The sequence below is a fragment of the Bradyrhizobium sp. CCH5-F6 genome (assembly GCF_001556045.1).
GTDB lineage: Bacteria > Pseudomonadota > Alphaproteobacteria > Rhizobiales > Xanthobacteraceae > Bradyrhizobium.
This window is the reverse complement of the sequence record NZ_LSIC01000178.1, coordinates 1-57671: the sequence shown is the minus strand read 5'-3', so window position 1 is coordinate 57671 and position 57671 is coordinate 1. Positions and strand designations below refer to the sequence as shown.

Sequence of the window (57671 nt, the reverse complement as noted above, 5' to 3'; positions counted from 1 at the left end):
GTCGTCGGCCTCGTGCTGGTGCTGACGACGGTGCCGATCTTCGCCTCGATCCTGCGGGTGCCGTTTGCCGCCGTGGCGCCGATGATCGTGGTGTCCTGCGCGATCGGCGCCTATGCGATCCAGAACGCGATGTTCGACATCTGGCTGATGCTCGGCTTCGGCATCGTCGGCTACGTCTTCAAGAAGATCGGCATTCCCTTGGCGCCGTTCACCCTCGCGCTCGTGCTCGGCAACCGCGCCGAGGATGCCTTCCGCCTGTCGATGATTGGCTCCGGTGGGACCTTGAAGGTGTTCTGGTCGAACGGCCTGGTCGGCTCGATCACAACGCTGGCGATTCTGCTGCTGTTCTGGCCGGTGATCGACAGTTTGCTCGCACGTGTCGGATTGACGCATAAGACCAGGACGACATCGGCCTAGGACCGTAGGGCAATCTCTTTTGATTTCAATTGTTTAACGGAAAGGTAGCGTTGTGGTCCGGACACTACCGCAGCCTTGATTGTTTCTGAATGTTGCGGCTGCGGCACAGCTCTTTGGCGGCTCGCCACGTATATTGATCACAGCATTGTGCAAGAGGGAATTCTCCATGAAGCGGGTAGTGATTGGGATGGCGGCGGCGATGTCGCTGTTTGCGACGGGCGCGTTGGCCGCCGATCTCGCGGCAAGGCCCTATGTCAAGGCGCCTATCGTCGATCCGGTCTGGAGCTGGACCGGCTTCTATGTCGGCGCCAATGGCGGCTATAGCTGGGGCCGCTCGCGCACGGACGTTTCCTACTTCAATTCGGCCACGGGTGCAGCGATCGCGCCTCCGGCGGGATCCATCACGAGTGGCTCGTTCGACATGAACGGCGCTGTCGCCGGTGGCCAAGCCGGTTACAACTGGCAGAACGCGAATTGGGTGTACGGCATCGAAGGCGACCTGAACTGGTCCGACGAAAAGGGCCGCGCGACCTTCAATTGCGGCGGCGTCGCGCCTGCCGGCGGGCCCTGCCTTCCCGGCCTGACGTTCCTCCCACCGGGCGGTCTGACCGGCACCACTCTGACGGTCGATCAGCATCTTCAATGGTTCGGCACGCTTCGCGGTCGTATCGGCATCCTGGCGACCCCCAAGGTGCTGTTCTACGGCACCGGCGGTCTGGCGTTTGGCGAAATCAAGACCACGGGCACGATGACCGGCTTCACCCCCGCGGGTGTGGCGATCGCCTCGGTCGGCTCAAACTCGACGACGCGCGCCGGCTGGACCGTTGGTGCGGGTGTCGAAGGCAAGATCACGCAGAACTGGAGCGCCAAGCTCGAATATCTCTACATGGACCTCGGACGTTTCTCGTCCGGTCCGTTTACGCTGGCACCGGCCTCCACGATCAGCGCCAACGTCTCGTCGCGCTTCACCGACCACATCCTGCGCGCCGGCATCAATTATCAGTTCGGCGGCCCGGTGGTTGCCAAGTACTGAGATCAACAAAGGCGTCAACAACAAGCAAAGCCCGGCTCGCGCCGGGCTTTGTCGTTGGAGATGGTGCGCGTGAGGTTCACACCACCTTGGCGTCCCTGAGTCCTGCGATTTCGTCCGCGCCGAAGCCGAACTCCTTCAGCACCTCGTCGGTCTGCTCGCCGAATTCCGGTGGCCGCGCCACCATCCTGCTCGGCGTGCGCGACAGCGTCACGGGCTGGCCGACCAGGCGGATGTGCCGGCCCTCGTCGTTCGGCACGTCCTGTGCGATGCCGAGATGCCTGACCTGCGGATCCTCGAACATCTGGTCGATGGCATAGATGGGACCGCAGGGCACGCCGGCCTCGTTGAGTTCGCGGACCCAGGTCTCGGTCGACTTCGTCACCGTGCGCTTCTCGATCTCGGCGTTGAGCGCGTCACGGTTCTTGGAGCGGGCAGGGGCCGTCGCGTAGTCGGGGTCGGCATAGAGCTCCGGCGCGCCGATCGCCTGGGCGCAGCGCTCCCAGATCCGCCCGCCCGTGGTGGCGATGTTGATGTAGCCGTCCGAGGTCTTGAACACGCCGGTCGGGATGCTGGTCGGGTGGTTGTTGCCGGCCTGCCTGGCGACCTCCTTCTCCATCAGCCAACGCGCGGCCTGGAAGTCGAGCATGAAGATCTGGGCCTGCAGCAGCGAAGTCTGCACCCACTGGCCCTTGCCGGAGACCTCGCGTTCGAGCAACGCGGTGAGGATGCCCATGGCGCAGAACAAGCCGGCGGTGAGATCGGCGACGGGAATGCCAACCCGCATCGGGCCTTCGCCCGGCGCACCCGTGATCGACATCAGCCCGCCCATGCCTTGCGCGATCTGATCGAAGCCCGGCCGTTTGTGGTAGGGGCCGTCCTGGCCGAAACCGGAGATGCTGCCATAGACGATGCGCGGATTGAGCGCGGCGAGGCTGTCGTAGTCGATCCCAAGCTTCTTCTTCACGTCGGGGCGGAAATTCTCGACCACGACGTCGGCCTTGGCTGCGAGGCGCTTGAACACGGCGAGCCCGCGCTCGTCCTTCAGGTTCAGCGTCATCGCCCGCTTGTTGCGGTGCAAATTCTGGAAGTCGGAACCGCGCCGCGGCCCGCCCGGCTGCTCGCCGCCGGCATCCTCGGTCAGCGCGTCGATCTTGATCACGTTGGCGCCCCAATCCGCGAGCTGCCGCACGCAGGTGGGTCCGGAGCGGACGCGGGTCAGATCGAGCACGGTGAAGCGCGACAGGGCTTCCGAGGCATGCGGAAAGGGCATCTTGAAGGGCTCCGGGATGGATTGCGGGCCCACCTTAGTGCCGAAAGATCCAGCGACAAGCCCGGCCGGGCGCCGATGCCGCCTGCCGAAATGCCATGCCTGACACGCGGTGCCCGACGGATCAGCGTGAGAGGCGTTTCAATTCCGCGCGCGCCTGCTCGGCGAGGGGATCGTCGCCGTGGCGCGCAATGAAGAGCTCCAAGGCCTCCCGCGTTCCCTTCCGGCGGGCGGCTTCGTATTCCTCTGCCACAGCAACGGCAGGATCGCGGGCCATCGGCATGGAGGGCGCTCGGCCCGCCTTGTCGCCGTTCTGACCGCCATCCTTGTCGCTTTCGTCCGCATGGGCTTTCCCGACCATGACCGGCTGTTCTCCGATGGGTAGACGATCCAGCCCGGTGACGACCACAGCGAGGACGCCGATGAGACCGGCCGTGGAGCCAAGTTTCATAATTGTCCTCCAGAGACCATCAAATCACGCGAAATCGCGCATCCAGTGCTCGGCCCCGTATGATTACGGAGATATCCCACCCGGATGATGGAATTTGATGGCTAACGCGACATTATGGAAGGGGCCGCGCGCAGACGCCACGTCTTAAGCGAAACGTTTACCTCTGAAGCTAGAATCTCGCGTCTTCGCTCGAATCGCACGGTGGGTTGCTCCGGAGAGTCCATTGGCCACCTCTGTTTACGTCAGTGCCACCAACAACGCCGAGATCGACGGCCTGCTGTCCGGCTACAAGTGGTCCGGCGCGATCACCTACAGTTTTCCCGATGCTTCCAGCGACTACGTCAATCCCTATAGCGGCGGTTACAGCGAGCCGACCACCTCGGGCTTTGCCTCGGTGCCCAGCCAGATCCAGGCCGCGATCAACTATGCGATCGGATTGATCCTCGGCTACACCAACGCCGATATCCAGTATGCGGGCACGAACGGCGCCGACATCATGATCGCGCAGTCTCCTGCGGCCAATCCGACCGCCTACGCCTACTATCCCGGCAATTATGCGCCTGGCGGCGACATCTGGTTCGGCACTCAATACAATTTCTCGCTGGCCAAGCTCGGCAACTATTACTTCACCACCGCGCTGCACGAGCTCGGCCATGCCCTAGGCCTCAAGCACAGCCAGGAGGCTGGCGGCCCCGCCAACGTCGCGGTGCCGAGCGCGCATGACAGCAGCGAATACACCGTCATGAGCTATCGCAGCTATGTCGGCGCCTCCACCACGAGCGGCTATACCAACGAAGCGTACGGATATTCGCAGACCTACATGGCCAACGATATCCTCGCGCTCCAGACGATGTACGGCGCGGACTACACGACCCAGAGCAGCAACACCGTCTACACCTGGAATCCGACCACGGGGCAGCAGTTCATCAACGGCGTCGGGCAGCTCGCGCCGGGCGGCGGCGTCGGCGGCTCGGCCAACCGCATCTACGAGACCGTCTGGGACGGCGGTGGCGTCGATACCTACGACCTGTCGAACTACACCACGAACCTGAGCATCAACCTCAATCCCGGTGCCTCGTCGGTGTTCTCCACGGTGCAGCTGGCCTATCTCGGCAACGGCCACTATGCGTCGGGCAACGTCTACAACGCCTATCTCTACAACGGCGACGCGCGCTCCTATATCGACAACGCCAACGGCGGGTCCGGCAACGACACGATTCTGGGTAATGCCATTGCCAACACGCTGAACGGCGGCGGCGGCAACGACACGATCACCGGCGGTGCGGGAAGCGACACCATCGTGGGCGGCGCTGGCACGGACACGGCAGTGTATTCGGGCAGCCAGGCCAATTACACTGTTTCCTACAACGCGACGACGCAGACGTTCACGATCGCCGATCAGCGTTCCGGCTCGCCCGACGGCACCGACACCGCCGCTGGTGTCGAGTACTTCCAATTTGCCGACGGTACGGTCGCAAGCTACAGCCTGGTGACAGCCGTGATCGAGGCGTTCGGATCGACGCGCCTGGTTCTCTCCGGCGGAAACTACCACCTCGAGAGCATCGCGTCAGGCACCGGGCCGACCCTGAAGTACGCGAGCTCTGCGGTGATCGCAGCGAACTGGGGCACTTGGTCGGTGATCGGCGCCGAGCAGGTATCGGGCGGCGGCTACGACGTGGTCTGGAAGGACTTGGCAAGCGGGCAATATTCCGTGTGGAGCACGGACAGCAACGGCAACTTCCTGACCACGCTCGGCTCGGCGACCCAGATGGGAGGAACCGATCCAGCCCTGAAGGCGCTCGAGCCGACGCTGCAGCAAGATCTGAACGGCGACGGTACGATCGGCCTCCCTGCTGCCGTCAGCACCACCATCGAGGCGCTGGGATCGACGCGCCTGGCTCTCTCCGGCGGCAACTATCATCTCAAGAGTATCGCGACAGGCACCGGGCCGACCCTGAAGTATGCGGGCTCTGCGGTGATCGCAGCGAACTGGGGTACCTGGTCGGTGATTGGCGCCGAGCAGGTATCGGGCGGCGGCTACGACGTGGTCTGGAAGGACTCGGCAAGCGGGCAATATTCCGTGTGGGGCACGGACAGCAACGGCAACTTCCTGACCACGCTCGGCTCGGCGACCCAAATGGTAGGAACCGATCCAGCCCTGAAGGCGCTCGAGCCGACGCTGCAACAAGATCTGAACGGCGACGGTACGATCGGCCTCCCTGCTGCCGTCAGCACCACCATCGAAGCGCTGGGATCGACGCGCCTGGTTCTATCCGGAGGCAACTATCATCTCGAGAGCATCGCGGCAGGCACCGGGCCGACCCTGAAGTATGCGGGCTCTGCGGTGATTGCAGCGAACTGGGGCACCTGGTCGGTGATTGGCGCCGAGAAAGTGTCAGGTGGCGGCTACGATGTGGTCTGGAAGAACTCGGCGAACGCCCACTACTCGGTCTGGAGCACCGATGCCAACGGCAACTTCCTGACCACCCTTGCGGCAGCCCCGGAGGTGCTCGGGTCCGATCCATCTCTGAAAGCGCTGGAGCCAACGCTGCAGCAGGATCTCAATGGCGACGGCACCGTCGGCGCTGCGCCGCTCGCGACAGCGAGCTCGGGCGATAGCCTCTTTGGCCGTCTCGTCGGAGCCGCCTGACCCAATGCCCGCGCCAGCCGATCCGCAGACCACGCCAGAGCAGTGGACTCAATTGCCGGAAAGCCACGACACAGCCGTCCTCGACGTTCTGGCCGATTTTCTACACAGCTCGCACGGTCCCGGTTTCCTGCTGAGCTGATGGTGTGGGTCTCGTCGTGTCGCTTACCTGAAGCTCTGTCGAATATCGGGTTTCGACGATGCCTCCGCGCCAGGCGCTGGAGTTCAGGCTTTCGACAATTCCGTATCCGCCCGCATTGATCACAAGTAGATGCACAAAAGACTCCGGCAAAGACTGCCGCTACCGAACCTCAAGCATGCTGAGCATGCTGTGCTTGCTGTTGCCAACGAGCCCGGACATCGGCACTTCGCGTGATATTGTGCTGCCGGAAGCAAACTGGGTGGTGAGGCGTGACGGGACGAAATCGGCACCGTCTCAATCGTCGAATAATGCCCGTGTTTTGCCCGACGAGTCAAATCGCTTCGTAAAATCCGCAAGATTTCGGCGCGGGAGCTAAGTCATTGACAAAGCTGCATCAGTCTACTTTGCATGGGGTTGTTTTCGCGTTTTTTGTGAGATCGGCCTCGGACATGACGATTTGCGCGTGGGTGAAATGCCGGGAGTCGTCGCCCAGAGAGGGCAATTGCTTGGCGGGAAGGACGCGGCTTGACCGACAAGCAGATTGACGTGCCGGGAACGGCCGACGGCGCGAGCAGATCCGGCGTCGGCCGCGCCGGCCGTCTCTTGCAGGGATGGTCAGCGAACCTGGTCCAGATGGCGCTGGGATTGTCGCAGCAGCTTCTGCTCATCCCTGCCTTCCTGCACGTCTGGACCGGCGACACGCTCGCGGCCTGGCTGGCGATCTATGCGGCGGGCAGTCTCGTCGTCGTCGCGGACGCCGGATTGCAGCTTCGCGCGATCAACCGCTTTCTCGCCTTCAAGTCCTGCGCCGATTGCGACGGCCGCACGGCGAACTTCTATTCGGCCCTGCTGCGAATCTATTTCGCCATCATCGCGGTCCTCGGTGTCCTGTTGAGCGTGGCCGTGGTTCTGGCACCGCCGTCGGTAGTACTCGGCTTTCACGCGACATCGACATTCGATGCCGCGATGCTGGTGATGGTCCTGGGCATGCTTCTGACCTTGCCCGCCAACCTCGTCTCCGGCCTCTATCGGGTGCGCGGCCGCTATGGCCGGACGGTCTGGCTGCAGAACGCCGCGCTGCTGCTTGGACAGATCGCCCAGCTTGCGGCGCTCGCCTCGTACGGCAGCCTGCTTGCGGTTGCGATTGCCTTCGTGTCGATGCAGCTTCTGTTCGCGGTCGCGCTCGCCGTGTTCGATGCGCCGCGACTGTTTCCGTTCCTGCGCCGTGCCGGCAAGCCGCCGCTGGTGCCGCCATCCCTGCGCTGGAGCGTCGGGCAGCTGGGCCGTGCGATGCCTTTCGCGGTCGCCAACATCACCGAGCTTGCGCTCGTCAACGTCCCGGTGCTGCTCGTCTCGGCCCTGGTCACGAACCGCGTCGCGGTCGCGCAGTGGGGCCTGACCCGCGTGATCGCGAGCCTGGTGCGCGGCCTGTGCCTTCAGGTAGCGCTGCCGCTCGCCGCCGAACTCGGCCATGACCACGCGGTCGGCGACAAGGATCGGCTGCGCCGGCTCTATGCCCATGGTTCGGTGTTCGTGACCGGACTTGCCTGCCTGATCGTCGCGGGCCTGCTGCCGTTCTGGCCCGACTTCTTCGCGTTATGGACTCATGGCAGCATCCCCTATGACGCGCCACTCACCGTGACGCTGCTGCTGGGCTCGGCGGCCGTCGCGCCGTCGCTGTTGGCGCTGGCCTTTGCCAATCACAGCAATCGCGGCGACCTCCTGATCCGGACCAAAGGCCTTCAGCTCGTGGTCTTCCTGGCGCTGTCCTTCGTCCTGATTCCGCGGTTGGGGCCGCTGGGGGCCGCGCTTGCCGTGGTGGCAAGCGATACCCTCGTCCAGTTCGGGCTGCTCGGGCTGATGGTCATGCGCCAGACCCTGCATCATCCGTTCAGGCACATCGCGTTCCTAATGGTCATGGCCGTCGGCATCGTGGCGTCGGGATGGCTGATCGGGCAGGCGATCATCCTGTTCGTGCCGGGAAGCGGCCTCGTGCACTTCATCTTGGAATGCGCGATCTGGCTGCTCGCGGTCGGCGGGCTTGCGAGCCCGCTGTTGAACGCAACTCTGCGCGAGCGCTTGCGGGCGCTGATTCCGGCCTAGCTGCTGCTGTTCAACGCGCCGTCAATGCCAGACGGTGCTTCAACCGTTCGAGGTGACGGGCGAACTGCTGGTGGCCGACTTCGGTTTCCGCAGCAAATTGCGCGAGCCTGACATGACCGGCCGCGCGCAGCCGCTCGCGCGTTCCGTCGGTGCGGAGCGTGACGATCGCATCCGCAAGGGAGCGCGGATCGTCATAGTCGAACAGGAGCGCGGCATCGCCGGCCTGGGTCTTGAACGCCTCGGGATAGATCACCGGCGTGCCGACCGCCCAGGCTTCCAGAGGTGGAAGATTGGTCGGGCCGAAATAGCTCGGCATCACCAGCGCCGCGGCGCCGCGGTAGAGCGCGCCGAGCTCGGCGGACTCGACGAAGCCGATAATGGAGATCTGACTCGACAACCCGTAGCTGCGGATCGCTGCATCGATCTTGTCGCGGCCGCCGCGATCCGATCCGCACAGCACCAGCCGCTCCGTGATCCCCCGCTCGCGCAAGCCTGCGAGCGCAGCGAGCAGCGTCATGTGATTCTTGTGCGGCCAGAATTGTGCCGGATAGAACAGATATCCGGGCTCGAGCCGATATCTCGCCAGCACCGCCGCATCGTCAGAGGCGTCGGGCGTGGATTGGCTGACATAGGTGGAGGGCGAGAACGGGATGCATACCGCACGCTCGCGCTCCATGGCATAACGGCGGCAGAGGTCGTCGACCAGCTCCGGCGCATTGACGATCACGACAGCGGCCTTGGTGCTCGCGAGGCCGAACAGGATCTCGCGGCGCTCGAATTCTCCGAACGTCCTGACCTCCGGAAACTCCGGCGCGTCGCGATGGCAGCCGTCGAAGATCGTGATGATGAAGGGCAGCTCATAGAGCAGGAGGTGCCGCTTCGAGGTCGAGGTGAAGTGCACGACGTCGATGCCGTCGCGGATCAGTGCGCGCTCGAAGGTCGATTTCAGCTTCAGCGCGATCTGGACGAGATCGAACGGCCGGCAATATTTGAGGAACAGGAAGATATGGTCGAGCGGGCCGAACTTGAGGAGGCGGGCTGTGACACCGAACTCCTTCAGGATGTCCAGCGTCTTCGGGTAGGGCGAGTACACCACGATCTCGTTGCCCGAACCGGCCGCCCAGTCGCGCAGCCAGAGCAGGTCGTTGAGGGGCTGCTGGAAGCCGCCGCCGACCTCGAGCGCTTGTTCCAGCATCACGGCGAGCCGCAGAGGTCTCACGGCGTGACGCTCTTTCTGGCGACCGCATGGGCTGCCCAGTTCTTCGAGTTCGGCGCGTCCTGCGTCAGCCATGCGGCGTGGGCTGCGGGCTGGAAGCCGCTCGCGACGAGCGCGGCGTCGATCTCGAACGGAAACCAGTAGCGCATGTGGTGCGCTTCGTCGACGCGCCGGATCGTGGCGCTATCCATGTCCTCGCAGAACAGCGTGTAGTTCACGGTGACGGTCGCGGCCCGTTCGTCATGATCGGATTGCGCAATGCGGGTGAGGCGCAGCGGTTTTTGCTCGATCACCTTGACGCGCGTCTCGACGCCCTGCGCCAGCACGGCGCCGCCGTACCAATAGTCGAAGAAGAACACGCCGCCCGGTTTCAGTGCTGCATGGGCCGTGCGGAACATGGCCGTCAGCGCATCGCGGCTGGTCTGATAGCTCGCGACGTGGAAAAGCGACACCACCGCGTCGAAGTCGCGCTCGGGACCTGCTTCCCGGGCATCGCCTTGCCGGAACGGAATCGACAGCCCGGTCTGCTCGGCGCGTGCTTGGGCGCGCGCGATCATCTCGTGGCTGAGATCGATGCCGGCAACGTCCCACCCCCGGCGAGCGAAGGCGAGCGCATGCAGGCCGGTGCCGCAGCCGAGATCGAGCAGCTTGCCCGGGGAGACGCCGTGGTCGCGCAGCCGCGCTTCGACGAACGCCGTCTCCTCCGCGTAATCCTTGTCCCGATAGAGAAGATCGTACCAGGGCGCGTAGTCGGCGAATACCGTCACGCCAGGATCTCCTTGAGCGCCACAGCCGAGCGCGCGATCTCGTCGTCAGTCAGGGCAAGCCCGCTCGGCAGGTAGAAACCGCGCCGGGCGATGTATTCCGCGTTGGGGTGGCTTTCGTCGATCATCAGGCCCATCCGGCGCAGCACCGGCTGCTCGTGCATGCACCAGAAGAACGGCCGCGTCCCGATGCCCTTTTCGCCGAGGCGCCGCATCGCCTCCCTGGCGTCGAACGGCACGTCTTCGTTCAGCACGACGCCGTAGACCCAATAGATGTTGTCGGCATAACCCGTGCGGGCGACCGGGCGGCGGATCTGGTTGAGCCCTGCGAGATGTTCGTCGTAGAGCCGGCCGATCCGGCGCTTGATCTCGACCGTGCGCGGCAGGCGCTCGACCTGGGCGACGCCAAGAGCGGCCTGCAGGTTGGTCATGCGCGCGTTCCAGCCGAGCTCCTCGTGGACGAAGCGTTGTTGCGGCTGGAAGCAGAGATTGCGGTAGGATTGCAGCCGATCGGCGAGCGCATCGTCGTCGGTGAGGATCATGCCGCCTTCACCGGTCGTGACGTGCTTGTTGGGGTAGAAGCTGAAGGTCGAGACGTCGCCGAAGCTGCCGCAAGGCGCGCCGCGATAGGTCTGGCCGTGCATCTCGGCGGCGTCCTCGATCACCTTCAGGTCGTGCTTGCGGGCGAGTGCCAGGATCGGATCGAGATCGACCGGCAGGCCGTAGATGTGGACCAGCATGATCGCGCGCGTGCGCGGCGTGATCGCGGCTTCCACGCCCTCCGCCGTCATGTTCCAGGTCGCGGGATCGCAATCGACTCCAACCGGCACGAGGCCCGCCCGCACCAGGGCGGCGGCGCAGCTGATGATCGTGAAGGTCGGTATGACGACCTCGGAGCCCTTCTCGAGCCCGAGCGCATGGACCGCGATGTCGAGCGCGACCGAGCCGTTGGTGACGGCAATGCCGTGCCGCCGACCGGCGACCGCGGCCATCGACTGCTCGAAGCGCTTGATGAACGGTCCCTCCGACGAGATCCACCCGGTCCGGATGCATTCGGCGAGGTAATCGGCCTCGTTGGCGTCGAGCAGCGGCGTATTGACGGGAATGAAAGGTGCGGTCACAGGCCCGGACCCTTGATCCGGATTTCTGAAGGCGATGCTTCGGGGAATCGGGTCTTGTCGTTCTCGCCGGAATAGGGACCTTGCTTCACCTCGAACATCTCGAGCGGTTCGAGCACGTGGAAGCCGTGAGCACCGCTGCACAAGAGGATGATGTCGCCGGCACCAAGCACGCGGCTTTCGAGATACTCTTCTTCGACCGTGTAGAAGTCGACCTGGAGCTTGCCCTTCTGGATCAGGAGAACCTCCTGGGTGTAGTGCACCTCCCGCGTCACCTTGTTGTGGCGATGAGGCTCGATGGTCTTGCCTTGCGGATGGCTCATGAAGGCGAGCTGTTGCGACAGCTCCGGAGTCGAAAAGAAATGGATGCCGGGCTCGCGAAACGAGGCCCGCACGATGATCGCGTAGAGCTGGTCGCCGAATCGAACATGCTCGACGTGTTGCATCGGGGGCCTCGGAAAAATCGCTGCAATTAGAGTGGGATAGCTATCTTGCTGTGCACTTTGGCCATTTTGGCAGGGACCGTCAAGGGCGCGGGGAATGTGACGATTGCTGCGCCCCGCCGACCGGAATTCAGCCGACGTGGGCGAGGATCTCCTCGACACGCCGGCGGAAGGTGTGGGTGGCCAACGTCCTGGCCTGTCCCGCCTCGGCAATGGACTGGCGCGCCGGCGCGTCGGCGAGATACCGATCGATCATTGCGATGCAGTCCTCGACGTTGCGCCAGGCGACGACTTCGCGCGCGGGGGCGAACAGCGTGTCGAGATTGTCCTTGAAGTCGGTGAGCAGGAATGCGCCGACGCCGGTTGCTTCGAACAAACGCGCATTGCCGGCTTCGCGGCCGGCCATGTCGATGTGCGAATTGAGGGTGATGCGCGAGGCGCGAAGAGCCTGATACATCTCCACTCCCCACACCTCGCCCTGATAACAGCGGTGCAGCGGCGAAGTGGCGGGAAGGGAGTGCAGGCCGCTGCCGAACAATTTGAGATCGTAGCGCCGCGCCACCGCTTCGAGCTGCGCCACGCGAAGCTGGTGATCCGCCGACACAGCCCCGACGAAAGTGACATCGAATTCTTGTGCGGGCGACGGAGGCAGAGCGTCGAGAATGCCTGGCTCGAAGGCGAGATGGACGACTTCGGCGCGTGCTCCGTGGGTCCGGAAGAAGTCCACCACCGCAGCCATCTGCGAGATCATGAGGTCATAGACAGACCAGTCCTCGCCGCGCGACGGCGAGATGCCGATCTGGCCGATCAGGACCGGGCGGCCGATCCCTTTGATCCGGCGCGCCAGGCGCGTGTCGACGTGAAACAGATCCTGGTTGAGGACAAGATCTGGCTTGAAGTCCTCGATCTGCGCCAGCAGGATCTTTTCCGCTTCGGCATCAAGGCGCGGGCTGAGGCCGACCTTGCGCGCGAGCGGCCGCAGCACCGGCTTGAAGGGGGCGACCGCGCGTTGCAGCCAGCCGGGAACGGCATCGCGCGCGGCGGGCGTGCCGGGCGGCGGTGGCTCGGTGACGGCAAGGCCGTGCTCGCGCGCCCAGGCCGCCCGCATCCAGGGATTGTTGACGTGGATGTCGGCGGCGACGTGCCCAAGGGCGGTGAAATTGCGCGAGTAGAAGTCGGCAACGCCGAACAGGCTGGCGTTCCGCGCTGCCATCTGCGCCGCGTAAGGCTCGTTCTCGAGGCCGGGCGTGCGCCGGTAGAGCCAGGAAAGGAAGCGCGGATAGTCGGCGTTGAGAATCAGGATGCGCACGGCGTCACGGCCTCGGTTCGAGCAGGCTGCGGGGCATCAAGTACCAGAGCAGGAACAGCAGGGCGGTGCCATGGGTGAGCATGGCGACCGAGAGCGGGACGTTGAGCAGGACGTGCGGCAGCACTCCGGCGGACATCAGGACGAATCGGGGCGGCAGGCCTGCGGAGGCGCGGTTGCCGAGCGCCAGCACGAGGCCTGCCGCGAGTGCGGTCAGCGGTGCCAGCCAGGGGCCGACGGACGCGATACCTTCCGTCGCAAACAGCGAGGCGTTCAGATTGCCGAGTTCGTAGGTGTTCTGCATCACCACCGCGAGCGGCTCCCCGTAGGGACAATGCATCAGCGGCTTGAGGACGGAGATCTGGCAGAACCAGGTCAGCGGATGGCTCGCGAAGAAATGATTGTAGATGTCGAGCGCACCCGACGGGGTGGCGATCATCCGGATGTTGACGATGTCGAAATACTTGCCGGGAATGCTACCCAGATTTGGCTCAGTGAACCAGATCACCACCAGCCCGACCAGCATCGGACCGAAAATCGAGACGATGGCCGCTGGTCTCGCCTCCAGAAGCCGCGATAGCATGGCCAGCGCGATCAACCAGGCCGGGGTGAAGAACGCGAATTTCGTCAGCGTGATGGGATAGAAGAGCAGGAGCAGGACCAGCACCAGGACGGCGCGCCAGCGATAGCCGAGCAGCCAGTAGCAGGCGAAGGCGAACGGCAGCAGCGTGCTGGAAATCCAACCGATCAGATATCGCAGCGGTCCCGGAAATTCGAGGGTGTCACGGTAGTCATAGATGTTCGAGATCGAAACCAGCCGGAAATTGTAGGTCGCGCCCGCTGCGATCGCGGCCACAGAGATTGCAAGGATGAGAGTGAGCAGACGCTCGAACCGAGCATCTGACAGCGTCACGAATGGCCGCAGCGGCGCTCTGACAAACAGCATGGGCATCAGGAAAAGCAGCAGCGCCAAGGCCGCCGACACTCCGGCGAGCAATCGCGGGTAGCTGTATGCGGAGAAGACGTCGATCCACAGGAAACCCAGGATCATCGTGTAGAAATAAAACCCGACGAAATAGCCGAAGCAGAAGCGGGCAGAGACGAACAGCAGCGAGAAGATGGAGAAGCCGGTCGCAACGATGACCGCGATCCACAAACGCCTGGGGTTGAAGTCGATGGAGAGCTGGAAGGTCGCGACCTCGATCAGCGACAGGCAGGTGACGGCACTGTGCAGCAGCACCAGGGTCGTCAACCCGGCTTTCGAGTCCAGGTAGGCGCGCAAATCGCTGATGATGCCGGGCGGTGCGCTCATTGCCGAAGCTCGCTGCGGACACTGACGGTTGCGAGCAGGTCAGGCGATGTCGAGCGAATGCTTGAAGTAGGCGATCGTCTCCTTCAGGCCGTCCTCGAGTGCGACCTTCGGCTCCCAGTTCAGCACCGCCTTTGCCTTGGCGAGGTCGGGCTGGCGCTGACGCGGGTCGTCCTGCGGCAGCGGCTTGAACTCCAGTTTGGAGCGCGAGCCGGTGAGCTTGATGACCTTCTCGGCGAGTTCGCGGATGGTGAACTCGGAATTGTTGCCGAGATTGATCGGGCCGGTGACGTCCTCTGCAGTCACCATCAACCGCATGATGGCTTCGACGAGGTCGTCCACATAGCAGAACGAGCGAGTCTGACCGCCGTCGCCGAACACTGTGATCGGATCGCCCTTGAGCGCCTGGACGATGAAGGACGACACCACGCGACCGTCATTTGGCTGCATGCGCGGGCCGTAGGTATTGAAGATGCGCGCAACCTTGATCGGCAGGCCGTGCTGACGCCAATAGTCGAAGAACAGCGTCTCGGCGCAGCGCTTGCCCTCGTCGTAGCAGGAACGGACGCCGATCGGGTTGACGTTGCCCCAGTAATCCTCGGTCTGCGGATGGATCAGCGGATCGCCATAGACCTCGCTGGTCGAAGCCTGGAAGATGCGCGCCTTGAGCCGCTTGGCGAGCCCCAGCATGTTGATGGCGCCGTGCACCGAGGTCTTGGTGGTCTGCACGGGATCGCGCTGGTAGTGGATCGGTGAGGCCGGGCAGGCCAAGTTGAAGATCGCGTCGACCTCGATGTAGAGCGGGAAGGTGACGTCGTGCCGGACAGCCTCGAACAGCGGATTCGCGATCAGATGGGCGATGTTGCGCCGGCTGCCGGTGAAATAATTGTCTGCGGACACCACCTCGGCCCCGCCGTCCAGCAGTCGCTCGCAGAGGTGCGATCCGATAAAACCGGCGCCCCCGGTCACGAGGATGCGGCTGTTCCTGTAGTTTTCAAACGGCATGGTCGGTTCCAGCGGGGTCTTGGGAGGGGCTCGTCCGGATGGGCCGGCAGAGTGGTATCGGCTACGGGCGGAAACGCCAATAGCTTTGCATCTGGGTAACAAAATACCTATAGATCTTTGAGGGCTTCGCGGCCGAAGATTTTCCAGGTCCCGCCACTTCGTATAGAAGCCGTCTGAAATACGCGGGAAGCGTGCCCCCGCTCGGAGCAGGTGAATGAAAGTCGTAATTCTTGCGGGAGGCCTGGGCACCCGAATCGCGGAAGAAACCAGCACGCGGCCGAAGCCGATGGTGGAGATCGGCGGACGCCCCATTCTTTGGCACATCATGAAGATCTACAGCCATTACGGCTTCAACGACTTCGTGATCTGCCTTGGCTACAAGGGCTACATGATCAAGGAGTACTTCGCGAATTACTTCCTGCACATGTCCGACGTGACGTTCCATCTCGCCGAGAACCGGATGGAAGTGCATCGCGAGACCGCCGAACCATGGCGGGTCACGCTGGTGGATACCGGAGAAGACACCCAGACCGGTGGCCGGCTGAAGCGCGTGCTGCCCTACGTCAAAGACGACTCCTTTTTTGCGCTTACCTATGGTGACGGCGTCGCTGACATCGACCTCGGTGCCGAGATCGCCTTCCACAAGGCGCATGGGCGCCGCGCCACCGTCTCGGTGGTGCGGCCTGCCAAGCGCTTCGGTGCGGTCGCGATCGAGGGCGATCGGGTCGTCAATTTCGAGGAGAAGCCGAATGACGACGGCGGGTGGATCAACGGCGGCTTCTTCCTGCTGTCGCCATCGGTCGGCGAACTGATCGCAGGCGACAACACGATCTGGGAGCGCGAGCCGATGGAGCAACTCGTGCGCGGCGACGATCTGCGCGCCTATGTGCATCACGGCTTCTGGCACCCGATGGACTCGCTGCGCGATCGTAACTTCCTCGAGGGTGAGTGGGCCGGCAATCGCGCCAAATGGAGGGTCTGGTGACGGATCCGGCATTCTGGCGCCGCAAGAAGGTCTTTCTCACCGGCCATACCGGCTTCAAGGGAGCGTGGGCATCGCTACTGCTGCGCCGTCTCGGGGCTGACGTCTACGGCTATGCGCTGCCGCCGACACACCAATCCGCGCTGTTCGTTACGGCGCGCATTGCCGAAGACATCAAGCATCGCCTCGCCGATATTCGCGATCTCCAAACCTTGCGTGCTGCGATGGCGGAGGCCGAGCCCGACATCGTCATCCACATGGCGGCGCAAGCGCTGGTGAGGCCCTCTTATGAGGAGCCGGTCGAGACATTTGCGACCAATGTGATGGGGACGGTGCATGTGCTGGAAGCCGCACGGCATCTGCGTTCGGTGCGGGTGATCCTGAACGTCACCAGCGACAAGTGCTACGAGAATAACGGCATGGGTGTCGCCTTCCGAGAGGGCGACCGTCTCGGCGGCGACGATCCCTACAGCAACAGCAAGGCGTGTGCCGAGCTCGTCACGCATTCCTATCGCCACAGTTTCTTCAACGCCAACGATGCGGCGCGCGTCGCGACCGCGCGCGCCGGCAACGTGTTCGGCGGCGGCGACTGGGCGCGCGATCGCCTGGTGCCGGATGCGATGCAGGCGTTTCTCGCCGGTGAAGCGCTGCGTATCCGCAATCCCAGTTCGGTGCGCCCCTGGCAGCACGCGCTCGACCCGGTGCGGGGTTATCTCTCGCTGGTCGAGCGGCTGGCGAGCGATGAACGTTTCGTCGGCGGCTGGAATTTCGGACCGGATACAGCAAGCGAGGTGCCGGTGGGGACGGTGGTCGATCATCTGATCGCGCTGTGGGGCGACGGCGCGCGATGGATGGCAGACGCCGGCCCGCATCCGCACGAAGCCGCCTATCTCAGGCTTGACTGCGCGAAGGCGCGGAGCGAGCTCGGCTGGGCGCCGCGACTCGATCTGGCGCAGGGCCTTCGCCTGACCGTCGAGTGGTACAAGGCGCTGCGCGAAGGGCGGGACCTGCGCAGGTTCTCGCTCGATCAGCTCGATCAGGTCGCTGGTACCGCGCAAGCTTGATCAGACCGGCAGATCGAGGATCTCGGCAATGCGATCCTCTGCCGACATCGCGTGCGTCAGATGCTCGCCCGACAACACCGCCAGATAGGATTTGAGCAGGACCACGAGCACGAGGATGGCGCGCTCGACGTCGGGCGAAAGGCCGGTTCGACCGAAGGCGGCCTCTTGCAGGAACGGCCGGTTCTCCATAAAGGTTAGCCAATAGAGGTAGTCGTAGCCGGCGATGCCGCGGAATGCATCTTCCCAGTCAATGATGCGCCGCGCGGCACCCAGGAGCATGATGTTCTTCGGCCCGAAATCGCCGTGACAGAGTGCCTCGGGCAAGTCCGGAAGACGGTCGCCGAGCAGCGCGATCAGCCGGCGCGTCTCCGCTGCGACGGACTGCTTCAGCAGGCCGCGGTCCGACAGCGTCTGCACTGCCTTGGCGGCGGAAGCCAAATAGTGTTCGAACGAGGCAAGCCCATCGGGCCGCCAGTCCTTGAGCCGCTGACTGCACGCCTCTGCCATCGCGGCGGCATCGGCGGGGTTCAATGGGCCCGTCAGCGGGGTGAGCGCGGGCATCATGAGGGAGAGCCGTGCAGCTCCATCTGCGAGCGGGATCTCGAAACGATCGAGCACGATCGTGTCGCCATAGAGTTGCTTGAGGATGTCGGCTTCCTTGGCGAGGTTGACCCGCGCGCTCGCACCGGGCAGATGCGTCTTCAGAAAGCGCTTTTCGCCGGAGATATCCACATCGTAGCAGGCGCCGAGCGTGCCGCCGGGCGCCGGCATGACAACGGCGTTGCGGTCTAGGGATTGCAGATACTGCCGCAGCTCGGGCAGGAGGCGCGCGCGATCGGCGGCCATGTTGGGGCGATCGTCGGCTTCGAAGAACGCGATCTTACTCAGCACGATAGAGCGGGCTCAGATAGTCGATCCGATCGTAGCCGAAATGATGCGCGAGCGCCGCGGTGCCCTGCGCGATCTGCCTGCGCTCCTCGTCCGAGAGCTCCTCGATGACAGCCTTGTTGTAGTCCTTGGTGCTCTTCAGTACGGTTCCCCAAGGGGCGATGGAGTCCTTGATCTCGACGCCGTTCCAGCTCGGATAGAGCATTGCGTCGGCGAAGGGCACGCCGATGAATTCGGCCGCTTCGGTCATGAACTTGCGCTTGTCCGCAACGAGGTCCTCGTACCGGAAGATTCGCACGTTCTCCGGATACATCCTGGCGAACATCTCGACCGTCGAGTGGTAGATGTTCCAGGTGATCAGGTATTTGGTCAAAGGCTGCGGGAACGGCCGACGCTTGGTGTCGCGGTAGGCCGAGAACGGATTGCGCACGATGTGCAGGATACGGATGTTCGGAAAGTCGCGCACCATTCGATCTGCATCGATCCCGATGGCGGGCGAGTAGCCGACATGGACCATGCCCGGGCGCGGCCTGGTGTAGTAGTTCTCCCAGGCCGTGAAGGTCGCGCGAAAGAAGGCCTCGATCACCTGGCGACGGAAGATTGGCGGCTGGCCGAGGATCCGGGCGAACTCGGCGACGCGCTTCTTCTCGTCCATCACGCAGTCCGCATCGCGGAACTTCGAGCCGTTGCGCTTGCGCAGGAAGGTCTTCAACTCCTCGTCGATCATCTGCTCGTAGAGCTCGATCGCCGTCAGCCCTTCCGGGAATTCGGGGTAACGGTACTGGACGCGTTCGACGGAGGCAAGGAAGTCGTTGAAGTTCCGGTTTCCGAGCTGAGACTCGAAGGGGTAGACGAGCAGGTCGGGATGGCCGTCGAAGTGGCGATGGGTGACATTTCCACCGTGTTCGAAGCCTGCGGAAACCATGGCCAGCCTGAAATCGCTCATGCATCTACCCCTGTATCGTCAAACCCGATCCTAGCCCCCGTTTAGCTGCGTGGGCCGGATAATCAAGTTCGGATCGGTCCCATGGGTCTGGAGCGCGGCTCCTGGTCGACGGACCTTCCGCAACGGGACATTGACGGGCTCCGGTGGCTGATCTACCCGGGGCGCATGCGTATTTTCGTGACTGGCGCGAGCGGTTTTCTGGGATCCTATCTCGTTGCTGACCTCGTGGCACGGGGGCACGAGGTGGCCGTCCTGCTGCGGCCGCCAGGCGCCGCCTGGCGCCTCAGGGAGGTCCAAGACCGTCTGCAGGTGATTCCCGGCGCTCTGGAGCATCTGGACGGGCTGCGCGGGGCGGTGACAGCCTTCGCCCCGGACGCGGTCGTGCACATGGCCTGGCGCGGCGTCGCCGGCAGCGATCGCAACAGCCCGGTCCAGGCCGCCAACGTGGCCGACACGGTGGGCCTCGCCGAACTCGCGGCCGAGGCCGGCGCCAGGATCTTCGTCGGGGCCGGATCGCAGGCGGAGTACGGCCCCTATGATCGCGCGATCCGGGAGGACGACGTGCCACGGCCGACGACGTTGTACGGCATGGCCAAGCTCGCGGCCGGATCGATGGCGATGCGTCTGTGCGAGGAGCGCGGTTTGCGTGCCGCCTGGCTCAGGATTTTCTCGACCTACGGTCCGAAGGATGCCGATCACTGGCTGATTCCGAGCACGATCCGGAACTTGCGCTCCGGAGACCATATGGCGCTGACGCCCTGCGAGCAGCGCTGGGGATTTCTGCACGCGCGAGATGCCGCGAGCGCTTTCCGGCTGGCGATCACGCATGAAGCGGCGAGCGGCATCTTCAATGTCGGTAGCGCCGACGCCCCGCCGTTGCGCGAGACGGTGACGCGGCTGCGCGATCTCGTAGACCCCGGCGGCGCTCTCGGCTTCGGCGAGTTGGCGTATCGGCCCGATCAGGTTATGGTGCTGGCTGCGGACGTTTCGCGCATGCTTGCCTTGGGCTGGAAGCCCGAAGTGCCGTTGGATGATGGACTACGCGAGACGGTAGAGTGGCATGACGCGACCAAATCTTCCTGAGCCGAAAGAATTCGCGCGACGGATTCGTGCGCACGCCTTGCGCATGGTGCATGCCGCGAAGGCCTCCCACATCGGCGGCTGCCTCTCGATGGCGGACATCCTGGCAGTACTCTACACGCGGATCCTGCGCGTCGATCCTGCGGAGCCGCAAAGCCCGAGCCGCGATCGTTTCGTGCTCAGCAAGGGCCACGCCACGGCGATCATGTACGCAACGCTTGCCGAATGCGGTTTCTTTTCCCTCACCGAGCTCGAGACTTATTGCCGCGACGGTTCGATCTTTACCGGGCATGTCAGCCACGCCGTGCCCGGCGTAGAGGTTTCGACGGGCTCGCTCGGCCATGGCCTGCCGATCGCGATCGGCATGGCGCTCGCGGCGCGCTCAGCAGGGGCCGGCAGTCGCGTGTTCTGCCTGCTCAGCGACGGCGAATGCGACGAGGGCTCGAACTGGGAGGGCATCCTGTTTGCGCCCCATCACAAGCTCGACAACCTCTGTGTCATCGTCGACTTCAACAAGATTCAGAGTTTTGGCTCGGTTGCCGAAGTGCTAAACCTCGATCCCTTCGCCGAGAAATGGAGATCGTTCGGTTGGCAGGTCGAGGAGATCGACGGTCATGATCTCGCCGCGCTCGAGCGCGTGCTGAGCGATGTGCCGGCGCCATCGGGCCGGCCGACCGTCGTGATCGCCCACACCGTGAAGGGCAAGGGCGTGAGCTTCATGGAGAACAAGCTCGAATGGCACTATCGCTCGCCCTCGGATGAGCTGCTCGCGCAGGCCCTGGCCGAGGTCGGCGCATGAGGACGACGTTCATCGAGACGCTGTCGAAGGCTGCAAGCGAGAATCCCGACATCTGGCTGCTCTGCGGCGATCTCGGCTACTCCGTGCTGGAGCCGTTCGCGGCGAAGTTTCCCGACCGCTATCTCAATGTCGGCGTTGCCGAGCAGAACATGGCGGGGATCGCGGCCGGCATCGCACTCTCGGGCAAGACCGTCTTCATCTACTCCATCGGCAACTTTCCGACCTTGCGCTGCCTTGAGCAACTTCGCAACGACGTCTGCTATCACGGTGCCGACGTCAAGGTCGTGGCAGTGGGCGCCGGCTATGCCTATGGGAGCCAGGGCTACACCCACCACGCGCTGGAGGACGCAGGCATCATGTCGATGCTGCCGGGCATCGAGGTGTTCGTGCCTTGCGATCCCATCGAGGTGCGGGCTGCGACGCGTCTGATCGCGACAAGCGGCAAGCCCTCTTATTTGCGGCTCAGCCGTCAGGGAGAGCCGAATCTCGGCGCCGCCGTGACCGACCTGCGCCACCCCCGGGTTTTGCGTGACGGACGGGACGTCGTCATCCTCGCGTCCGGGCCGATTGCCTCGCGCGCGCTGGAGGCTGCCGGCGAACTCGCCGGGCGCGGCAGGGACGTCGGTGTCGTCAGCGTCTCCTGCCTGAAACCGCTCGACGAGACTGCGATCCGAAACGCCGTGCGCGACGCCTTGCTCGTCGTGACTCTGGAAGAGCACATCTTGCGCGGCGGCCTGTTCAGCCTGGTAGCTGGCCTGTTCGCCGGCGATGCGCGGCGACCGCCGGTCACAGGCCTCGGCATTCCGGAGCAGGGTGGCAAGACCTCGAGTGCGGGGTCGCGCGAGGCGCTGCTTGATGCCGCCGGCCTCTCGGCTCAGGCGATCGTCGCGCGAATCGAGCAATCGCTGGCGAAGCGCTGACGCCGCCTGCGCATCACGCGCTGGGCGGCGGTGAAGGGTCGAAATTGACGCGCTCGCGCTCGAACACCACTGGCTTCTCGCGCACCTGTCCGTAGATCGCGAGAACGTACTCGCCGATCATGCCCATGAAGAACAGCTGTACGCCACCGAAGAAAAACATGGCGACGATCAGCGTGAGGATGCCGGGTTCGGCGAGCTTCTGATAAAGCACCAGGCCGATGATGAAGTTGATGATCGCGTATGCGATGCTCATGGCCGAGATCAGAAAGCCCGCGAGCAGGCCGAATCGGACTGGCGCGGTGGTGAAGGACACGAGCCCGTTGAGGCCCTGATCGATCAGCGCGCTGGCGCGGTTCTTGGAAAACCCCTTCTTGCGCTCGCGCCAAGTGTAGGGCACGCCGACCATGCGACCGCCGCATTCGAACGTCATCATTCGCATGAATGGATAGGCGTCACGGACGTGACGCATGGCCTCGACAACGCGCCTGTCGACAAGTTGGAAGTCACCGACTCCCGGAGGCACCTTGAGCTCGGAGAATCTGGTCAACACGCGGTAGTAGGCGTTGCGGAGCCCGCGCATCAGACGGCTTTCCTCGCGCGCGGCGCGGATGCCGTAGACGATCTCGTAGCCGGCCTCCCACAGCTTGACGAATTCGGGAAGCAATTCCGGCGGATCCTGAAGGTCCGCCGGCATGAACAGCAGGACAGCGTCGCCGCGCGAGGCCATCACGCCGTTGAAGGTGTTGCGGAGCGGTCCGAAGTTGCGTGCGTTGACGATGATCTTTACCGCCGGGTCCTGTGCTGCGATCTCGCGCAGGATCTCCATGGTGCGATCGTCCGAGGCGTTGTCGCAGAAGATGTGCTCGCGCCGATAGCCCTGCAGCTCGCCGTCGAAGATCTTCCGGATCGCCTCGTAGCAATCCCTGACGTTGAGCTCTTCATTGTAACAGGGCGTGATGACGCTGATTGTTTTCACGTTGGTGTCTCTGGAACAGGGTAAATGGTCACCGCGGTGCGTCGGCGGCGTAGATGGCGGACTTGTGGTAATATGCGGCGATACAGCCGTTCGGCAATCTGTCGGCATCGGCTGTCACGTCGGAGGACATCAGAAGCGCCGGCGTCCATTTGTGGCGGGGAACCATGACCACCGGTTCGGGGCTCGTTGTCAGGAGGGCATGCCGTTCGGCACTCTCCCGCCAGTATGGGTATAGGTCCCGCCACTGCTCGCGTAGCTGGAACGTCGTCGAGCTCAGGCTAAGCGAGACGATCGTGACCAGCATCAGGCTTGCAGGCATCCCCACCGGACCGAGCAGGCCGCGAAAGGCGCTCTTCGCAACACGTTCGCGCAATTGCAGGCGGTAAGCGCCAACGAGCAGCTTGACGCCGAGCGTCGATCCGAACAGCAGCAGGATCAACGCCTGGTTTTGCGCCCTGTCGATCAGACGCATTCCCGTCGCATAGCGATGAGCGAAATACTCGAAATAGCAGCAGGTCAGGCAGATCCCGATCGTGCCGACAGCCAACAGCTTGCGCTTTTCCGGCGCCAGGGGCCTCGGATCAGGCTGCACCAAAACAAAAAGACCGACAGCCGCGAGCCAGGCGACGATGGTGGGCTCTCGAAAGAAGCGGCCGAGATCGGCGAGCGAATCGATGATCGCTTGAAAAACCGAAGACACCACATTGCCCCCGCCTGGGAGCTGTGCCATGCGCGCGCTGTTACCGCTTGCCGATACGACGATCATCAATCCGATAGCGATGGTTGTTGCGACCAGGACATGATGTGCAATCTGGCGCTGCTGGCCAAGGTGATAGCGTGCGCACAACGATGCCGAGAGAATTAAGAGCAGCCAGACGCCGGTGAACTCGTTGCCGAGCGCAGCTCCGAACCCGCTCAGGGCCATTGCGAAGCTAAGCAGCCACGAAAAACCGGTTTCCTTGTCCAGCGCCCGGACGCACTCGCCGAGGATCAAAATGGTGATCAGGGCGGGCGGGACATAGCAGGTCACGGCCGACAGCCAATAGAGCAGATCCCGCACACTCGGCGCCGCGCCGAGTATCGCACTTGCGAATGCGAGTGTGAGGAAGACCAATTGGAGAGCTGCGGTGCGGGGCCAGGCACGGACCATGGCAAGGGCCGTGGCGGCCAGGAACAGCGCTGCGCTCACGGCCATCGTCAGTGAATAGGCCGACAGCAAGCTGACACCCGTCGCGGCCGAGAGCGCCGGCGGAACCTGGGTCAGCCACAGGGCCAGGATCCGGCCCGACTGCGTATGATAATAGATCCACACGGTGTGGATGAAGCCGTGGCGCGCGTATAGGTCTGCGAAGCAGAAATCGTCATGTTCGGGCGCGCTCAATGATGTGAGTGCAAACAGCAAAAACAGAAAAACTGCAGGAAACAGGCTGCACAACGCCCAGCCTATCCAGGCCCGGCGATCGGCGAGGGGATGCGCTGCCAGTGGAATAACACCTTGATTGTACACGCAAAGCCCCCTCCGATCCGAGCCAGACTAGAGACAACTAGCCGAGGTCGCAATGTGCATTTCCGGCCTTTGCAGGCGGCTAGTGGTGCTTGCGCGGCGAGCCAACGACCGTCGCTAGAATTCCCGCCGCTTCAACCAGGCCCGCGCCCCCCAATGGCCGAAGCACCAGGCCGATCGGGCCAAAGAGAGATGTTCGACATTGCGGTAGATCTGCCAAACCCATTTGGCGGAGCGCACCGGGCGGCTCGAGACCGACGAGCCCCTGACGCGGTAGCGCGCAAGATCCTCGTTGAGGCCGTATGCGGTATGGCCGCGCTTGAGGATCGAGAGCCACAGGCAGAAATCGTCATAGCCCTCGTTCTTCATCGCAACGGGGCCCGCGATCTCGCGGTCAATCATTGCGGTCAGCGTCGCGATTGCGGTGTTCTTCAGGAGCTGGCTATAGGTGAGCGAGACCGGCACCTCGATCAACCGGCCGGTGACCGTGTTGGCCTCGTTGATGCGGCGGAAGGCGGTGTAGCTGAGGGCGGCCTGCTTTGCCTTCGCGAAGGCAAGCTGCCGCTCCAGCTTCTCGGGCAGCCACAGATCGTCGCTGTCGAGGAAGGCGAGGTAGCGGCCTTGTGCGGCATCGATCGCCGCCTGGCGCGCGAGCGCGGGGCCGCCATTTTGGGCCTGCCGGATCAGCTTGACCCGAGGGTCGCGCTCGCCGATTGCCGCGATGATGTCCGGCGTGTTGTCGGTCGAGCAGTCGTCGGCAATCAAGAGCTCCCAATCGGCGAAGGTCTGGCTCTGCACCGAGCTGATCGTCTCCTCGATCAGGCCTTCGACGTTCCAGGACGGTGTGATGATCGAAACGAGCGGCATGATGAATCCGTTCAGTTCACGCGCGCCGGCTCGGCGATTGCGGCACTCAAGGAGGCCGTGAACGTGTCGAGCAGTTTGGGATCGCTGACATAGAGCTCCCCCGGATAAGACCGCCGCCAGGCAGACTCGAAATAGGGCGCGCCCCTGCCTGGATCGAACGGCCCGGCGGAGAGCGCCTCGCGCAACCGTGCGGGGACATCGGCCAGTCGATCGACCGCATAGACCAGCGGACAGGAGCGGTAGAACGCATCGCCCATCACCACGACCGGCTTCCCGAGCAGCAGTGCTTCGGCGCCCGACTTGCTGTTGACGGAGACGACGGCATCGGCGCGATCGAGCACGGTGTAATTGTTGGTCTGGGGGGGCAGCAGCACGAAATTGTCGAACCGGCGCGCCAGCTCGAACAGGCGGGCGGCCGAGATTGCGCCGATCTGGGCAGGATGCTCCTTCACCACGAGCACATGCGAATCCGGGATCGTACGCAGCAGGAAGTCGACGGTCGCGACCTGGTCGAGATAGTCCGGCGAGCGCAGGGTCAGCGCCATGTCTGCCGGAACGTGGAACGGATAGTAGACGAACGGCGTTTCGGGGAGCGGCCGGTAGAGCCTGCGCAACCGCGTTGCGTTGAGCGCCATCGCGGCGTGCACCTGGGCATGGCGCAGATTGTGCCCGAACTCCTGGTGCTTGCCGAGCGCGAACTGGTCCCAGAGCTTCTCGACCAGCCGGTTGGCGTTGCGCAAATTGACAACCTTCTTGAAGGCTGCCGAATAATGATGCTGGTCCTTCCTGGGAATGACGATCGCGCGCTGTCTCAGAGTATCGTCCAGATAGGCGCGCACCTCGTCGGACACCGCATCCGCGGGCTCGGCCATCATATCGGGTGCCGCAAAGCTGTCCGGCGTGAAGTACATCCGGCCGCGAAAGAACGATGGTTCGATGAACCAGTTGCGGATGCCCCGGCGCCTCGCGGCATGGAAGCTCGCGATCACGGACAGGAAGCCGCCGAGTTCCTGCACCAGTTCGGCACGCTGCCCCTGCGCCTCCAACCGGTCGAGCAACGCCTCCATGGCATTCGCATAGATCATGAAACGCCGACGCAGGGCGGTAGTATCCCTGATGCCGAAAGTGAAACGCTCGTGGCTGAAAAGGAAATTCGTCCCGTCGAGTCCGTAAGATGCGACGCGGGCATCGAATGCCTTCCGGTCATCGGACGAGGGGCCAGCCCTGAGACCCTCGCGATACATGTTCGTGACCGGAACGCCTTGCGCGGTCGACATCTCTGCGCTGCGATCGTCGAAGGCAAGCAACTCGACATCATGGCCTGCCGCACGCAGCCGCTGCGCAACGGGAATCCAGAATCTTGTCTGGTATTCAGCAAGCGTGGTGATGAGAATTGTCTTTGCAGATTTCGTCATGGCGTTACTGGACTTGTTCGATCGCAATGCTCGCGAGCGGCAAGCCCGTCATCGCGCAATGCGCGCGGCTCGCCGTAAACTGCGATGGGCTCGCCTGATCGTGAGCGGCGATGCGCTGAAGCAAGGGCCGAACCACGGACGGCGCGATCCGCTTGTCGCGCCGGGCCGGATTGAACTGGCTGCGCAGCCGCTCCGTGATGGCCGAGCCGAGCGCGGCGCTGGCTGCGCCCTTGAGGACCTGGCCGACACTCGGCTTGTCGCGCGTGCCCTTGACTGTCGCCAGCAGGGAAACGTACGGCGGGCGCGAAATCGTTGCGCCGGTCAGGACATCGGCGACACGTTCGGCAGCTTGCCCGTCGTTGAGGTGGAAGAAGGCTTCGATATCGGCGGCGTGAACGCCGGCGAAATCGAAGGTCTCGGTCTCGCGCTCGAGGCGGTCGATTGCGCCAAGCAGCTCTTCGAACGAGGCGACCGGCCGGCTCACGCGTGCGGGCAGCCCGGCATGTCCGGCGGTTGTTGGCGTGTTCAGGTACTCGAGCTGGAGCGGGAGCTTCCCGAGCAGGACCGATTCCACAGCCGTGCCGCAATTGAGATGAATGACGGCGGCTGCATTGCGGATGCGATCGAGCACGCTGCCGGTCCCGTCGATCAGGACGTTGGCGTGGCGCGAGAGCGCATTGCGATAGACCTCCTCGCTCTCGAAGGGATGCGGACGCACGAGAATGTTGCGGTCGGGCCGCGCTGCGGCGAGCCGGTCGATCTCGGCGAGATAGTTGGCGAAGACCTGCTTCAGGTCCGCGATGAAGCGATCGACATAGGCGCCGTCCCAGCCGGCCCGCACCATTGCTTCGCGCTCGCCGCCCGGCTTGCCGGTGAAGCGTGAATTGACCAGCGGAAAGTTGGCGTTGACGAGCAGGTAGTTGCGCGGTTCGCCATCGAGCAGCGCGCGCCAGCGCGGCGCCGCAAAGTCGAAGCGCGGGCATCCGGTGAGGTGAAGCTGCTCCGGCTTCATGGTTCCGGCCGCGAGGAAGGCCTCGTGCAGTCGGCTGCCCCAGAAGAAATAGCCCGTCAGGATGTCGGCGTAGCCGCTGCCCTTGATGTGGGCCGCCATTGCGGGTGGCGAATTGCCGCCTTTTTCCGCGAGCACGCCGCCTTCGGTATCGAGCACGTATAGCGCCAAGCCGGCTCTGGCAAAGCTGCGCATCAGGTCGAGATTGACGGAACGTGCGTAGTTGACCACCAGTGCGTCCAGCCCGAGTCGCGGGACGTCGACGGCCTGCTCGTACATCGGCACCAGCATGACGGAAACGCCACGCCGCGCAAGCTGATAACCGAGCATGACTGCCCCCGGCAAGTCACGCTTGGGGTGATCGACCACCAGGCCTATGCGCAAGATGTGAGCTCCCGCAAGTCTGCGTCAGAGCCGCATCACAGCGCGCTCGAGCTCGGTCAGTGCACCGACCGCTCGGAAGCGCGGCGGCGGCTCGGGAAAGACGCGCGGCTGCTGGATGTAGGTTGCCGTGTACAGCAGGCGGCTCCGATCCGATTGGATCCGGCTTCCCATGTGCAGGCAGCGGGCGGTGTTGACGATGAAGGACGACAGGCGGGGCGCGATCATTTCCTTGACGGCGTCGGGACCGGTCTTGGCGAACACCTGAGCGTCGCTCATGTGGCTCTTGAGGGTATTGCGGAAAGCCTTCGACGGCCCGGCCGGGATGAAGGTGAACGGACCGTCCGCGGTGTCCTGAACATCGGTCAGATAGATGAAGAGCTTGCAGACACGCTTGTCGTCGTGATCGAGGTGCCATAGCTGCGAGAAGCTCAGCGCCTGATTCGGGGTCGGTTGCGACAACGTCAACACGACGTCCGACAACTGCGGCAGATCGTGCATGAAGTCCCCGATGATGCGCAGCGCAGCCGGCTGCAAGGCGTAGCGCACGAAGGGATGGTCGGTCGCGAAGGAGCCGTTGACGAGATCCTCGTCCAGCAGGCTGACCCAGAATGATTTGTGCCGTTCCTTCTGCTGGCCGACGAGTTCGTTGAGGCGTTTCACCTTGCCGTCGGCGAACGACGCGACCGCTTCCGCGAGGCTGCGATCCACGAGCGTGGTTACGTCGACATAACCATCCTCCTTGAGCTTGCGGCTCGCCTCGGCCCATTCGGGCTTCGTTGGAAGCTGCTTCAGAAGCGCGACACGCCTCGAGCGGGCAGGCAATTGCAGCGCGGTCAGAGCCGCTTTCACCGCCCATCCAAGATCGGTGCGGTTGATGTGCCACAACAGGCGGCGGAACTGGCTGATCTTCGCCTTCTTAGGGGCAGTCTGATCAGCCGTCGTGTTGATGGTTGTCATGTTGGCTCCCAGCAATACAAAAAACCATCATTGTGGATCGTCGGAGCGAACGGCATCCGTTCGCGAGCCAGGACGCGGACGCGGCCCTGCCGCTCGTAATCGTCGAGCGTCGAGAACAGCTGCGTCTGGTAATCGACCGAGCGGATATAGAGGAAGCTGACGATATCTCGCGGATTTGAGAGGTTCAGCAGTTCGGTAGTCGGCTCGATGTTGATGACACGCTTTGGCCTTGCAGCAATGATGTTGTCCACCACCTTGCGCACGTCATAGGGAATCTGCTCGATGCAGAAGTAGGTGAATACGACCTGATCCCTGATGGCGGAATAGCTCGGGTCGTTGCCGTCGGTCAGGTCGATCCTGTCGAGCGATATCCGCTCCGACAGGCCGTAATGCGCTGCGATCTCGCGACCCGCGGCGATTCCGTTCGGCGCGATGTCAAATCCGCGCAGTTTCCAGTCGGGATGATTGAGGTGCAGCGACAGCAGATTGATGCCGCAGCCAGCGCCGAGCTCGATGATCTTCGTGGCCCCGCCTGTGTGCCGTGCGAGCAGTTCGCCGAGGGCTCTGGCGCGATAGCGATAATAGTCGTCGGCCGCGACCCTGCAAATCTGATTGTCAACCTTGCGAAGACCCCGAGCGGAATTCTTCGGTATCAGGAACTCGTCGATGCTGGCGGCTTTCGTCCATGTCTTTTCGGCCAGCATTCGCTGCCAATGCGTCAGATTATACTCGGAATCAACGACGTCGGCCGTGCGCTTCACACGACGCATGACCAGACGGCCAATGCTCCTTGCCGCGTCGATGGCATAAGCCGTAGCCCTGTCCGACAACGACGCCGGAGCGAAACCTGAGGTGACGGCTTTCGTGTCTGTCGCGTGGATGTTCATTCAGCTGCTTTTGGATGTCAGTCCCATCAGTTGTCCGACTGCGGGAAATACAGTCCGATGGCGCTTGTTGAGCACCAGAAAGTACTGGAGCACCCAGGTCACCAGACAGAAAACCATGGAACCGAGCGCGAGCTTTAGCACGCTGTCAAACCGAATGTAACCTGCAATTGCTGCTAGAAAAATGCTTGCCAGGAGTAGGATTGCGAGTTGGGTTCCGATCGCCTTCACGAACTGATTACGATCGAGCTCGAGCGCACTACGCAGCTCTTTCAGCTGCCAGGGCAGCACGGCGACACTGCCGATGACCTGGCCAAGTATCAGGGCGCGTTCCGCGAAGAAGTGCAACGTTCCGGCGGAGACTGCCGCCCAGATCAGAAGCTGAACGGCGATCAGTCTGTTGAGCCTGGCTTGCACCTCGGGCCGCGTCAGGAAGATCAGGCTGCCGATCACGACGTACTGGGTGGAGATCGGAACCAGGAAACTCAGGCCCATCCAGAACGCATAGGGGGCAAGAAGGGGGCCGATCCAGATGTCCATGATCTCAGGCGAGAGGATCGCGGTTGCGGCAAGCGGCGGTACCACGAACATCGGCATCATGATGAGGCCGAGGTCGCCGAGGCGCTGGAACGACGTCGCGCTGCCGCGCTCGTCGAGCCGGCTGGCAACTGGAAGCAAGGCGGATGTCAAAAGGCTGACGATGACCTTGGAGACCCGCGACAATCGCACGAGCGCATCGTAGGTGCCGACGGCCTTGGGCCCGAACAGCAATCCGATCAGGAAGGGTTGAAACGGTCCGGAAATGCCGCCCATCAGCTTGCCTTGCAGAAGCAGCAGACAGCGATGCAGAGTATCCTGCCGGATCTCCGGGGTCCATGGCAGCAAGCGGACGTGCTTGTGCTGCAGGGCGACAAGGGCGGCAATTCCAATGACGACGGCGCGGGCAACCAGCGTGGCGAGATAGATGTAGGCGACCAGTTCGAATCCTGCCGCTGCCCACGAGGCCGCGAACGTCAGACCGACATAGGCCGCCGTCGACGTGACCTCCGCGGCGCGGAGCAGATTGTATCGCTCGAAGCCCTTGACAATACCTTCCCACACCAGCGCCGGAACGAAGATCAGATTCGCGAGGGCCGTGTAATGCATGATCCGGGTGAACGTCTCCAGATGCGCGGCGTCAACCTTCATTACGACGACGAAGAGCGGCGCCGCGAGCCAGATGGCGGCGCTCAGGATCAAGGCGAGAGCGATGGAGACCGCCCCCAAGAAAGCGATCTGACGGCCGGCCTGCGTCCAATTGCGGTGCTCGCGCGCGCGCGCGACGACCTGGGTGGCCACCTCGGACAGACCGAGGTCCAGCACCGCCATCATGCCGCTTGGAAGCAGCAGCCGCGAGATGACGATGAGGCCGAACTCAGTCACCCCCCAGGTCCCGATGATCAGCGGAATGACAGCAAGGCCCAGCAATGCGGCCACGCCGAAGGCAAACGCCGAAATCACCGTGTTCTGGATCAGGCGCTTGATCATTGGTGTTTTGCTACCAGGCGCTCAGGCCGCCGTCGACGGCGATGTTCTGCCCAGTCACGTAGGACGCGGCATCGGACACCAGGAACAGCACGGCTCCCACCATCTCGTCCGCGCGAGCCATGCGGCCGAGCGGAATACGGGCGCCATAGCGTGCCTTGAACGTCTCGTTTTGCCCGCTCTCCACCCCGCCCGGGGTGAGCGTATTGACGCGAACGCCCTTCGCCGCCCAGTAGGTCGCGAGGTGCTTGGTCAGGCCGATGACACCGGCTTTGGACGCCGTGTAGACCGCGGGCGTGTTGATGGCCCGGCCGAGATACTCGGACCCTTCATAGATGCGTTGGTCGGGCGCCATTAGTCCGTAGATCGAGGCCGTTTGCACGATGGCGCCGTAGCCGCGCTCGGCCATCCGGCCGCCGAACACCTGCGCGACGGTGAACATGCCGTCGAGATTGACCGACATGATCTCGCGCCAGGTGTCCTGCGAAAACGTCTCGACGGGTGCAAAGAAGGCGTCCACGTCGTGGGTCTTGCTGGCGGCGTTGTTGAGCAGGATCGAGACCGGTCCGAGGTCGGATTCGATCGCATCGGCCGTGTTGCGCACGGCGTCAGGATTGGTGATGTCGCAACCGTAGCCTTTGGCGCGGCCGGCATGGCGTGAGGTGACGTCGGCTGCCGCCGCATCGGTCGCGGACTGATCGAGATCGACGATCGCGACATTGGCGCCGAACTCGGCAAGCCCGTCTGCAAAGCGACGTCCGAGGATGCCGCACCCGCCGGTGACGACGGCAGTACGCCCGGTCAGATCGAACAGAGCCTTGAAGCCCGTGGTCATCGTTTGAGCCTCCTCAGGCCGGCAGTCGTTGGCGGAGCAACATTTCCACCAACGCAAAATCGAGATCGGAATCGATGTCGATCGAGCGCTCTTCCGGCATTTCGAACAGGCGCGTGTCCGGATAAAACACCGCGGGCTGCTCCAGGAACGGCGCGACGCGCCAGACATAGATCGACGCGTTCATGTCGAAGCAGCGCGGCGCATCCTGCCGTCGCGTGACCGGAGGATTGGTGGATTTGGAGAGGCCGACGCTGCCATCGGTGCGCTGCTCGACGAGGTTGAAATAGGGCGACCGGCGCGCCGGTGCACCGGTAATGACATTGCGCGCACCGCTCTCGCGCAGCAATGCGACTGCACCGGTGATGTCGGAGGCCAGCCTGAGCGGCGAGGTGACGTCGAGATCGACGAAGATATCCGGCGTCTTGCCGGTTTGTGCCATGGCCTGCTCGAGACAGTGGCGGATCGCCGGTAGCTTCGGCGCGGTATCGGTCGCCATTTCGTCCGGGCGCTTGACTGCAATGTCGGCGCCGGCCTTCACTGCCGCATCGAGCAGGGCGTCCGAATCGCTGCTGAAGGCGATCGCATCGAACAGGCCGGTCTCGCGCGCCTGCGCGATGCTCCACGCGAGCACGGGCCTGCCCAGGAGATCGCGTGCGTTCTTGCCGACAACTCCCTTCGAGCCGCCTCGTGCGCAGATGGTGCAGAGGAGGCTCACGGCGACACCCAGGTCTTGGTGCGCAGCGCGCGCTCGCTGGCGTCGATCAGGTGCACGACGCCGAGCGCCTCGGGCAGCGAGCAGGCCGGGCTCGTGCCACGCATCGCCGCGACATGCATGTCGCGGTAGCTCTGGTCGCGCTCGCTGGGAATCTCCGTTGCCCTGCCGTTGATCGTGAGACGGCCGCCGACGAGATCGGCCTCGATGGTGTCCTCGTCGACATTGATGCGAATGCGGCGGACGCCCTGACGGTCGAGATAGTCCATATGGACGTGGACGGATGGTGCCCGCTGCAGGTCGAGCAGCAGATCGAAGTGGTCGTCGACGTCGATGTCGCGAGCGCCGGAGGCGCCGCCCAGAGCGGCGACGCGATGCCACGGCCCGAACAGCCACAACAGATAGTCCAGTTCGTGGCTGAGATCCCGCAGCACGCCGCCCCCGGCATCAGCCGTGGCTGATGCGGTCGCGCGGTGATCGCGGTCCGGCCGCCAGTCCCTGATGTCCTGCCCGACATAGGCGCCGACCGTGATCACCTCGCGCCCGCGCAGTGTTTCGGCAAGAGCCGTCATCACCGGATGAAAACGCAGATTGTATCCGACGCTGACATGGGAAAACGGATATTTCGGGGGCGCTGCAGGCGTAGCGAATAGCGGCTTTTCGACGAGGACTTTGCCATCGAAGCCGGTCTGCGCGAGCTCTTGCAGATTTTCCGCATGGCGTGCCGTCTCGGTGGCGATCACAACGTAGTCCGGATGCGCCGTCGCGACGGCATGCGCGATTGATCCGTAGTCGCCGCCTTCGCGCCGACTGACAGTCGCGACCCGAAGACCAAGCTCGCGCAGGACGCGTGCATGCCTCGTGCCGATCGAGCCGAGGCCAACCACGACGGCGGTCGAGGTCACGAGAAGACCTCGTGAAACTCCGCATGCGCCTGCTCGAAATCCTCCAGGCGGCCGATGTCGAGCCAGTACTCGCGAATGGGATAGACCGCGACGCGTCCCTTGCCGGCGATCACGCGCTCCAGCACGGTGGGCATATCGATGCTGAGGCCGGGCGCGACATGGCGGAAGACGGACCTGCCGATCACATAGATGCCGGCACTGACGAACCAGCTCTCGGTCGGTTTCTCGCGAATGGTCTGGAGAAAGCCCTCCGACGTGGAAACCACGCCATAGGGGACGTGCACCTTGTGCTCACGAACGGCCATCGTCGCTTCCGCCGGCGTTCCGTTGTGGAAGTCGAGAAGGGCTCCGTAGTTGATCGTGGTGAGGATGTCGCCGTTGGTGACGATCATCGGCAAATCCGGCGGTGTCGAAAAGAGCCCCAGCGCACCGGCGGTGCCCAGGCGTTCGGTCTCGTGCAAGTACTGGATGCTGGCGCCGAAGGCGGCGCCATCGGCAAAGTAGTCCTTGATCGTCTGGGCTTTGTAGTTGACCGAGATGAATATGTTGCCAAACCCCTGCTGTACGACGTTGCGGACGATCGTCTCGAGCAATGGTCGGCCGCCGACATTGAGCATCGGCTTCGGCACGTCGCGCGTCAGCGCGCCCAGGCGCTCGCCGAGGCCGCCGGCCATGATCAGCACGGGGTTCGGATATTGACGCGGTTCGAGCAGCTCATCGAGCGTCTCGACCACGATGAGATGGCCGCCCTCGTCGACGAGCGGGAGCTGCTTGATCGACCTCTGCCGCATCAAATGCAGGCGATCCTCGCGCGGCAGGGTCGCAGGGGCCGAGACCGGCGCCCGGTTCATGATGTCGGTCGCAAGTCCGGTGAGCGCGATGCCGCGCAGCAGCCCGCGTCTGACGTCGCCGTCAGTGACCACACCGAGCAGGCGGTTCTGGTCGTCGAGCACCAGTGCAATCTGGATGCTTCCGCTCTCGATTGCGGCAATAGCCTCGCCCACGGTCGCCTGGGTACCGACGACGGCTTTGCGCCAGGATTTCATGGCAATCTGCCTCGTATACGCCAGATATTGGGGGCGGCCCATGGCTGAACCTGCTATATCGCGGCTGCGAGAGGCGGCGTCAACCCCGCCGGGGGCCCCGGCCGGGGCCTTGTTGATCCCCGTATTTTCCGGCCGCGTCCGGCGGTTTGAAGTGCCGCTGCCCGGTCGCTAAGATTGGTCTGCGCAGGGGAATCGCGATGGACGATCTGATCATCATTGGCGGCGGCGAGCACGCCTTCATGGTCTATGAGGCCGCCCTCCTGTCGGGTCAGTTCGACGTCGTCGGCTTCCTTGATCGTCAGCCGGGAACACTGGGCGATGCGTGCTATCTCGGAACCGACGATGTTGCGCCGAGCTATCCGGATGCCGCCTTCGTGGTCGGGGTCGGAACGATGCAGGCGGGGCCTGCGCGCCGGCAGATGATCGCCCGGCTGCAGCTCAAGCGCTGGGCGTCGGTGATTCATCCGCGCGCGTTCGTCTCGCCGTCGGCGACGATTGGTCCGGGCAGCGTCGTCATGCCGGGTGCGATCGTCAATGCACGAAGCATGATCGGTCAACACTGCATCATCAATTCGGGCGCGGTCGTCGAGCACGATGTGCGAGTCGGGCACTGCACGCATCTGTCTCCCGGGACGGTGGTCGGCGGCGGTGCAGCGATCGGCGACAATTGCTTTGTGGGGCTCGGCAGCCGTGTCCGCGATCACGTCTCCATTGGCAGCGATACGCTGGTGGCGATGGGCTCTGTCGTCACGGGGTCATGGCCGCCCGGGTCCGTGCTGCGCGGGGTTCCTGCAAAACCTCGTCGTTAAACCGGATCGTCCGGTTCGAGCGCCCGCGGCGCCGCCGTGCCGATCACGGACCAATAGTCGATCGGCGGCCGGCCGACGCCCGGCCGTTTGGCGGTGATGTCGGCAGGGCCAATAATCTCGCCGGCTTTCAGTGCACGTGCTGCCACGATGCTCTTGCGCGCGACAGGCACATTCCTGATTTCAGACTCTTTTGGCGTCTTCACGCCATCGCCGAGCGCAGCCTTGACGTTGCGAATGGCGCTCACCATCCGCTTGAAGTCGTCGGGCTCGAGTGACGCTGCGTGGTCGGGACCGGCCGCTCGATGATCGTGGCGCCGAGGGCAACCGCGGCTACTGAAATTTCGAACCCGTCGGTGTGGTCGGAATAGCCGACCGGAAGCTGGAACGCGGATCGCATCGTCGCCATCGCGCTGAGGTTCACATCCGCGACGGGGCAGGGATACTCGGTCGTACAATGGAGCAGGCTGACGTGCCGCGCCAGCGCGGCGCGCGCCGCCGGATCGCGCCAAGCCGCGCGGAATGAAGCGACCCCTGCGGGATCAATGCGCTGCGCGTAGCCATGCGCCAATACGCCCAGCGCTTCCTCCACCTCGCCCAGCGTTGCCATGCCGGTCGACAGGATCAGCATGGTGCCGGCCCTCGCCGCTGCATGCAGTAGCGGGGCGTTGGTGAGATCGCCCGAACCGATCTTGATGCGCGGCAGCTTGAGCGACAGCAAGAGGGCGAGCGAAGCGTCGTCGAACGGTGTAGACAGGAATTCGATGCCGCACTCCTTGGCGCGCGCAATCAACGTGTGATGCGCGGCTTGCGGCAGCTCGAGACGTTCCAGCATGGCCAGCTGGCTCTCGTCGGCACCTGTGGTACGCTGCTGATAGTCCGCCTTCTTCGCAGCGCTGCCCGCCAATGCCTTCGCATTGAAAGTCTGGAATTTGACGATGTCGGCACCGGCATCTGCCGCCGCATCGACCAGGGCCAGTGCCTTTTCCAGGCTGCCGTCGTGATTGACGCCGGCCTCCGCGATGATCAGCGTGTGCGTCGTCATGGCCGCGCTCCGCTTGCGGGAAGTTCGTAGAAGCCCTTTTTCAGCAGCTGTCCGAAATCCGTGATGCCGGCGACGATGTCGGCAAACCTCCGGCTGGATTCGCCGTCGCCGTAAGGGTTGACGGTGGCTTGGCGGCCGCGCTGGAGGCTCGCCGAGATGGCGGCGGCAATTGCGCTCCGTTCGGGCGCTGCATGAAACACCGAGGCCGCGCGCTCGCGACCCTTCTGGCGGTCACCGATATCCACCGTGGGAACGCCGAAGGAGGGCGCTTCGAGTACGCCGCTCGAGGAGTTGCCGATCACCAAGTCCACCTGGTTCATCAGGCTGAGATATCGAAGCTGCCCGAGTGAGGCGACCGCGATCGTGTTCGGCCGGCCAGCCGCGAAAGCCTTGGTCCGGTCGTTCAGCGCGCGCCCTTCGGCATCGGCATTGGCGAGCGTGAAGACGAGACGGAAGGCGGGATCGAGCGTCGACAGTGCGGCGAACAACTCCTCCAGCTCGGCCACCGACCGCCCCGCTTCGACCGTGACGGGGTGGAACGTGACGAGCGCATTGCGTTCGCCGAGCGGCATGCCGATCGCGGTGCCTATGTCGTCGCGGTTCATCAGATCGAGATACCTGATGGCGTCGATGCCGACCGAGCCGATGGTATGGATACGGGACGGGTGCTCACCAAGCTGCATCAACCGCCGCGTCGAGCCCTGATTGCTTGTGAAATGCAGATGCGACATCTTGCTGATGGCGTGGCGCGTGGATTCGTCGACCGCACCCTCGGTGACGTCGCCACCGAACAGATGCGCCATCGGCAGTCGCATGAACATCGCGGCCTGCGCAGCCGCGAACATCTCGAAACGGTCGCCGAGCACGACGACGAGATCTGGTTGCAACCGCGTGAAGGCGTCGGCAAAGCCGATCACGCCGAGTCCGACCGATTTGGCGACGCCTGCTCCGGTGTCGCTGCTGAGCAGCGTCTCGACGCGCTCGTCGACTTCGAACCCCTCGTCGCGGATGGCGTTGAAGGTGTAGCCGAACTCAGGTGCGAGATGCATGCCGGTGGCAACGAGCTGAAGCGTCAGGCCAGGCGTCTCGCGTATCGCGCGCATCGGCCAGACCAGCAGCCCGAAATCGGCGCGGCTGCCGGTGACGAAACAGATCTTGCGCCCGCCACCACTCATCGCGGAGGCCTGATGCTGGCGCTGGAGGGCAGGTTGATCAGGCGGCTCTCGATCGATTCGGCGGTGCCGAGATCGCCGCGAGGGCTCTGCGCGAACATCGGCAGCCTGTGCATCAAGGTCCAGACCGGGCGCGCGCCGAACCCGGCGTCGTTGAGCGCCGCGAGCGCGTCATCCCGCTGCCCGGCATACTCCTCGTCGAGCAGGATCGCGTTCAGCCAGTAGTTGCTCGTGGTGCCCTTGGGCTCGCGCGAGAAGTGGACGCCGGGAACATCCGCAAAAGCGCGCTGATAGGCTGCTGCCAACTTCCGTTTGCTTGCCAGGAAGCCGTCGAGCTGCTCGAGCTGCGCGCAACCGAGCGCCGCGTTCAAGTTCGGCAGGCGGTAGTTGAAGCCGATCTCGTCGTGGATGAAGGCCCATTTGTGCGGCAGTTTTGCCGTCGTCGTGAGGTGCTTGGCGCGGCGCCCCAGTTCCTCGTCATTGGTCAGGATAGCGCCGCCGCCACCGGTGGTGACGATCTTGTTGCCGTTGAAGCTCAATGCCGCGAGTCGTGCCTGCGATCCGACGGCGTGGCCCTTGTAGGTCGAGCCGAGCGATTCCGCGGCATCCTCGACAAGCGCAATACCCCAGCCTTGCGCGATCGCGGCGATCTCGTCGAGCTCGACCGGGTGCCCAAACGTGTGCATCGGGGCGATCGCCGCGATGCGGCGGCCAGTCTCGCGATTGATGGTGCCGGTCGCAGTTTTCTGCGCGACCGCATCGAGGCGCACCGCGAGTGCGCGAGCGTCCATGCCGAGCGTTTCGAGCGAGCTGTCGACGAAGTGCGGCGTTGCGCCGCAATATGCGATCGCGTTCGTGGTCGCGATGAAGGTCAGCGCCGGCGAGACGACCTCGTCGCCGGGCTCGACACCGGCGAGGCGGAAGCAGGTATGCAATGCGGCCGTGCCATTGACGACGGCGACGGCGCGCTTGGCGCCGGTGATCTCCTCCAGCATGCGCTCAAACCGATCGACGAAGGGGCCGACCGAGGAGACGAAGGTGCTCTTGATGCACTCCTCGAGGTAGGCGATCTCGTTTCCGGCGAACACGGGTTCATGCAGGCCGAGGATGCCGTTCGGCGTTCCCACTGCTCGCCGCACGGCGTCGACGATCGTCTCCGGCTTGAAGCGTGAGTTGTCTACCGTTTCAGACATTGTAGACGTCGGCCTTGTAGCGGCTGAGATTGGCAGGGTTGGTGAACCATTTCACAGTCTCGGCCATGCCGCGGCGCATGCCCTCGACGCCGCCGTATTCCGGGCTCCAGCCGAGCTGTTGGCGCGCCTTGGAATTGTCGGCCCAGAGTCGCTCGACCTCGCTGTTGGCGGGACGCAGTCGCGCCTCGTCGGTTTCGATCTCGATCGGGGTTCCCATGACGTCGGCGATCATCTGCGCGGTCGCGCCGACCGATATCTCGAAGCCGCTGCCGAGATTGATGGTCTGGCCAACGACCTGGTCCGCAGGCGCCGTCAGGCCTGCGATCAGGCCGCGCGCGGTGTCGGTGACGAAGGAGAAGTCGCGCGTCGGGCTGACGGCGCCGAGACGGATCTTGCGCTTGCCGGTCGCGATCTGGCTGATGATGGTGGGAATCACAGCGCGCGCCGACTGCCGCGGGCCGAAAGTATTGAACGGCCTGATGACGACGACCGGCATGTCGAACGAGGCATGGAAGGATAGCGCCATCTGGTCGGAGGCGATCTTCGAGGCCGAGTAGGGGGACTGTCCGACCAGCGGATGGCTCTCCTTGATCGGAACGGTCTGCGCGGTGCCGTAGACCTCGCTGGTCGAGGTCTGCACGAAGCGCCGCACGCCGGCCATGCGCGCGGCCTGGACCACGTTCACGGTGCCCTTCACGTTTGTATCGACATAGGAGTCGGGCGCGACATACGAGTAGGGGATGGCGATCAGCGCCGCCAGGTGCAGCACGTCGGTGCAGCCGGAGGCCGTCTGGATCATGAAATGCGGATCGCGGATATCGCCGGCGACCACCTCCACCGATTTCATGACGTCAGCGGGAACCGTGTCCAGCCAGCCCCAGGAGTTGAAGGAGTTATAGTAGACGATCGCCTTGACGCGGGCTCCGGCCTTCACCAGCTCCTCGACGACATGCGAACCGATGAAGCCGTCGCTGCCGGTAACGAGGACGCGGGCGTCCCTCAGATCTGCCATGCCGGACCTCAGAAGGCGATTAAGCCAGTGTTCGCAACAAGATGGCGCTATAGCACACTGGCGGTTGCGCGCAACAGAGCAGCGCCCGATAGCTGCCAAATGCCCGGGGATGCAGCCGTTTTCGTGACGCGCGCCTGGGCTTAGCCGGCCGGGATGAGGCGCTGTCTCACGAACGTCTCCAGATTGCCGCCTTCGAACAAATGGCCGGGGAGGCCGGCCGCACGAGCGGCTTCGATGTCGCTCTGCTTGTCGCCGATCACCATGCTGCGCGCCATGTCGACTGGAAAGCGCCGCGCGAGATCGGTGATCATGCCCGGCGCCGGCTTGCGCCGGTCGCTGATGCGGCAATAGCGCGCGACGGTTCCGTCGGGGTGATCGGGACAATATTCGAATGCATCGACATGCGCGCCGATCAGCGCCATCTGGTCCGCCATCCAGCGGTGCAGCGCGACCACGTGATGCTCCTCGTAGTAGCCGCGCGCGACGCCGGATTGATTGGTGATGACGAAGGCAAAATAGCCGGCGTCGTTGACGGCCTTCACGGCCTCGCGTGCGCCCTCGATCCATTCGAGCTTGTGCGTCTCGAAAGTGTATCCTGAATCATGGTTGAGCACGCCGTCACGATCGAAAAACACCGCTGGCCGCCGCAGCTTGTCCTGCAATTCCCGGTCAGCGCGTGCGAAATCGTCGGGAATGCCGATGTCGATGAAGTAGCCGCGATAGGCCGTCCCGCGCAGCGCCCCGGATCTGACCAAGCCGGGGAACACGTCCTGCTCGAGCGAAGCGGGAAGCTTCGCGATGTCCGCGACGACGGATTTGTCGACGACGTAGATGCCGGCATTGACGGGGCCTGTGGCGCCTGCACCCGGATCGATGAACTCACGCACGACGTCGCCGTCGAGGATGACGCGCCCGTAGCGATCTCCGACAACGCCGTCGCGCAGTGCCATGTGAACGCGTCCGCCCTGCGCTCGCGCGATCAGGTCGAGCAGGTTGAAGTCGAACAGCGAGTCGCCATTGAGCAGCAGGAAGCGGTCATGCAGAAGGTCGCGCGCATGCACGAGCGCTCCGCCGGTGCCGAGCGGCTCGGTCTCGCGCGACACCAGGACCTTCGCCCGGCCCCTCGCCGCGCCGGCATAGTGGCGCTCGACGATGTCGGCCTTGTGCCCGGCGAGCAAAAGGATCTCGTCGAAAACGTGATAGCGGGCGAGTTCATCGATCAGCGTATCGAGAAACGGTCGGCCGCCGATCTCGAGCATCGGCTTGGGCACCGCCTTGGTGCGCGCGCCAAGCCGCGTACCCAACCCTCCAACGAGGATGACGGCCTGTCTCAACATGATATGTCCTCTTGACAGCGTGAACGATGCGACGTGACGCCAATCTGCAGCAATACGAAGGGCAATTACCGTCGCACTTCATATCAGCGCGAGCAGGGAATGCGAATGACGACCGTCTGCCTGTTGGCGAACAGGATCGGAAACGGACTGGGGCGAAGGGCGTCGGTGATAGGGGCCATCGGCTCCCACGGAGGAAAGTAGCTGAGACGCTGGTCGGCTGCGAGATGGGTCCACTCGATCGTGCGGGGCGTGATGATCACGACGAGCTTCCAGGCATTCTCGCCGGTCCCAAGAATACTCTGGATCGTGGACCTGGCCTCCTCAGGTGGGATTTCAGAGCCGGTTAAGTTGGAAGGGGGCTGGCCTGCCGCCGGCACGCCGCTGACGGATCGCATGATTCCGCCCAAAGCATCGGTCCTGCGCATCTGGAAGAAGGTCTCCGAGTTGATTGCCCCCACCAGGGATGCGATCAGGCTGCAAGTGTTTGAAAGCCGCTGATCTCCCTCGGTCGGCTGCAGAATTGTGCGCACAACCGATTTGGCCCGGTTTGCAATCGTCTCGTTCACAGTATCTAGATTGGAGAACAGATACACGGCCGGCGCGCCCGTGACCGCCTGGACTATGCCCAACGTATACGGATCCGAGAGGATGACTCCATTCCTCAGATTCTCGCGGAGCCAACGAGCCAATTCAAGTTCGTCGGCGTTGTAGTGTGACACGACTGCAGCGCGATCGGGAATCGCGCCGTAACTGTAGCTCCTGATGATGCCGGACAGACCAACTTTATCGACGGCCATGCCCAAGCCTACGATCCCCACCAGAGCGTAGGTGTAGACTCGTTGCGACTGGATCGGGGTCAATAGCGCGAGCGTCATGAGTAGCGCAACGCCTGAAATTTCCATCGGTCGTAGGAACGCCTGATAGCGGGCAAAGGGCAGGTCCGTTCGCCAGGCAAATGCGTAGACCAGAACCACGAGAACGGTCGCAAGCAGCGTGATCGTCGTGGCAACGAGGACCCGCCGATATCGGGAGGGACGGAAATCGATAAGCAATTGACAAAAAACTTCAGTTGCCGTGATCGCGAACAGCGACAATATGATTGCACCGGTGCGATACAAGAATGGGAAGCCGGAGAGCACGGCAAGGCTCAGCCCGCAGCCGGTAATCCAAGACCACACCAGTGTCACGAAGCCTTCGGGTTGCGAACCGATCGCACCCGACGCATTCCGCCGGACAGGTCTGGTCATCCACCACCAAGCGACGCCCAGCGCGATGCAGATGGACAGGAGAGGGCCTATAGCCCGGCCAAGTTCGATCGTTGCAACGAGCGGTCCAGAGCCCAGGAACAGCTCTTCTCCGCCTTGGATCCTTCTGCCCAGGATCAGTTCCGTAATCGAGGAAAAGGTATCGTTGGCGCTCATTGGCTGAATGTAGCCGAAGCGCATTCCCGCCACGCAGACGACAATTCCGAGAATCATCGGGGGCAGCACGAAAGACAGAAGTCGCAGGACCGCGATGCTGGACGACGGCCAGGCGGAAATCATCCGCAAGACGGCAAGATACAGAAGCCAGCTGACCAGAACGATCGGAACGAACAGGTAGGAGCCGCGATGTGCAAGAAGGAGCGTCGCCGGCCAGATGCAACCAAGAAAAAGAGCCCAGCCATACCTTCCGCTGCCGCTCAGCATCCTGAGCAGGAACAGCGCGACTAAGAGCAGCGCAAGTACGAGCGTGTTGTTGTTGAAAGCGAACGCGAGCAGCAGAGTTGCGCCGGCGCTAACGGTCAGCAGCAGGGCGGATCGGACCGACCCGCCGTTTGCGTCATGCCGCGCATTGCCTATCAGCACGCCAAGAAACACAACACTGCTGGCGACGGCGAGGCTGCCGTTTGTCATCAAGACGGCAGCGTTGCTGGTCGCGGAGAAGAAGAAGGCGATCCATTTCCGTGGGGAATTGGAATAGAAGCCCTGCACGAAGCCATAGGAGGCCAAAAGGAAGAACAGGATCGAGCAGAGGCGATAGGTCCAGCTAAATCTCAGGAGGTCGAGGCCGAGCGTTCCAGCGAGGGCGCCTGCGACCGCCGAACGAAGATCGACATATGACTGGGCCGCGTACGGATTGATGACACCACCGTCGGCGTACTCTTGCGCAGTCTTCATCCAGTGGACATCCGCGCCGATGTCCGCATAGGGAAAGTTGGAAAATGCGCCGAACGACCACCACCATGTCATGAGTGCAATCGGTATCGATAGAATGCACCAAATGGCCGCCGTGCGCGCCTCGTCGGGGGCAGGGCTCCAATTGGACCATGACCAGGCAAGTCCGAAGCCGGACACGGCAACCATGGCCACGAATTGAAGCCACATATCGCTCACGAATAGCGATAGTGCTCCGAGCAGGATGCCTGTCGCGGAGGCGCCGACGGTAAACCCGAGAACTATGAACTGAGCCTTCGTGAGCCGACATGCCGTGACGAGTTTCGCCGGCGCAATGGCCAAAATCGAAAGCCCGGTGCCGAGCTGGATCAGGAAGAACAGCAAGGTGAGGGCAAATGTGGTTGTCCACATCGCGAGATCTCTAGAGTAGGGGCCGCTCGGGCGGCCAAGAATTGGCGATCTTCAACTTCCCTTCGACGGGTCGGCTGGGCGACCGACAATCAAGGACCCCAGCGTGAACAGGTCCTCCGGGGAGAAGCTTCTGAAGCGCGGTGCCAATCGTTCCAGGATCTGCTGCTCCGGCGGCCGGCGGTCCGGTTGATCGCTGAGCAGTTCAAACCCGGCCTCTCTGAACAGCTGAAGATACTCGCTGTGGCGCAAACGATTGACGTATTGGAAGCGCGACTGGAAGGGCGACCAATCTTCGTCGGAATAGGTCAGGAAGTTGAACGAGCTGATCGACGGATCGAAGCTCTTGAAGTGGTCGCCGTAGTCGATTTGCATGAGCGCCACTCCGTCAGGTCGCATGATGCGTCGCAGCTCCTTCAAGATGGCCGCGATATCGTTCTTGGGGATGTGCTCGAGCGTTTCGACTGAGACCGCGCAGTCGATCGAACCGGTCGGCAGGCCTGTCGACCGAGCATCGGATGGTGCGCGGTAGTCGATCCGCCAGCAACGCTCGAGATCATCCAGGTAATTGATGGTGGGATGGTCGACACCGCTCAGTCGAGAAATGACGGCGGCATTGGAGCGGATCAGCTCCAGCTTGGCCAAGCGCTCGATGTCGACGGTGATGAAGCGTCCAGCCCCATGTGCACTGAAGGCGAGTGGAACGATCAGATCGCGCCCCGCGCCGAACTCGAAGCAAGTCGAATCCCGCAATGGTCGGAGGCTATACTTCTCGTGTACGCCTAGCAGTCGCTGTGCAAGTGTATAGATGGATCTCACCTGCTTTTCGGGACGCGGCAGCCGCCGTGTTACGTAGCGCTGCAAGGCATAGTGCAGGTCTTCGCCCCGGGGGATCTTTGACAATACCGAGAACGCTCGCGCCTTTGTTTGCCAGCGCACGTCAGCGTTTCCTCGCCGGAATGGCCGTGACTGGATTGATGCAGACGCGCGATCGTTGAAGCACGGTGTAGATCCAGGACAAGCAGATGTTCCGGCCTGTTTCAGCCGGATACCAGGTCACGTAGCGAGTTTTCGGTCATACGGGAGCCGCAGCGGCAATGCAAGGACTCCAAGAGAGGCAGGCTGCGAGCGCCCATAGCGTAGCAGGGGTGTCCTTTGTGTCAGCTTGCTGGCGCAGAGGCAGCGCCTCTTGCCGGTGGCCGGACGTGCTTTTCGAATCGCGCGTGCGGCGCTCGTTCCCGGTTGATTCCCCTTTCGGCTCAGCGTAAACAGGCCCAGAAATCGCGTCGACGTTTTGGCATGCGGGCGAAAGCGTCGCGTGTGATTGTGCAAAGCCGCCGGCCGGTTCGGTCCATACCGATCCCTTAGCTCTCGCGCCGAGTCTTGTCGAATGCCCGGTGATTTGTTGATTGGCGAAGCCGTTGCCAGAGGCTATCCGCCCGCTGTGCTCTATCTGCGCAACGACGAGACCGTTACGACGGAAGTTTGCGCATTCAACTACTTCTCGGTCTTCATGAAAGATCATCCCGACGTTGATGCGCACGTCTGGTTCTTTGATGGAGCAGGCGCGCCGGCGGGCTATTTCCACCGGGAACTCGGCATCAACGGACAGCTGCAATTGCAGACTTCGGAGCTGTGTCCGCGGGTTTCCGGAACCGTGGCCATGACGCTGATTCCGAAGCACGAGACCAGGCTTCGTCCCGGGCGGAAGGTGACCACTGGCTACTACGCACAATATTTCTCGCAGCACGGCGCGGTGACGTTGTCGCACGAGCGCGAGCCAGTCGCGGCAGCGCCGTTCCCCACTTCTGCCTGGATGCAATCCTATCTCACGCGATTCCTGAAGGAGTCGGGCGTCGTGCTCGTGAATTCCTGCATGGCGTCGGAAGGCGTCTCGGTTGGGACGGCTCGCCTCATGGCCTTGGACGGCACTGCATTGGGTCAGCGTACGCTGCCGGAAATCGCGCCGATGGGAGCCGTCCGCATCAGCACGCTGGATCTTTTCCCTGAGGCGGAAAGGCTGGTCGGCGCGGCCGAAGGTTTTGCCTTGGAATTTAAAGGCACGAACATCGCCAGTCCGTTCAGCTATTATGAGTTTGCCAACGGCAAATTCAGCTTGCATCATTTTTAGAGGGCGCGTCCGTGACTCGTTTCCCGTCCAGTCCCTGGAAGCCCTACGAGCCCAGATTCATGTTCCCGACCTTTGCTGGCGTCGAGTCGCGTATGGGTTTCTCGATTCCCGCCTGGTATCGCCCCGTCGACATCAGATATCTTCGCAGCCTGGTCGCCGGTAGCCTGCGCAAGAATTTTCGCGAAACCGTCAAGGATCTCGTTCCCGAGCTCGCCAGTCTGATCGCCTCGGGCTTCAGCAAGAAGCTAAAATTCAAGCTGCACATTCTCTCGCGCGATGGCGCGTACCGGGCGACCTACGAGTTTCCGGAGGACTACGCGCCGGGCGCTTCCGTCGAAATCGAACTGTCGCGTCTTTTCGCCTCGCTCAAGCTGCCGCAGGACGATTATCTGGTCATCGCTGTGATGTCGCGCGGACGCATGGACGGCTTCCGTTCTTCGCCTGCCAGCTATTCGATGACCTATGTCGATCAGGACAACGTCGCGATCTATCGCACCGGCGCATTTGCTCGACCCTTGAACGAGGGCCGGCTCAAGGCGCATGTCGGCTTCACTGGTATCAATCCGAAGATCATTGCGACCAGCGACATCGTCAGCAGCGTGATGCTGATCAATCACTCCTCCGATCCCGAATATGCTCATTCGGCGCGGCCGACGTCGAAGCTGGTCCGCGGAGACGGCGAGCAGATCGAGGCCGATTTCGGCGAAATTCCACCGCTCGGGGCGCGTGAGATGTCGGTCGTTGATATGTTCGGCGGCCGCGTGTTCGATTTTCTCAAGCCGTTCGGCGGTCGCGGGACAACAGTTACCACTTGCACCGGAATGACGCTCGCGAGCCTGCATCTGCAACGCACCAACGACAATCGGCGCACGTTGCTGGGCATCGAGCACTCGCGACCTGCGCACATGAATCTCGCCGGCATTCTGCAGCATTAGATTGAGCAAGCCAATTGTCACAGCGCGAATCCCAGACGCCGCCGCCTAGCTTTCTAAGTCGTTTGATCAACTTCGACGAGGATATGTCGACACCTTCGCTTCGGCTTATGCTGGGATTTTGGGTCGTCACCAACATCCTGGTGATAGCGTGGTGGCGCCTTGAGCTTTCCGACAGGTGGCTCCCCGGCGCATGGCGCTACCTCGGAATTGCAATTTTCGTAATCGTTGCGCTCGCTCCGCTTGTCCTTCTTTTTTTGATCCGGCGCAGCTTCGTCAATCCCGTGGTCCTTGGTCTACTCGTGAGCTGTTGCCTCGCGGCATCTATCACTGGGCATGAGGCGAATCTGCTGCGCGATCAGATGCAGTTCAGCCTCGATCACGAGCGCGAGTTCGCTCACATGAATCTCGTCGAAGGCGTCATGCGGCCACTGATCTCGAAGATCGTAGAAATCTACGTTCAGGTTCTAGGCGACGACCATCTCAGAGGATCGACGTACCGAACGCATATCGCGATCAACTACATGTTCGATTCACTGTCATTCCTCGCCGTATTTGGACTCGCGACCCTCCTGTTGTCGCGGACCTCGGCCTGGATCTGCCTTTTCCTGTTTGCATTTTACACGCAGACTGCCATTTATCCGGGGCGCATGGGCCCCGTATTCCTCGCTGGTGGATTGTTTTGGTTGCTTTTTTTGATCGTGTCCCGGCGCTACCCCGCCGCCATCATCTCAGGGTTGATCATCAGCTTCGCGCGCGCAGATATCGTGTTCGCACCCGCCTTCGCTTTGCTGGGCTTGGCGGCGTTCGAGCGGCGTTGGCCTAGCGCGAAAGAGTGGGGGGTGTTTGCCGCGCTGATCAGTGTTTCTCTGGCGGTACCAAAGTTGCTGATCTGGATGCATCCCGGAACTGATTTTGGATCGTTCCTGGTCACGAAAGGCGACTTCAGCAAGCTGGTGGTTAATCTTCAAACAATGAAGCTCGTGGTGGCCATCGCCAGTCCCGTGCTCGCAATCGTCATCGTTAGGACGTTTGCGCTCACTCGGACGATCGCCGTGGTCGGCTCAGCTTGCCTCGTCCATGTAGGGCTGGTCTTTGTGATCGCCGATTTTTCCGAGACGCGACTGATCGTGCCTGCGCTGGCGGGTCTCACCTTCGTGGCCAGCGAAGGGCTTGGGAAGTTGCTGGAAGGAAGGAATGAGGCCAATCCGGCGGCGGCTGAGAGCGGAGACCGATCGCACGCCGCCAAGGGGTGAGAGGTTGAAGCCGAGGAGCCGACTAGCTGGAGGGGTGTCACCGTCCTGCTGACGAGTCTCTCAGAAGCAGCGCTTTGAGGTCTTTTCCCACTATGTGTTCGCCGCAGACGCTGAGATGATCGGAATCTCTGTACATCAGGCAATCGCCGTCCAGCAGTCCCCGTGCACCCTGATCAATGACATCGGAGAAGGGTATGTAATGGAAGTTTCTTCGTTTTAGGCCAATCTGGTCGCGAAGGTGCTTGTCGAGGGCCGAAAAGATGTCCACCGTCGCGGGATTGAGATGGAATCCTCGGCGCGCAACCCGCTTCATGTTTTCAAAGTCGCGGAAGTCCATTCTCGATTCGATAAATGGACCCAGCCAGATTGTCTTGGTCATGTTGGAAATGGTTTGCAGGTAATCGATCGTCATGGCGATCGGGCGTTCGTTGAAGTGGTACTTGCCTCCATATCTCAAAACATCGGCGGGCTCCTGTCGATTGTGTTCATCGACCACGAGGTGAGATCCGGAGAAATGCAGTATGACCGTCTCGACGAACTCGCGATGAGTCTCCATGAATTTATCGAACGCTAGATAGGGACATTCGGGAATCCTGGCCCAGGGCCGACATCCAGGGCCGACCAAGCCTACGACGAATTTGGCATAGTTGTTCCTGAACAACGCATTGTAGATGTTCATCGCATGTGAATCGCCGAGAACAATGGTTGCAGGTCCGAATCTTTTCGAACAATCGATGATCCGGTTCCATGCGGCGGGCTCGAACTGCGTTGTCCAGAATACGCAATCGCCGTCTGAACCCATGTCCTTGAAGAAATCGCCACCGGTGTTGCGTTCCAGCAATTCGGACAGACGGCGAGTTTCGTCGCTGCTGAAGTATGGTCGTTGTTCTTCGAATCCGTTCGTGCCGATCGCAGCGATGCTAATGCCGGCAAGGCAGGACATTCCAAGCGAGCAAAGTGCAGCCAGTGTTGGCCCTCTCAACCACTTTCGATCTCTGGCCGGCTGCTCGATAAACCGGTAGGTCGCGACGGCAAGCACGAGAGAAATCGCGGTCAGCGCCAAAGCCAGCTCGACGCTAGGCCGGTCGAAGCCGCTCAATCGAGCGAAAACCAACACCGGCTGATGCCATAAATAGGCGCTGTAGCTAATGAGGCCGATCGATACCGGAGTTCGACTTCCCAGGAGCTTGCCGGTTCTCGTCTCGGCGCTTGCGAATGCGATGATTAGGGAAGCCCCAAGTACCGGTGGCAGCGCGCGGAACCCAGGGTATCGAACTTCCCCGTGGTCGAGAAGGCTGTAACCGATAAGCGCGATCCCGACGACAACGAAAATGTCGAGCGCGGTATTTGGCAGTTCAGCCCTCAATTTCGTCACGGGCCATAACGCCAGAACGGCGCCAATGAGCAACTCCCAGAGGCGGCTCGGTATCAGATAGAAGGTAGCCTCCTTGGTCTGAGGGCCCCATTGGGCATAGGCAATGCTCGCGAGCGCAATCGCGGCGAACAGCATGCCTGCTCGCCTGCGGCCAAATCGCAAGGCGCCCATCAGCAGAATGGGGAACGCCAGGTAAAACTGCTCTTCGACGCCGAGGCTCCACGTATGCAACAGCGGCTTCAGTTCGGCGGCCCTGTCGAAGTACCCACTCTGCGCCCAGAAAAAGACATTCGACCCGAACGCGCACACGGCGATCACGCTCTTCGAGAATTCGGTCACCTCGCGTGGAAGCATGAAGGCGAGAACGAAAGGAACGCAGGCGAGTAGAACCACGATGAGTGCTGGCAATATTCTCCGGGCCCGCCTTTCGTAGAAGGCTGCGAACGTGAATCTGCCGTCCTCCATCTCCGTGCTGATGATGGATGTGATCAGGTAGCCGCTAATGACGAAGAATATGTCGACGCCAAGGTAGCCTCCCGGGACGGCATTCAGTCCGGCGTGGAAGAGAATAACCGAGAGAACGGCGATCGCTCTAAGGCCATCGATTTCGGGGCGATAATACACTTGGTGCCGCTACCACACGCTCCGTCCGCCATCCATCACCAAGTTCTGTCCCGTCATGTAGCTCGAGGCATCCGAGCACAGGAATTGCACGGCGGCGCGGTACTCGTCGACATCGGCCATGCGGCCCATCGGGATCAGGCGCGTCAGTCGCTCGACGAAGGCGGGATCCTGGTTGTTGAAGACGCCGCCGGGGGAGATCGCGTTGACGCGGACGCCGTGGTCGGCCCAGTAGGTCGCCAGATATTTCGTCAACCCGATCAGGCCGTGCTTGATCACCGAGTAAGTCACGGGTTTCACCGGCTGCTCCTCCTCGCGCGTCACCTGCGGCTGGCGGTAGATTCGCTGGTCCGGCGCGATCACGCCGAGATCGGAGGCGATGTTGAGGATCACGCCGCGGCCGCGCGTTGCCATCGCGCCGCCGAACACCTGGGCGCACAGCATCGCGCCGGTCAGGCCCACGGCGATTTCGGTCTGCCATTGCGGCACCGGAAACGCCTCGAAGCGGGACGAATGCATCACGCCGGGTGCGGAGGTCACCTTGGGGTCGATCGCCGCGTTGTTGACGAGGATGTCGACGGAGACGCCGCGTCCGGAAAGCTGCTCGTCTGCGGCCCGCACCGAGTCGAGTGTCGTGACGTCGATCGCAAGCGCGATCAGGTCGGCGGACGGCGCGTTTTGCTTGAGCGCGGCAACGGCCGCTTCAGCCTGCGCAAGCCCAACGTCGGTCACGATGACGCGCGCGCCGGCCTCTGAAAGCGCGGCGACATGCTGCCGCCCGAGAAGGCCGCCTGCGCCGGTCACGAGGGCGGTGCGGCCGGTCAGGTCGTAGCGTGAGGACGGGCTTGCCATCGGGAGGCTCCTGTTCAACTGCGCAGCTGACCGCCGTCGGCGACCATCACGCTGCCGGTGATGAACGAAGCGCGGGGCGAGGCGAGAAAAGCGACGAGGTCGGCGATCTCTTCCGGCTTTCCCAGCCGGCGCAGCGCCACATCGCGGACGAGCATCTCCTCGACCGCAGCTCTGTCCTCGGCGATCTTGCGCGCCCAGGTGCCGTCCGCGGCCAGGATGTTGCCCGGTGCTACCGCATTGATGCGGATGCCTTCGAGCGCCAGCGGCCGGGCCAGGCCGCGCACGGTCGCATTCAGCGCGGCTTTCGCTGCATAGTAGGTGACGGGCGCGCCAAGCGCCGCCATGCCCGCGATCGAAGAGATGCAGACGATGGCCCGATCGCCGCCGCCGCGTGCCATCAGCGGCCGGCCCGCCTCGATCATGTTGGTGGTGGCGAAGAGATTGAGGTCCATCATCCGCGCCCACTCCGCCGCAGTTTCCTTTCCGGGGGGCACGGAAGCGCCACTGCCGACGTTACAGACGAGGACGTCGAGACGCCCCCACTGCCGTTCGACCTCGTGCACCAGTCTCGCGGCGGCAGCCGGATCGGTGACATCGGCCACGTGTACAGATGTGCTGCCGCCGACCGCGGCCCGTGCGGCATCCAGCCCATCTGCGCGGCGCGCGGCGAGCGCGACCTTGGCGCCTTCCGCAGCGAGCGTCGTCGCGATCGCAAGCCCGATCCCGCGGCTGGCGCCAGTGACGAGAGCGACGCGATCGTTCAGCTCGAGCTTCATCGCATCGCATCCTCGATCCAGCGAACCGTCATGTCGCGATATTTCGCGAGCGCGCCTGCGTGGTCACCGTCGCTGGCTCGTGCGGTTTGCAGGATGTATTGGCCCTTGTAGCCAGATCGCTCGATCAGCCGGATCGTCTTCGCCAGATCGGCATCGCCGGTGCCGAGCGGAACGGTGGTGCCGCCCCTGACACGGTCCTTCACGTGCACGTTGAGAATGCGCGGCGCGTAAGCGTCGATCTCCTCGGCGCTGTCGTAGCCGAGCGAAGCGCTGTTGCCGCTGTCGTAGTTGATGCCGAAAACCTCTGCCGGAAACGCCTCCATGAAATGCGCGAGCTCGCGTGGCGGCAGATCGGACTCGAAGACGATCCTGACATTGCGCCTTGCAAGTGTCTGCGAACGCGCGAGCAGCACGCGCTTCAACGTATCGCTCTCGCTCTGGCGCTCGATCTTGCCGTTGTCGACCAGTGGGACCACGACGAATTCGATGCCGACGCGGCTACAGGCGGCGATCAGGAGGTCGAGGTCGGCGACGAGCGCGTCGCGCACGACGGCGTCGACCTTCCAGAACGGCGCCTGCATGAAACAGTCGCCGGTCAAGCTCGGGATCCGCACGGCGTTCTCCCGCGACAACGCCAGAATCTCCTGCTGTCCCGGCTCGGTCATCAACGGATTTTCGCGAAGCCGTTCCTGATCGATGGTCCACTCCATCCGCGTCAGGCCGAGCGCCTTGGCGCGGGGAAATTCCTCGCGCCATTCGTTCCACGGGAATGCCTGGATCTTGCCGTCGACCAGTGCCGACAGGCGTCCTTGCATGAAACCGATGCGTTGCAGTGTTGCGGTCACGATGTGCTGTCCGAGCTGATGGCGAGACCCTTGCTGGTCCAGCCGCCGTCGATGAAGATCTCCTGGCCGGTCACATAGGCGGAGGCTTCCGATGCCAGAAAAACGGCGGCGCCCACCATGTCGCCGGGCTGCCCCCAGCGGCCGAGCATGGTGTGGCGACGCCTCGCCTCGTGCATGACGGGATCGGCAAAGCTCTTCGCGGTCATCCCGGTCGCGACGTAGCCCGGCGCGAGCGCGTTGACGCGGATGCCGTCGGCGGCATAGTCGGCGGCGAGCGCGCGCGTCAGCCCGGCGAGGCCTGCCTTCGCCGCCACGTAGCCGGGGTTGCCGGGAAAGCCGCGGACAGAGTTGATGCTGGTGACGTTGACGATTGCGGCCGAGCCGGCGTTCTTCAGGAGCGGATAGGCGGCGAGGATGGTGGCGTAGACGCCGGTAAGATCGGTTGCGACCGTGGCGCGGAAGCGCGCGAGCTCGCTTTCGGCGCTCTGGGCCGGAAGACTGATGCCGGCGGCATTCACGAGTGCGTCGATGCGTTCGCCCTTTGCCGCAATGGCGCGGAACGCGCTTTCGATCGCTCCGTCGTCGGAGAGGTCGCAGGCAATGGCGGTGACGCCCTGCGGCGCGGTGCCGGACCGGCTGAGGCCGAACACCGTTGCACCCGCATCCTGCAGGCCGCTCGCAATCGCCGCGCCAATGCCGCGCGAAGCGCCGGTGACGACCACGATCTTGCCTGCGAGAGAGAACGCGCTGAGATCAGGCATAGCCGTAACTGCGCATGATGGCGGCGCACAGCTTGACGTCCTCGGGGCGGTCGATCTGGAACATCTTGTGGCGCTCCATCACGTGGAAGCCGATCTTGCCGCCGAGACGATTGTTCTGCTCGCGCAGGAGGGATGGGATCAGGACGTAGAACGAGCCGTTCTCGAGATAGCGCTTCTCGATCTGCTGCCGCATGCGGCGGTTGCGATAGTCGTAGTTGATCGGCTCCGGTCCGCTCGCGCCGATCCGCCAGTTGAAGTAGTCCTCGACCTCACAGACTGAAAGCAGGCTGTCGAGATGGTCGTGATCGAAGGTCGCAAGCGCGCTCTCGATGTCGCCGGGCTCGCGGATCGGCGATGTGGCCTGAAGTGCGACGACGCGCTCGAACCGTCCCATTCGCGCCTCGGTCGCATCAAGGGCATGCAGCCAGGCGGATTCGGAGGAGGCGAGGTCGCCCGAAATGTTGTCCGGACGCCGTACGCCGACGGCTCCGGCGGCCTCGGCCGCGGCGAGGATATTGTCGCTGTCCGACGAGACCGCCACCACGTCGACGCCGCGTGCGGCGCGTGCCTGCTCGACCGTCCAGGCGATCAGCGGCTTGCCGCAGAGATCGAGCAGGTTCTTGTGCGGGATCCCCTTGGAGCCGCCCCGCGCGGCGATCACGGCCAGCGTCTTGCGCGCCATCAGATGTGCCCCTCGAGACGCTCGAGCGCGGTCCAGAAGCCTTCGCCCATGTTCTTGTGGCCCTGCCATATTTCGGGAATGAACGATGCCGTCGGCGCATGCTTGCGCAGCACCTGTCCGATCTCGTCGAAATCGATCTCGCCTTCGCCGATCTGGAGACCTTCGCCGTCGAGCCCCTTGGCGTCGCCGAAATGCAGATGCGCGGTGTGCGGCCCGAGTTGGGCCAGGCCTTGTGCGAAGTCGAAGCCGAAATGGTTGGCGGCGAGCTTGGTGTGGGAGATATCGACGCACATGCGCAGATCATGCTTGGCGCAGAACGCGGCCGATTCCTCAGGAAAGATGAAGATGTTCTGATGACGCTGGCCGCCGAAATGCCAGGGGAACGGCGCCATGGTCTGCGGCGTCAGCTCGACGCCGTCCATGTCGAGCTCGGTCAAGCTCTGGGCAAAGATGCGGTAACGCTCGGCTTTCTCCTCCGGCGACAGCGGCTCGTCCATGGTGAAGCCGCCGATATTGGCGACGATCGGCGGGCGCCTGGTCTTGGGAAAGAACTTCTTGAGGCCGCGGGTGATGTCGATCACAGCCTGCGTCTGCTCCAGCGAGTAGCGCCGCAGCGCCTCGTCGGGTGTTGCGAGGTCCATGAGCTTGGAGCCGGCAAACAGCTCCGGCGCATGCACGACGAAGCCGAGATCATAGGTGCCGGACAGATAGGCCGCGGGATCGCGTTCCATGTCGCTGTAGCTGAGATGGAATTCGATGATGTCGGGCTCGCAGATCTCCAGGAAGCGCGCGGTGTCGTGATAGCGTACCGGCACACCCCATGGGCGGTCGAAGCGGTATCGCCGTGCCTTTGCGACGCCCTCGTCGAGATCGCTCTGGAAGAAATAGTCATCCGCGGTCATCGTTCGCGTCAGCTTGCGGCCGAGCAGCGCCGGCATCTTCAGCGGCGACAGTCCCTGTCCCGGGCTCTTCACGGCGATGTCGCCTTCGGAGATCACGGTGCCGGCCGACAGGTCGCGCGCCGCCACCAGGCTCTTGGCGAGGTTTTCGCGGTTGATCAGCTCGCCCTGGCTCAGCGCACGTTCCGCGAGCTTCTCGCCGCGCGCCGCTTCGACCTCGCGGATGCCGGAGACGAGCGCCCTGAATTCCTCCGGCTCCAGGCTCGCGGCATGGTCCGGACCTTCCATCTCGCGGTCGAGCGTGATGTGGCGTTCGATGACGACGGCGCCGAGCGCGACGGCCGCAATCGAAACGGCAATGCCGCGCTCGTGACCGGAATAGCCGACGACAGGGTGGATCTCGCGCAGCGTCTCCATGAAACGCAGATGGATGTTGTGGAGCGCTGCCGGATAGGTGCTCTGGCAGTGCAGGAGCACGTAGTTGGCATTGCGGTCGTCGAGGAATTTCGCCGCGACCTTGATCTCGTCCGTCGTGCTCATGCCGGTCGAGACGATCAGCGTCTTGCCGGTCGCGGCGAGGCGAGCGAGCAGCGGCAGGTTGGTGAGGTCGGCCGAGGCGACCTTGTAGGCCTGTACGCCGAAGCCTTCGAGCACGGCGACGCTCTTGGCGTCCCAGGGCGTGCAGAGGTACTGGATACCCTTCGCTGCGCAATATTCGGCGATCGCTTTCTGTTGCGCGGTCGGCAGCTCGAAGCGGCGCAAGAGATCCAGCGTATACTCGACCGCGAGATCGTCGTCCTTCCCGGACAGGCTCGAGGCGCGATACACCTCGTCGAGCTTGCGCATCTGGAATTTGGCGCAATCGGCCCCGGCCGCGACCGCGGCATCGACCAGCGCAATGGCGCGGTCGAAATCGCCATTATGGTTGTTGCCGATTTCGGCGATGACGTAGCAGGGTTCATCGTCGCCCAGAAGACGGTTGCCGATTCGGACCAAGGCGGGCTGTTTGGGCGATGTCATCAACATTCTCGTCTCATATGCGTCAGGCCAGCCGCGCGGGAAAGCGCGACTTCCACGTCCGCAACCCGTTCTCCTCGAACATGATGCGCGAACAGCTGTGCCCCTCCTGTTCCAGCGCCGCGATGAGCTGGTAGCGCTCGAATGGACGTACGAAGAACAGGAAGTAGCCGCCGCCGCCGGCGCCCAGCAGCTTGCCGCCGACCGCGCCGTGCTGCTTTGCGAAATCGTAGATCGCGTCGATCGCGTCCGACGAGATCTTCGAGCTCAGCTTCCGCTTGGCGTGCCAGGCCTCGTCGATCAGCCGGCCGCATTCCAGGAGCTGGCCGCGCAGCAGATGCCGTCTTATGTCGCGCGTCACTTCCTTCTGTTTGGCCGCCGCGGCGACGGCGTCGCTGGTCTCGTGCTGGGCCTTCTGATCGCGGTGAATGGCGCCGGAATCGCGGCCGGAGCCGGTATAGCAGAGCACCAGGCTCTCCTCGAGCTCGGCGATGATGTTGGGATCCAGACGAAGCGGCACGATGGTGTTCTGGTCCGAGAAGAACTCCATGTGGTTGAAGCCGCCGAACACGGTGGCGTACTGATCCTGCCAGCCGCCGGGAATGTTGAGCATCAGCCGCTCGGCCTGGAACGCCATCTCCGCGATCTCGTGGCGGTCCCACTGATCCCCGCGGAATTCGTTGAAGCAGCCGATGATCGCGGACGAGACCACCGCCGAACCGCCGAGGCCGGAGCCGACCGGGAAGTCGGCGGACACCTCGAGCTCGAATCCGTAAGTCGGCTTGATCAGGCGCACGACCGACTTGATCAGCGCGAGATCTCCGCCCGCTTCGAGTTCTGCGAGATTGTCGGCCTCGACCGTGCAGCGGAAGTCGTGCGAGTAGATGCGGATGCTGGGATCGCTGCGGCGCCGCAGCGTCGCATGAGCGTACATCTTGATCGTGGCGCTGATGACCGCGCCTCCGTCATTCGCCACGAAGTAGTGGGTCAGGTCGGTGCCGCCGCCGGAGAAGCTGATCCGCACCGGCGAGCGGGCGCGGGCGAACACCTCGCTCTCCTCCGACAGGTTGAACAGCTCGCGGCTGAAGACGTCGACCAGCCGTCCCTCGCCATCGAGGATCGGCACCACGTGCACGCGCTGGTCGAGCAGCTTGAGGATCTGCTCGCGCGGTCCGCCGGTCGGCGCCCAGACGAAGTTGCGATTGATGCAAGTCGCAACCCGGTCGTGGATCGTGATGCCGGTCAGCATGCGCCTGCGGATGTCGCCGTCCGTCACCGCACCGACGATTCGTCCACTCGTGTCCTGCGCGAACAGGATGCCGAGCATGTTGGCATTCAGGCGCCGAAAGGCTTCCTCAATGGTCTCGGTCTCGGCGATGGTGACGAGGGTTCGTTCAAGCACGTTTGGGGTCCAGGAGGGGTCGATTCTGTTGAAAAAGGCCGCAGTTGCGACTCAGAGACAGCAGTGATTCAATCT

51 protein-coding genes and 1 pseudogene (1 of these 52 running past the window's edge) are annotated in these 57671 nt (G+C 63.2%); 13 read left to right on the top strand and 39 right to left on the bottom strand.

Going from position 1 to position 57671, the window contains the following annotated elements; translation table 11 throughout:
* Together AX729_RS30200 and AX729_RS30195 are read left to right on the top strand one after the other, a co-directional pair.
* A protein-coding gene (locus AX729_RS30200; protein WP_061027830.1) for a tripartite tricarboxylate transporter permease crosses the window boundary here: on the top strand, positions 1-417 show its 3' portion. The gene continues 1101 nt to the left of window position 1, outside the view; the window shows 417 of its 1518 coding nt (coding positions 1102-1518); its start codon lies off the left edge, out of view; the stop codon is at positions 415-417.
* 166 nt (positions 418-583) lie between these two features.
* The gene (locus tag AX729_RS30195) at positions 584-1450 is read left to right on the top strand and encodes an outer membrane protein (RefSeq protein WP_061027829.1); all 867 of its coding nucleotides are present in this window, start codon (positions 584-586) and stop codon (positions 1448-1450) included.
* A 76-nt stretch (positions 1451-1526) separates the two neighbouring features.
* Here the strand turns inward: AX729_RS30195 and AX729_RS30190 are convergent, their stop codons facing one another.
* Both AX729_RS30190 and AX729_RS30185 read right to left on the bottom strand, forming a co-directional pair.
* Positions 1527-2720: a CaiB/BaiF CoA transferase family protein gene (locus AX729_RS30190; RefSeq protein ID WP_061027934.1), complete on the bottom strand. Its 1194-nt coding sequence runs from the start codon at positions 2718-2720 to the stop codon at positions 1527-1529.
* A gap of 121 nt (positions 2721-2841) precedes the next feature.
* Entirely contained in the window at positions 2842-3168 is a 327-nt protein-coding gene (locus tag AX729_RS30185) for a hypothetical protein (RefSeq protein WP_061027828.1), read from the bottom strand.
* 223 nt (positions 3169-3391) lie between these two features.
* Here AX729_RS30185 and AX729_RS39085 point away from each other — a divergent pair, with 223 nt between their 5' ends.
* Positions 3392-5818: a M10 family metallopeptidase C-terminal domain-containing protein gene (locus AX729_RS39085; RefSeq protein ID WP_082770576.1), complete on the top strand. Its 2427-nt coding sequence runs from the start codon at positions 3392-3394 to the stop codon at positions 5816-5818.
* A gap of 664 nt (positions 5819-6482) precedes the next feature.
* Positions 6483-8060, top strand: coding sequence for a lipopolysaccharide biosynthesis protein (locus AX729_RS30175; protein WP_061027827.1), 1578 nt, complete (start codon positions 6483-6485; stop codon positions 8058-8060).
* A 10-nt stretch (positions 8061-8070) separates the two neighbouring features.
* Here the strand turns inward: AX729_RS30175 and AX729_RS30170 are convergent, their stop codons facing one another.
* The 7 genes from AX729_RS30170 to AX729_RS30140 form a co-directional block, all read right to left on the bottom strand.
* Positions 8071-9279: a glycosyltransferase family 4 protein gene (locus tag AX729_RS30170; protein WP_061027826.1), complete on the bottom strand. Its 1209-nt coding sequence runs from the start codon at positions 9277-9279 to the stop codon at positions 8071-8073.
* Positions 9276-10043, bottom strand: coding sequence for a class I SAM-dependent DNA methyltransferase (locus AX729_RS30165; RefSeq protein ID WP_061027825.1), 768 nt, complete (start codon positions 10041-10043; stop codon positions 9276-9278). Before AX729_RS30165 ends, AX729_RS30170 begins: the two co-directional genes overlap by 4 nt.
* On the bottom strand, positions 10040-11161 hold the full coding sequence (locus AX729_RS30160; protein WP_061027824.1) for a DegT/DnrJ/EryC1/StrS family aminotransferase: 1122 nt from the start codon (positions 11159-11161) through the stop codon (positions 10040-10042). The genes AX729_RS30165 and AX729_RS30160 overlap by 4 nt, the downstream gene beginning before the upstream one ends.
* Positions 11158-11604, bottom strand: a complete 447-nt coding sequence (locus tag AX729_RS30155) for a cupin domain-containing protein (RefSeq protein WP_061027823.1) — start codon at positions 11602-11604, stop codon at positions 11158-11160. The genes AX729_RS30160 and AX729_RS30155 overlap by 4 nt, the downstream gene beginning before the upstream one ends.
* A gap of 127 nt (positions 11605-11731) precedes the next feature.
* The gene (locus tag AX729_RS30150) at positions 11732-12910 is read right to left on the bottom strand and encodes a CgeB family protein (RefSeq protein WP_061027822.1); all 1179 of its coding nucleotides are present in this window, start codon (positions 12908-12910) and stop codon (positions 11732-11734) included.
* Between the two features lie 4 nt (positions 12911-12914).
* On the bottom strand, positions 12915-14219 hold the full coding sequence (locus tag AX729_RS30145) for a hypothetical protein (RefSeq protein ID WP_061027821.1): 1305 nt from the start codon (positions 14217-14219) through the stop codon (positions 12915-12917).
* Between the two features lie 39 nt (positions 14220-14258).
* Complete coding sequence (locus AX729_RS30140; RefSeq protein WP_061027820.1) at positions 14259-15221, bottom strand: UDP-glucuronic acid decarboxylase family protein; 963 nt, start codon at positions 15219-15221, stop codon at positions 14259-14261.
* A 214-nt stretch (positions 15222-15435) separates the two neighbouring features.
* Between AX729_RS30140 and rfbF the strand changes: the two genes are divergently transcribed.
* Together rfbF and rfbG are read left to right on the top strand one after the other, a co-directional pair.
* Complete coding sequence (rfbF, locus tag AX729_RS30135) at positions 15436-16206, top strand: glucose-1-phosphate cytidylyltransferase (protein WP_061027819.1); 771 nt, start codon at positions 15436-15438, stop codon at positions 16204-16206.
* Positions 16203-17267 carry a CDP-glucose 4,6-dehydratase gene (gene rfbG, locus AX729_RS30130; protein ID WP_082770578.1) on the top strand — a complete coding sequence of 355 codons (1065 nt, stop codon included), beginning with the start codon at positions 16203-16205 and terminating at the stop codon, positions 17265-17267. The genes rfbF and rfbG overlap by 4 nt, the downstream gene beginning before the upstream one ends.
* Here the strand turns inward: rfbG and AX729_RS30125 are convergent, their stop codons facing one another.
* Together AX729_RS30125 and AX729_RS30120 are read right to left on the bottom strand one after the other, a co-directional pair.
* Complete coding sequence (locus tag AX729_RS30125; RefSeq protein WP_061027933.1) at positions 17268-18158, bottom strand: phosphotransferase family protein; 891 nt, start codon at positions 18156-18158, stop codon at positions 17268-17270.
* Positions 18148-19101, bottom strand: a complete 954-nt coding sequence (locus AX729_RS30120; protein ID WP_061027817.1) for a sulfotransferase family protein — start codon at positions 19099-19101, stop codon at positions 18148-18150. Before AX729_RS30120 ends, AX729_RS30125 begins: the two co-directional genes overlap by 11 nt.
* Positions 19102-19182: 81 nt before the next feature.
* Here AX729_RS30120 and AX729_RS30115 point away from each other — a divergent pair, with 81 nt between their 5' ends.
* Genes AX729_RS30115 through AX729_RS30105 form a run of 3 tightly spaced genes read left to right on the top strand, consistent with a single transcriptional unit; the run spans position 19183 to position 21900 of the window.
* Positions 19183-20184: an NAD-dependent epimerase/dehydratase family protein gene (locus tag AX729_RS30115; protein ID WP_245325467.1), complete on the top strand. Its 1002-nt coding sequence runs from the start codon at positions 19183-19185 to the stop codon at positions 20182-20184.
* The gene (locus AX729_RS30110; RefSeq protein WP_061027816.1) at positions 20162-20980 is read left to right on the top strand and encodes a transketolase; all 819 of its coding nucleotides are present in this window, start codon (positions 20162-20164) and stop codon (positions 20978-20980) included. Before AX729_RS30115 ends, AX729_RS30110 begins: the two co-directional genes overlap by 23 nt.
* Complete coding sequence (locus AX729_RS30105; protein ID WP_061027815.1) at positions 20977-21900, top strand: transketolase family protein; 924 nt, start codon at positions 20977-20979, stop codon at positions 21898-21900. The genes AX729_RS30110 and AX729_RS30105 overlap by 4 nt, the downstream gene beginning before the upstream one ends.
* Before the next feature lie 13 nt (positions 21901-21913).
* Here the strand turns inward: AX729_RS30105 and AX729_RS30100 are convergent, their stop codons facing one another.
* The 12 genes from AX729_RS30100 to AX729_RS30045 all read right to left on the bottom strand — a co-directional run bounded on the left by AX729_RS30100 (position 21914) and on the right by AX729_RS30045 (position 34918).
* Entirely contained in the window at positions 21914-22876 is a 963-nt protein-coding gene (locus AX729_RS30100) for a glycosyltransferase family 2 protein (protein WP_061027814.1), read from the bottom strand.
* 28 nt (positions 22877-22904) lie between these two features.
* Positions 22905-24383 (bottom strand): DUF6056 family protein, encoded by a 1479-nt coding sequence (locus tag AX729_RS30095; protein WP_061027813.1) that lies wholly within the window; start codon positions 24381-24383, stop codon positions 22905-22907.
* Between the two features lie 114 nt (positions 24384-24497).
* Positions 24498-25247 (bottom strand): glycosyltransferase family 2 protein, encoded by a 750-nt coding sequence (locus AX729_RS30090; protein WP_061027812.1) that lies wholly within the window; start codon positions 25245-25247, stop codon positions 24498-24500.
* Between the two features lie 11 nt (positions 25248-25258).
* Positions 25259-26662 (bottom strand): capsular polysaccharide export protein, LipB/KpsS family, encoded by a 1404-nt coding sequence (locus AX729_RS30085; protein ID WP_061027811.1) that lies wholly within the window; start codon positions 26660-26662, stop codon positions 25259-25261.
* 4 nt (positions 26663-26666) lie between these two features.
* Positions 26667-28055: a surface carbohydrate biosynthesis protein gene (locus AX729_RS30080; RefSeq protein WP_082770575.1), complete on the bottom strand. Its 1389-nt coding sequence runs from the start codon at positions 28053-28055 to the stop codon at positions 26667-26669.
* A 24-nt stretch (positions 28056-28079) separates the two neighbouring features.
* A complete protein-coding gene (locus AX729_RS30075) occupies positions 28080-29012 on the bottom strand; it encodes a phytanoyl-CoA dioxygenase family protein (RefSeq protein ID WP_061027809.1) in 933 nt (310 codons plus the stop codon).
* Positions 29009-29782, bottom strand: coding sequence for a class I SAM-dependent methyltransferase (locus AX729_RS30070; protein ID WP_245325466.1), 774 nt, complete (start codon positions 29780-29782; stop codon positions 29009-29011). The genes AX729_RS30075 and AX729_RS30070 overlap by 4 nt, the downstream gene beginning before the upstream one ends.
* A 117-nt stretch (positions 29783-29899) precedes the next feature.
* Entirely contained in the window at positions 29900-31423 is a 1524-nt protein-coding gene (locus AX729_RS30065; RefSeq protein WP_061027807.1) for a lipopolysaccharide biosynthesis protein, read from the bottom strand.
* A gap of 10 nt (positions 31424-31433) precedes the next feature.
* Positions 31434-32255, bottom strand: a complete 822-nt coding sequence (locus AX729_RS30060; RefSeq protein ID WP_061027806.1) for an SDR family oxidoreductase — start codon at positions 32253-32255, stop codon at positions 31434-31436.
* 13 nt (positions 32256-32268) lie between these two features.
* A complete protein-coding gene (locus tag AX729_RS30055) occupies positions 32269-32970 on the bottom strand; it encodes an acylneuraminate cytidylyltransferase family protein (RefSeq protein ID WP_061027805.1) in 702 nt (233 codons plus the stop codon).
* Positions 32967-33872, bottom strand: coding sequence for a Gfo/Idh/MocA family protein (locus tag AX729_RS30050; protein ID WP_061027804.1), 906 nt, complete (start codon positions 33870-33872; stop codon positions 32967-32969). Before AX729_RS30050 ends, AX729_RS30055 begins: the two co-directional genes overlap by 4 nt.
* Positions 33869-34918 (bottom strand): nucleotidyltransferase family protein, encoded by a 1050-nt coding sequence (locus tag AX729_RS30045; RefSeq protein ID WP_063817312.1) that lies wholly within the window; start codon positions 34916-34918, stop codon positions 33869-33871. Before AX729_RS30045 ends, AX729_RS30050 begins: the two co-directional genes overlap by 4 nt.
* Positions 34919-35115: 197 nt before the next feature.
* Here AX729_RS30045 and AX729_RS30040 point away from each other — a divergent pair, with 197 nt between their 5' ends.
* Entirely contained in the window at positions 35116-35727 is a 612-nt protein-coding gene (locus AX729_RS30040) for an acetyltransferase (protein ID WP_061027802.1), read from the top strand.
* Here the strand turns inward: AX729_RS30040 and AX729_RS41385 are convergent.
* The 8 genes and pseudogenes from AX729_RS41385 to AX729_RS30005 form a co-directional block, all read right to left on the bottom strand.
* Positions 35724-35975, bottom strand: coding sequence for an SAF domain-containing protein (locus AX729_RS41385; RefSeq protein ID WP_245325471.1), 252 nt, complete (start codon positions 35973-35975; stop codon positions 35724-35726). The genes AX729_RS30040 and AX729_RS41385 overlap by 4 nt on opposite strands.
* 9 nt (positions 35976-35984) lie before the next feature.
* A pseudogene (locus AX729_RS30035) lies at positions 35985-36769 on the bottom strand (N-acetylneuraminate synthase family protein); the annotation flags it as partial.
* Positions 36766-37944, bottom strand: a complete 1179-nt coding sequence (gene neuC, locus AX729_RS30030) for a UDP-N-acetylglucosamine 2-epimerase (RefSeq protein WP_061027801.1) — start codon at positions 37942-37944, stop codon at positions 36766-36768. The gene neuC and the pseudogene AX729_RS30035, both read right to left, overlap by 4 nt.
* Positions 37941-39134 (bottom strand): LegC family aminotransferase, encoded by a 1194-nt coding sequence (locus AX729_RS30025; RefSeq protein WP_061027800.1) that lies wholly within the window; start codon positions 39132-39134, stop codon positions 37941-37943. Before AX729_RS30025 ends, neuC begins: the two co-directional genes overlap by 4 nt.
* The gene (locus AX729_RS30020) at positions 39127-40146 is read right to left on the bottom strand and encodes an NAD-dependent 4,6-dehydratase LegB (protein ID WP_061027799.1); all 1020 of its coding nucleotides are present in this window, start codon (positions 40144-40146) and stop codon (positions 39127-39129) included. Before AX729_RS30020 ends, AX729_RS30025 begins: the two co-directional genes overlap by 8 nt.
* 140 nt (positions 40147-40286) lie before the next feature.
* Complete coding sequence (locus AX729_RS30015) at positions 40287-41483, bottom strand: HAD-IIIA family hydrolase (protein ID WP_061027798.1); 1197 nt, start codon at positions 41481-41483, stop codon at positions 40287-40289.
* A gap of 83 nt (positions 41484-41566) precedes the next feature.
* On the bottom strand, positions 41567-44050 hold the full coding sequence (locus tag AX729_RS30010; protein WP_061027797.1) for a hypothetical protein: 2484 nt from the start codon (positions 44048-44050) through the stop codon (positions 41567-41569).
* A gap of 51 nt (positions 44051-44101) precedes the next feature.
* Positions 44102-44986: a class I SAM-dependent methyltransferase gene (locus AX729_RS30005; RefSeq protein ID WP_197433712.1), complete on the bottom strand. Its 885-nt coding sequence runs from the start codon at positions 44984-44986 to the stop codon at positions 44102-44104.
* Between the two features lie 451 nt (positions 44987-45437).
* Here AX729_RS30005 and AX729_RS30000 point away from each other — a divergent pair, with 451 nt between their 5' ends.
* The 3 genes from AX729_RS30000 to AX729_RS29990 all read left to right on the top strand — a co-directional run bounded on the left by AX729_RS30000 (position 45438) and on the right by AX729_RS29990 (position 48366).
* A complete protein-coding gene (locus AX729_RS30000) occupies positions 45438-46178 on the top strand; it encodes a hypothetical protein (protein WP_061027795.1) in 741 nt (246 codons plus the stop codon).
* Between the two features lie 92 nt (positions 46179-46270).
* Positions 46271-47113, top strand: a complete 843-nt coding sequence (locus AX729_RS29995; protein ID WP_245325463.1) for a hypothetical protein — start codon at positions 46271-46273, stop codon at positions 47111-47113.
* A gap of 14 nt (positions 47114-47127) precedes the next feature.
* Positions 47128-48366, top strand: coding sequence for a hypothetical protein (locus AX729_RS29990; RefSeq protein WP_197433711.1), 1239 nt, complete (start codon positions 47128-47130; stop codon positions 48364-48366).
* A gap of 37 nt (positions 48367-48403) precedes the next feature.
* Here AX729_RS29990 and AX729_RS38305 read toward each other — a convergent pair whose 3' ends face one another.
* From AX729_RS38305 to AX729_RS29950, 8 genes are read right to left on the bottom strand one after another with little or no spacing between them, the layout of a single operon-like run.
* Positions 48404-50365, bottom strand: coding sequence for an acyltransferase family protein (locus AX729_RS38305; RefSeq protein WP_063817311.1), 1962 nt, complete (start codon positions 50363-50365; stop codon positions 48404-48406).
* Between the two features lie 9 nt (positions 50366-50374).
* Positions 50375-51214 carry an SDR family oxidoreductase gene (locus tag AX729_RS29980; RefSeq protein WP_061027792.1) on the bottom strand — a complete coding sequence of 280 codons (840 nt, stop codon included), beginning with the start codon at positions 51212-51214 and terminating at the stop codon, positions 50375-50377.
* A 14-nt stretch (positions 51215-51228) separates the two neighbouring features.
* Complete coding sequence (locus AX729_RS29975) at positions 51229-51990, bottom strand: SDR family NAD(P)-dependent oxidoreductase (RefSeq protein ID WP_061027791.1); 762 nt, start codon at positions 51988-51990, stop codon at positions 51229-51231.
* Entirely contained in the window at positions 51987-52835 is an 849-nt protein-coding gene (locus AX729_RS29970; protein ID WP_061027790.1) for a sugar phosphate isomerase/epimerase family protein, read from the bottom strand. The genes AX729_RS29975 and AX729_RS29970 overlap by 4 nt, the downstream gene beginning before the upstream one ends.
* A complete protein-coding gene (locus AX729_RS29965; protein WP_061027789.1) occupies positions 52832-53596 on the bottom strand; it encodes an SDR family oxidoreductase in 765 nt (254 codons plus the stop codon). Before AX729_RS29965 ends, AX729_RS29970 begins: the two co-directional genes overlap by 4 nt.
* Positions 53589-54278 (bottom strand): acylneuraminate cytidylyltransferase family protein, encoded by a 690-nt coding sequence (locus AX729_RS29960; RefSeq protein WP_061027788.1) that lies wholly within the window; start codon positions 54276-54278, stop codon positions 53589-53591. The genes AX729_RS29965 and AX729_RS29960 overlap by 8 nt, the downstream gene beginning before the upstream one ends.
* Positions 54278-56197: an N-acetylneuraminate synthase family protein gene (locus AX729_RS29955; RefSeq protein WP_245325460.1), complete on the bottom strand. Its 1920-nt coding sequence runs from the start codon at positions 56195-56197 to the stop codon at positions 54278-54280. Before AX729_RS29955 ends, AX729_RS29960 begins: the two co-directional genes overlap by 1 nt.
* A gap of 22 nt (positions 56198-56219) precedes the next feature.
* Positions 56220-57596, bottom strand: coding sequence for a GHMP family kinase ATP-binding protein (locus AX729_RS29950; protein WP_061027786.1), 1377 nt, complete (start codon positions 57594-57596; stop codon positions 56220-56222).
* Between the last annotated feature and the right edge of the window lie 75 nt (positions 57597-57671).

Bases quoted from the DNA above. Each gene is read 5' to 3' on its own strand.
- AX729_RS30195 (WP_061027829.1), top strand. From the start codon at position 584: ATGAAGCGGGTAGTGATTGGGATGGCGGCGGCGATGTCGCTGTTTGCG.
- AX729_RS30190 (WP_061027934.1), bottom strand. From the start codon at position 2,720: ATGCCCTTTCCGCATGCCTCGGAAGCCCTGTCGCGCTTCACCGTGCTC.
- AX729_RS30185 (WP_061027828.1), bottom strand. From the start codon at position 3,168: ATGAAACTTGGCTCCACGGCCGGTCTCATCGGCGTCCTCGCTGTGGTC.
- AX729_RS30155 (WP_061027823.1), bottom strand. From the start codon at position 11,604: ATGCAACACGTCGAGCATGTTCGATTCGGCGACCAGCTCTACGCGATC.
- AX729_RS30145 (WP_061027821.1), bottom strand. From the start codon at position 14,219: ATGAGCGCACCGCCCGGCATCATCAGCGATTTGCGCGCCTACCTGGAC.
- AX729_RS30140 (WP_061027820.1), bottom strand. From the start codon at position 15,221: ATGCCGTTTGAAAACTACAGGAACAGCCGCATCCTCGTGACCGGGGGC.
- rfbF (WP_061027819.1), top strand. From the start codon at position 15,436: ATGAAAGTCGTAATTCTTGCGGGAGGCCTGGGCACCCGAATCGCGGAA.
- AX729_RS30120 (WP_061027817.1), bottom strand. From the start codon at position 19,101: ATGAGCGATTTCAGGCTGGCCATGGTTTCCGCAGGCTTCGAACACGGT.
- AX729_RS30115 (WP_245325467.1), top strand. From the start codon at position 19,183: ATGGGTCTGGAGCGCGGCTCCTGGTCGACGGACCTTCCGCAACGGGAC.
- AX729_RS30110 (WP_061027816.1), top strand. From the start codon at position 20,162: ATGACGCGACCAAATCTTCCTGAGCCGAAAGAATTCGCGCGACGGATT.
- AX729_RS30105 (WP_061027815.1), top strand. From the start codon at position 20,977: ATGAGGACGACGTTCATCGAGACGCTGTCGAAGGCTGCAAGCGAGAAT.
- AX729_RS30090 (WP_061027812.1), bottom strand. From the start codon at position 25,247: ATGCCGCTCGTTTCGATCATCACACCGTCCTGGAACGTCGAAGGCCTG.
- AX729_RS30085 (WP_061027811.1), bottom strand. From the start codon at position 26,662: ATGACGAAATCTGCAAAGACAATTCTCATCACCACGCTTGCTGAATAC.
- AX729_RS30075 (WP_061027809.1), bottom strand. From the start codon at position 29,012: ATGACAACCATCAACACGACGGCTGATCAGACTGCCCCTAAGAAGGCG.
- AX729_RS30070 (WP_245325466.1), bottom strand. From the start codon at position 29,782: ATGCGTCGTGTGAAGCGCACGGCCGACGTCGTTGATTCCGAGTATAAT.
- AX729_RS30065 (WP_061027807.1), bottom strand. From the start codon at position 31,423: ATGATCAAGCGCCTGATCCAGAACACGGTGATTTCGGCGTTTGCCTTC.
- AX729_RS30060 (WP_061027806.1), bottom strand. From the start codon at position 32,255: ATGACCACGGGCTTCAAGGCTCTGTTCGATCTGACCGGGCGTACTGCC.
- AX729_RS30045 (WP_063817312.1), bottom strand. From the start codon at position 34,918: ATGAAATCCTGGCGCAAAGCCGTCGTCGGTACCCAGGCGACCGTGGGC.
- AX729_RS30040 (WP_061027802.1), top strand. From the start codon at position 35,116: ATGGACGATCTGATCATCATTGGCGGCGGCGAGCACGCCTTCATGGTC.
- AX729_RS41385 (WP_245325471.1), bottom strand. From the start codon at position 35,975: ATGGTGAGCGCCATTCGCAACGTCAAGGCTGCGCTCGGCGATGGCGTG.
- neuC (WP_061027801.1), bottom strand. From the start codon at position 37,944: ATGAGTGGTGGCGGGCGCAAGATCTGTTTCGTCACCGGCAGCCGCGCC.
- AX729_RS30025 (WP_061027800.1), bottom strand. From the start codon at position 39,134: ATGTCTGAAACGGTAGACAACTCACGCTTCAAGCCGGAGACGATCGTC.
- AX729_RS30020 (WP_061027799.1), bottom strand. From the start codon at position 40,146: ATGGCAGATCTGAGGGACGCCCGCGTCCTCGTTACCGGCAGCGACGGC.
- AX729_RS30015 (WP_061027798.1), bottom strand. From the start codon at position 41,483: ATGTTGAGACAGGCCGTCATCCTCGTTGGAGGGTTGGGTACGCGGCTT.
- AX729_RS30010 (WP_061027797.1), bottom strand. From the start codon at position 44,050: ATGTGGACAACCACATTTGCCCTCACCTTGCTGTTCTTCCTGATCCAG.
- AX729_RS30000 (WP_061027795.1), top strand. From the start codon at position 45,438: ATGCCCGGTGATTTGTTGATTGGCGAAGCCGTTGCCAGAGGCTATCCG.
- AX729_RS29995 (WP_245325463.1), top strand. From the start codon at position 46,271: ATGGGTTTCTCGATTCCCGCCTGGTATCGCCCCGTCGACATCAGATAT.
- AX729_RS29980 (WP_061027792.1), bottom strand. From the start codon at position 51,214: ATGGCAAGCCCGTCCTCACGCTACGACCTGACCGGCCGCACCGCCCTC.
- AX729_RS29975 (WP_061027791.1), bottom strand. From the start codon at position 51,990: ATGAAGCTCGAGCTGAACGATCGCGTCGCTCTCGTCACTGGCGCCAGC.
- AX729_RS29965 (WP_061027789.1), bottom strand. From the start codon at position 53,596: ATGCCTGATCTCAGCGCGTTCTCTCTCGCAGGCAAGATCGTGGTCGTC.
- AX729_RS29960 (WP_061027788.1), bottom strand. From the start codon at position 54,278: ATGGCGCGCAAGACGCTGGCCGTGATCGCCGCGCGGGGCGGCTCCAAG.
- AX729_RS29955 (WP_245325460.1), bottom strand. From the start codon at position 56,197: ATGACATCGCCCAAACAGCCCGCCTTGGTCCGAATCGGCAACCGTCTT.